We start from the raw sequence: 55922 nt of genomic DNA, 5'->3' as shown, positions 1-55922 counted from the left end.
CTGGTCGTTTGAGACCATGATTACTCCTGCAGCAGCTGCCTGTGGTGAAGAGAACGATGTCCCATTGCGACAGACACCTGCGTCAGTCTTGTTTGCATAGGCACCGTAGACAGTCGGGGCAGACCCGGAATTAGCGTAGTAATCACAGTAGGAACAGGTAGTGTAGTCGAAGCTCGGTGCGTAATCAGACGTACCATCGCGACTGTAATCGTTGGTGCTACAGGAACCATCGTTGATTCCACCCGCACCGATAGTTAGCCACGAACCTCCCGGGATGTCTACTTTACTATTGTACCCATCGTTGCCAGCAGTAGCGAACGGTAGGTATCCTGCATCAGTGTACGCATCGTGTTCAGCACAGATTTTTTGGGTGCAGTAGTCGGTACTTCCTGTACCATCACTGAGATAGAGTACAAGTGAGGTGTTTATCACGTCAATATCGTTCTGCAGGGCGTATTCGACTGCATTTTTGATATTGGTCTCACGGTCGGAACTGCTCGACTCGTTTGCTCGAAGCGGAACAAAAAGGTCGCTATGACCTTTGTTCGTTCCGAGCATGTACGCAATCGTATCAGCCACATCTGTCCCGTGAGGGTACTCGTCCGCGTTCCAAGTGCCGCTCCCGGTGAAGTCCTTGGCTAAGTTGGTGTCGATTCCGATGTCGGCTGCGTAGCTACTTGCGTACGAAGTCTTACTCCCGTCGTATCCGGTATCGATGACACCGATACGAATGTCAGAGTCGATGGTGTAGTTGTTTTCGACTGTATCGAACGAGAAGTAACTCGAAGATCGAAGTGTGTCTACGCCGATCTCGTCCCCATTACAATCGCTGGCGACTTTCGTTTTACCCTCGACGTTAACCGAGAGTACGAAGTCAAGTGATGCGATGCGGGCAAGGTCTCGCCGGGCTACGTTCCGCAGGCCAACGTCCGTCGAAATGAACTCGGGGACGTACTCTACATCACCGTACTCTTCGAGCGTAGCGATTTCATCCGTTGTCGGCGTCCATCCGTTGATTGTCCTACCGTATCTGTTCGAAGTGACTGTCTTTGCCTCACCTATCGTCGTAACGATGAGGTCGAAACTCCCCTTTCCGGGATTTTGTCCCAGATGTTCAGCAAGAAGTTTGTGATAGAAGACTTTGGGATTGGCATTTCGGTTGTACTCGTCCACACGCCGTTGAATCATCGGCAGTTCGGTCGCGTGTGTTACGTTTACGTCGCTAGTTGGACGACCCGAGGAGGTGGTCTCACTCCCCGTCTTCTCTCCTTTTGCGTCCGCGACTGTTGCAATAGTTTCTGGAGCGATGGCAGCCAAACCTACACCTTTTGCCCACTGAAGGAAACGGCGTCTGTCCGTGAACTGATCTTCTTCTTCTGGCTCGTCGTTGTTTTCATCCACCATTCTAGAAGTCGATATGAATGTGGGATAATTATATTTTTCTAACCTTTAGTTTTATAATTATTCTATTTGATGTTTGTAATAGAAGTCCGTCTGATGCAGACGCGCGTTACGAAGTACCTACGACTATGTCCGGACGAATGCGGATAGACAAGCTTTTAGGTTTGCCTAAACCATCCCAACCTAACGAATGAGTTCGACCGAGGACATCTGCGTCGTCGTCCCGACCATACGCGAGTACGAGTGCATGCGGGCCTACTTCGACAACGCCCGGGAACACGGCTTCGACTTGGACCGCCTCCACGTCCTGCTGGTCACCGAGGACTTCTGCGACACCGAGGAGATGGCCGCGATGTTAGAAGACGAGGGCGTCTCGGGCGAGGTCTTCGACGGAAGCCGCCGCGAGGAGTGGTACGAGAATCACGGCATCGCGGAGTACGGCCACGTCGTGCCCGCCGCGAGCCACGCCGAGACGAGTTTCGGCCTGCTGTACATCTGGGCCAACGACTTCGATTACGGCTTCTTCATCGACGACGACACCCTGCCCCACGAGGACTTCGACTTCTTCGGTCGCCACATGCGGAACCTCGACTACGACGGCGAAATCGAGGAGGTCTCCTCGGACGAGAACTGGGTCAACGTCCTCTACCAGAACTTCGAGGACCACGGCCTCTACCCGCGGGGCTACCCTTACGCCGCGATGGACGAGACGGTCGAGACCACCACGACCGAAGTCTCCGACGTGGTGGCCTCCCAGGGCCTCTGGACCAACGTGCCGGACCTCGACGCGGTCCGCATCCTGATGGACGGCGACTTGCGGGGGCAGGCCCAGACCCGCACCTCCAAGGACGACTACACCAACGACTTCGTCGCCGCCGAGGGCAACTACCTGACCGTCTGCTCGATGAATCTCGCCTTCGAGCGCGAGGTCATCCCGGCGTTCTACCAGCTTCCGATGGACGAGAACAAGTGGGACGTGGGTCGGTTCGACGACATCTGGTCGGGCGTCTTCCTCAAGCGCGCCTGCGACGTGCTGGGCAAGACAATCTACAACGGGTTCCCGCTGTGCGAACACAACAAGGCTCCTCGCTCTACCTTCGGTGACTTGAACAACGAGGTGCCGGGCCTCGAACTCAACGAACACCTCTGGGAAATCGTGGACCGGACCGCCGCCAGCGCCGACTCCTACGCGGGCGTCTTCGAGGCGCTGGCGACCGAACTCGCCGAGGGCGACTTCGAACAGTACGAAAACGGAGCGTTCTTCAACTACGTGGGAGAATATATGCTAGACTGGCTCGCCGCGCTGGACGAACTCGAATCGCTCCAGACGACCCCCGCGGTCGCCGACGACTGATTCCCTTTCCGGGGACATTCGACTCCGCTCCGGGGGCACCCGACCCATTTCGGGGGCGACAGACTCCGCTCCGTCGGGCGACTTCGGAATCCGGCGAATATCGTCGGTCCGACAGGGGAACGAAAGGAAGAAACCAGTAGGTATAAGAGTTTTAGGCTGGCCTAATTTAGATAGAGATGGCCAACAGAGACGCTTCTACTCGACGTCGGTTCTTGGCGTTGAGCGCGGCCGCTGCGACCGGCCTCGCAGGATGCGCGGGCGGTGGACAGGAGACCCAGACGACCACGACCGGTACCACGACCGGCGGTTCCGGCGGCGACTTCGACCTCGACACGTTCCAAGGGTCGGGGTCGCTCGCGGAGAACCGGCCCGAACTCTCCGGCACGCGCATCGAGGACCTGCCGGACCTCTCGGGCACGCTGAACATCTACCTCGGCGGCGGTGAGGGTGGTCTCTACCGCAACCTCCTGAACCGGCTACGGAAAATCTACCCGGACTTCGATCCGAAGGTCCGGTCCGCGCCGACGGCCCAGTTGGCGAACACCCTCGTCGAGGAGGCGAAGGGCGGGTCCACCCCGGCGGACCTGTTCTGGGCCGTGGACGCTGGCTCGCTGGGATACGTGGCCGACCAGGGCCTCACGGCGAAACTCCCGTCGCGCGTCACCGACCCGGTGCCCGAGAACTTCCATCCCGACGACCAGTGGGTCGGCGTCGCTGGCCGAGCGCGCGCCATTCCGTACAACACGAACAAGCTCTCGGCCGAGGACATCCCGAACAAGGTTGCCCAGTTCACCGAGAGCGACGCCCTCGCTGGCTCGATGGGGTGGGCACCGACCTACGGCGCGTTCCAAGCGTTCGTGACCGCGATGCGCATCCTTCGGGGCGAGCAGGAGACCAAAAACTGGCTCCGCGGGATGGTAAACCAGAAGGTCACCGAGTACCCCGACGAGTTCCTCACGTCGAACGCGGTCGCAGACGGGGAGATAAGCGCCGGGTTCGCCAACCACTACTACGTGCTTCGGGTCATCTCCTCGCGTCCCGACGCGCCCATCAGCCTCACGTTCACGAACAACGACGCGGCGTCGCTCGTCAACGTCAGCGGCGCGCAGGTGCTGAAAAGCTCGAACAAGCAGGAGCTGGCGACCAACTTCGTCGCCCACCTCCTCACGGTCGAGGCTCAGGAGTTCTTTGCGACCAGAGCGTTCTCCTACCCGATGATTCCCGGCGTCCCGCCGGTCGGCGGCCTGCCGCCCATCGACGAACTCAATCCGCCGGAAATCGACCTCCGGAAGCTCTCGAACCTCGAACCGACGCTTCGACTGATGCGAGAAGTCGGCGTCCTCTGACATGAACGTCTTCGACCGCATCGAGGAGTTCGCCAGACGGCGCGGTATCGGGGTCGCCGAGAAGGGCGAGTCGCTCCCGGTCGGCGTGACCCTGCTGACCGCTGGAATCGCCATCGCGGTCGTCTCGCCCATCCTGTGGATTCTGCTCCGGGCGGCCGACGTGGGCGTAGACTCGTCTATCGCGCTCCTCGCTCGGCCGTCGATGGTCGAGATTCTCACCAACAGCGTGGCGCTCGTGACGACGGTCACCGTCGCCTGCGTCCTGCTGGGCGTCCCGCTCGCGGTGCTGACGGTCGAGACGGACCTGCCGTTCCGGCGGTTCTGGACAGTTATTCTCGCGCTCCCGCTGGTCGTGCCGAGTTACATCGGCGCGTTCGCGTTCGTCTCGGCGTTCGGGCCGCGCGGCGTCCTCGCCGACGCGCTGGCTCCGCTCGGCGTCGAGTCGATTCCCCAGATTTACGGCTTCACCGGGACCGCGCTCGTCCTCACGCTGTACGTCTACCCCTACGTCTTCCTGACGACGCGGGCGTCGCTGCTGTCGTTCGACGGGACGCTGGTCGAGGCCGCCCGCACGCTCAACCACTCCCGGCGGGAGGCCTTCCGGGCGATTACGCTCCCGCAAATCACGCCGGGCATCGCGGCGGGCGCGCTGTTGGTCGCGCTGTACACCCTCTCGGACTTCGGGACGCCCGCCATCATGCACTTCGGCGTGTTCACGCAGGCTATCTACGTCGAGTTCAGCACGTTCGGCCGCGACACCGCCGCGCTCCTGTCGCTCGAACTCCTCGCCGTGACCGCGGTCATCGTGGCGCTGGAGTCCCGAATCGGCGGCCGCGGACGCGAGAGCTACGCCGGAGGAGGCAACCGCACGACTCGAACCTCGTTGGGGGCGTGGAAGATTCCCGCCCTCCTGTTCTGCACCGCGATTGCGGCCCTCTCGCTGGCGGTCCCGCTCGGCGTGCTGTTCATGTGGCTCACGCGGAGCGGCCCCGGATTCGCTGGCGGCGGGTTCGCGTTCGAGTGGACCTACGGCTGGAACTCGGCGTACGTCTCGGCGCTGGCCGCGGCGGTCGCCACGCTCGCGGCGATTCCCGTGGGGTACTTGGCGGCGCGCTACCGCTCGACGCTGACCTCGCTGTTCGACCGAGCCACCTACGTCGGCTACGCGACGCCCGGCATCGTGCTGGGCATCTCGCTGGTCTACTTCGGGTCGTCGTACGCGCCGACGCTGTACCAGACCGTCCCCCTGCTCGTGTTCGCCTACGTCGTCCGGTTCCTCCCGCAGGCGGTCGGAACGACTCGCTCGTCGGTGTTGCAGGTCGACGCGAAACTCGTGGAGGCCGCCCGGACGCTCGGCCGAACGCCCGCTTCGGCCTTCCGGAACGTGACCCTGCCGCTCATCGCGCCGGGAGTGGTCGCCGGTGCGGCGCTGGTGTTCCTGACGACGATGAAGGAACTGCCCGCGACCCTGCTCCTTCGTCCGACAGGCTTTGAAACCCTCGTCACCTACATCTGGCGAGTGCAGGACGCAGGGTACTACGGACAGGCCGCGGTCCCGGCGCTCGTCCTCGTGGCCGTCTCCGCGCTCTCGATGCTGGTGCTGCTCAAGCAGGACGGGAGCCTCGTCAGCCAAGAAGGAGAAAACGATGCCTAGGGACCTCGAACACGACGACTCCGAAACGATGGACGAAATCGACTCACAATCTATGGCCGCGGCAGAACCGCGACGCAGGAGCGACGGGACCGACCCGGCGGAGACCGACCGCGAGACGGTGTTGGAACTCGACGGCGTGGTCAAGGAGTACGCCGCCGAGACCGCGGTGGACTCGCTCTCGCTGTCGGTCCGGGAGGGCGAACTGCTGACGCTCCTCGGTCCCTCGGGGTGCGGGAAGACCACCACGCTCCGGATGATGGCCGGACTCGAATGCCCCGACGGGGGCGAGGTCCGACTCGGCGGCGAAGTCGTCGCCGACGAGTCCGGGCACGTCAAGCCCGAGAACCGAGACGTGGGACTGGTCTTTCAGGACTTCGCGCTGTTCCCGCACCTCACGGTCGCCGAGAACGTCGCGTTCGGCCTCACAGAGGCCGACGACGAGGAGACGGCCCGTCGCGTGGACGAACTGCTCGACCTCGTGGACCTCTCGGGCCACCGCGAGGCCACGCCGGACGAGCTTTCCGGCGGCCAGCAACAGCGCGTCGCCCTCGCTCGGTCGCTCGCGCCGGAACCCGAAATCCTCCTGCTGGACGAACCCTTCTCGAACCTCGACGTGCGCCTGCGAGTCGAGATGCGCGAGGAGGTCCGCCAGATTCTGAAGGAGGCGGGCGTGACCGCGGTTTCGGTCACTCACGACCAAGAGGAGGCCCTCTCGATTTCCGACCGCGTGGCCGTGATGAACGACGGCACGATGGAGCAGGTCGGCACGCCCGAGAGCGTCTTCGAGCATCCCGAATCCCGGTTCGTGGCCTCCTTCCTCGGGCAGGCCGGGTTCCTCTCGGCGTGGCACGAGGAGGGAACGGTCGTGACGCCCATCGGGAACTTCGCGCCGCAGCGCCTCAACGGCCTGACGACCGAGTACGCGGGCACCGACCTCGACGTGCTGGTCCGGCCCGACGACCTGCGAGCGACCGTCGTGGACGAGTCGGAGGCCGACGGCCACATCATCCATCGCCAGTACACCGGCCCCTCGTTCGTCTACCGGGTCGAACTCGACAACGGCGACGTGGTCCACTGCCAGCACAACCACGTCAAGGAGTTGGACATCGGCAAGCCGGTCCGGGTCGAGTTGGACGCCGACCACACGCTGGCGTGGTACCCGCCGGAGGACGAGAGCGACGGGAAGAGCGAGTCGGCCACCGAGCGCGTCTCCGAGTCGGCGCGACCCCGATGAACCGATGAATCGGCGGCGGTTCCGGCTCTTTTCGGCGGTCCTCTCGCTGGTCGCTGGCGCAGTCGTCTTCCTCGTTGCGACAGAACTGTTCCCGTACCACACGACCAACCACGACGAGGCGGTCTACCTCCAGCAGGCCGCGATGCTGTTGGAGGGCCAGTTTGCGATAGCCCCGCCGGTCCCCGAGGCGTTTCGGCCGTGGTTCTTCGTCCGCGACGGCGCGGAGATGTACCCCAAGTACGCGCCGGTTCCGGCCGCGATGTTCGCGGTCGGGAAGCTCCTCGGGGGGTTCCGACTCTCGCTCGTTGCGATTGCGGTCGGCAACGTCGCGCTGACGATTGCGGTCGCTACCGAGGCGTTCGACCGGCGGACCGGACTGCTCGCCGGGGGATTCCTGCTGGCCTCGCCCCTCTTTCTCGTCGACTCGTCGGTGTTCCTGCCCTACGCGCCGACGACGTTCTGGAACCTGCTCTTTGCCTTCGCCTACATCCGGTCGGCGCGGCACGAGGACTCGAAACTTGCCCTCCTCGCGGGCCTCGCCATCGGCGCGGCGTTCTTCGCGCGGCCCTACACCGCGGTCCTGTTTGCGACACCGTTCATGCTTCACGCGGTGTACTCGCTGTGGACTCGACCCTCGGCGACCCGCCTGACTCGCCTCTCGCTGACCGCGCTCGGCGGGTTGGTGGGTGTCGCGGCCGCGCTGGGCTACAACTCGATGATGACCGGTTCGGCGTTCACCTTCCCCTACGCCGCGTTCGCGCCCCAAGACGGCCTCGGGTTCGGCCACCGCGAGATTCTGGGCTACGAGCGGGACTACACCCCGGCGCTGGCGCTCCGGGCTAACGCCGAGGTCGTGGCGCTCCTGTTCACCGAGTGGGTGGTCGGCGGACCGGTCGGGACCTTGCTGGCGGCGCTCGGGGTCGGCGCGTTCCTCCGGCGCGCGGGACTTCGCCCCGGCGACTGGTCGGCCGACTTCACCGACGCGCAGGCGAAGGCGATTCTCGCTGGCCTGTTCGTCTCGGTCGTGGCGGGCAACGTCTTCTTCTGGGGCAACCTCAACGTCCTCGGGGCGCTCTCCGTCCCCGACGACGGCCTCGTGGACACGCTCGGCCCCTACTACCACTTCGACCTGCTCGTGCCGACCGCGGCGTTCGCGGCGAGGGGGGCGCTCCTCGGATTCGACCGAGTATGCGAGTTCGCCGACGAGCGATTCGGTTCTATCCCCTCCCAGCACGTCGCCGCGGGGATTGCGCTCGTCGGCCTGCTGGTGGTGGCCGGAGCGACCGCGGGCGTCCTCGCCGACCCCGTCTCGGAGAACGCCGAAATCACCGCCGAGTACGAGGCGGCCTACCAGCCCTTCGAGGAGCGCGACCTCTCGGACGCCGTCGTCTTCCTGCCGACGCCCTACGGCGACTGGCTCAACCACCCCTTCCAAGTCCTCCGGAACGACCCCGGATTCGACGGCGAGGTGGTGTACGCGCTCGACGGAGAGGACTCTCTCCGGGTCTCCTCGGCGTACCCCGACCGGACGTACTACAGATACGTCTACCGGGGCGAGTGGGCACCCTACACCGGCGACCCGGTCGAACCCGCGCTCCGGCGCGTCCGGGTGGTCCGGGGCGAGTCGGTCGCCCTCGACGCCGCGCTCGCGGTCCCGAGCCACGCGACGGGGGTGTCGGCCCGCCTCTCGACCGGCGAGGAGTCGGCCTACTACGGCGTGAACGGGACGCCCGCGAACGTCTCGGTCGGCCTCCGAGTGGCGAACCGGACGGCGCGACTCACCGGTCCCAACGTCACCGAAGTCGGCGGGAACGCCAGCGTCTCGGTCGGCCCCGAGGAGCAAGTCGTCGTGCAGGTGTTCGTCAGCGGGGCTGGCGGCGGGTTCTCCTACCGCCTCGAACTCCCGGTCCGGCGGGCCGACGGCTCGATTGCGGCGGTCTCGCCCGCCCGCGAGGTCTGTCTGGTCGCCCGCAACTGCAACGGCGCGGCGGCCTACGTCCCCGGCGCGGTTCCCCCGGGCGTCGGGATGGAGACGAGCCTCCGAGCGACGAACCGGTCAGTCGAGGGGGCCGAGGCCGGGAATACGACTGCTCGCGCCGTTCCGCGAGGTCACGCCATCTCGGTCGGTTACTGACACAACCTCCCGGCGCGCGCTGGCGCGGTCGTCGTGAACGAAGTGAACGACTGCTCGGCGGACGCAGTTTGTCCGCCGGTGTCTCTCGTGACCGCGCCAATTCGTGCGAGGGATGAGTAGCGCAGCGAAGCGAGCAACGCAATCGGTTGGGGAGGGTGTGGCCCGCGGTTGCGGTGCTGTGCGGTGACTCCGAGGCTTCGGGAGTAGCTAGCTCCAATTCAGATCACCGCCGGGACGGTAGCCAGCACCTCAAGGACGATTCTGGGACGGTGGCCAGCATCCTCAAGGACGATTGGCTTCGGGAGTAGCTAGCTCCGATTCAACGTCCTCCTCTCAGTCCCGCTCTTTCCTCTCGGCTCCTCCAACTCGTCCGACTCCTCACACACCGACATCGAACAACTCACAACGCAGAAATATCTCTGCGAACAAATCCCACACATGGACACTCCTGACGCGCTCGCCGACCGCGAGGGGCTACCCCGAAGCCGCCAGACCATCCCGCTCGACGCCGAGGCGTTCGAGACCGTCCGCGAGAACGTCGAGTCGGGCTTCGACCGGTGGGTCGGCGCGCTCGTCCGCGACGGCGACGGTCGAATCGTCCTCGTGCGCAATCGCTGGAGCGACGGCTGGGTGCTTCCCGGCGGCGACGTGGAACCCGGCGAGTCGCTCCGCGAGGCGGCCGTCCGCGAGGTCCGCGAGGAGACCGGCCTCGACGCCAGCGTCGAGCGACCGCTGGCGGTCGTCGAGCAGACGTTTACCACCGACGGGACCGACGACTCAGACGCCCTCGCTGGTGGTGCCGCGGCTAACGACCCCAGCGTCTCGGGTTACTTCGTCGTCTTCGAGGCCCGCGCGAACGACCCCGAACTCGGCGACGACCTCGGGAGGGACGCGGACGAAATCGCCGACGCCGCGTGGTTCGACGCGGTGCCCGAGGAGTGCGAACAGCGCGCGCTGGTGGCCCGTCACTTCTGAGTCCCCGCTTCTGGCTTCGTCACTTCCGAGTCGCCGCTTCTGCTCCGCGGCCCAGAGACACCTATACCCACCCCTAAGAAATATAGAGATAGTTTTAATAATTGTAGAGGTTTCTCTCGATTGGCTCGGCCCTCGCGGGCTACCCAGACTGGCGGTCCTCGGCCCCGGCCGGGTCTCGAACCGCCGGAAGACGATCCTGCTCGGCTCACTTCGTTCGCCTGCGCAGGCTCCGACTTCCGAGGATCACACTCGCTTGGCTCGCGGTTTCACCGCTCGCCAGTCGCGGCGCAGAGCGCCGCGCATCGCTCGCGTGACCGCGCGAAGCGTCCGGGCGGGGTTCGTCCGCCTTCGGACGTAAACCTTCGCGTGGCACCCACCGACGCGACTACCTCAGATCGGGGTTCCGTCGGGCGCGCCGCCGTCGCTCCTCTATACACACCTTCACGATGGATTTGGCAATCGCCGCGCCGCCAGCGAAGGGGTCTAACTTCGTCTCGCCCGCTCGCTCGTCGTACTCGATGGGAATCTCCTGCACGTCGTAGCCCCGCATCAGCGGGCGAATCAGCAACTCCGCCGAGAGACCGGTGTTCTCGGTCCACTCGATGTTCTCGATGACCTCCCGGCGGTAGGCCCGCATCCCGGTGGTGGTGTCGTGGACGCGCTCGCTCAGCAGGAGCATGTCGAGGAGGTCCTCGCCCATCAGGACGCTCGCCAGCGCGGCGAAGGCGTGGTTGCCCCACCGATTCAGGTTCGGCATCTCCTCGGCACCCCAGTAGAGTCTGTCGCCGCTCACCACGTCGCGGCCCGCGTTAATTTCGGCCAGAAAGTCGGGGAGTCGCTCCATCGGGTAGGTGTCGTCGCAGTCGGTCGTCACGACCACCGGCCGGTCGGGCGTCAGGAGGGCCTCGCGCACCGCGACGCCGTAGCCCTGTGGCTCCTGCTCGATGACTCTCGCACCCCGACTGCGGGCGATTTCCGGCGTCCGGTCCGTCGAGCCGTCGACGCAGACGACCTCGGCCCGGCCGTCGGTCACGCGCTCGATGTCGTCGAGTACGGTTCCGATGGCGGCCTCCTCGTTGTAGGTTCCCATGACGACGCTCACGTCGTCGAAGGTGAACTCGCCCCCCGACTCGGCATCGTCGCTGTCCCGGCCTGTCGCGTCCGTATTCATGCTACTCGTGGGTTGTCGCGGCGCGTATTTGAACTTTTAGGTTCGCCAAAAACAGCGTTGTCTGACACGCTGTTTCGGTCGTCGTCTTCACTCGCCGTCTTCAATCGCCACTCTCGAACTCGGGCACCAGTTCGCCGTACCCCTCGTCGTAGGCGCGGGCCTCCAACTCCCGTATCTTCGCGTTCTTCGCCTCGGTGTACGCGCCCACGTCGTCGGGATGGTCGGCGGCGGCCTCGCGCTTGGCCCGCTCGTACTCGCTCCTCGCGTCGGGGTTCTCGCGGAGGAACTCCCTGAAGACCAACTGGTCGCGCCACGTCTCGGCCGCCCGGGGTTGGAGGTGGACCACGACCGGTTTCGCGTCGGTGCGCGAGACCACCACCCAGTCGGGGTCGTCGCGTTGCCAGTCGTAGCCTCGCCCGACGAGTCTGTCGGCGGCCTCGCGCGCGCCGTCGTACTCCTCGTAGACCGCCAGCACGTCCACCACGGGTTTGGCCGGAAGGCCTTCGACCGCGGTACTGCCGACGTGGAAGACTCCCAACAGTCCCTCGCCGGAGGCGGTCCGGATTCGGTCGCGCTCGCCTTCGAACCGCCCGCGCCACGCGGGGTCCTGTGTTTCGAGGTGAATCTCGGCCACGACTCCGCTAGCCGCGTCGGACGGGAGTGTCTTGTCCCGTCGCCGCGGGAATTGGATATAGCGAAATAGAATTTACGAGTTCGGAATCAGTCGAATTTCGTCCGCTTCCCGAACGCCGAAGACGACGATATCGACGCTATACCAGCGAGTAGACGTTCTGTTCGTAGACCTCCCGAACCCGGTCGCCCCAGTTGTGGGTGTAGGTGTCGATGATGTCCTCGGCCACGTCGCCCCGGAGGTACTTCACGATACCCCGGTCGCCGGTCCGGTCCCGCAGGTGCGTCGTGAAGAAGTGCCGGAAGTAGTGGGGCGTCACGTTCTCCTCGGCACCGCCTCCCCTCCGATACCACCCGACTTCTCGGGCGTGGGTCTCCACGATATTGCGGACCATCTGGGGCGTGAGCCTTCGACCCCACTGCCTGCTGGTGCTGACGAACAGGGGTTCGGCGTCGGAAATCGCGTCGGGACGGACCGCCAGCCACCGGGTCAGGACCGCCGCGAGTTCGTCGTCCACCGGAATCACGGTGGCCCGCTCGCGCTTGTTCGCAGCCGACCGCTCCTCGCCGTTGACGACCGCGCCGCGGGCTACGTCGCTGGCGACGAACAGCGAGTCTCCCCGACCGTCGAGTTGGGGCCGAGTCCCGAGGAGATACTCCTCGCCGACTTCCTCACCGACCTCGCCGGAGAGTCGCAGGTCGCGCAGGTCGAGGTTGCAGAGTTCGCCCACGCGCACTTGAGCAGGGTGACGACGATGGCCTTCTCCAGGGGATGGGACACGTCCGCGACGAACCCCCGCATCTGCGGGACCGAAATCTCCCGGCGGGTGGGGTCCTTGTCGATGGACTCGTTCATCTCCTCGACCACGAGCGCCATCGGGTTCGAGTCGAACGCGCCGACCTGCGTCATGTAGTCGTAGAACCGGTGGAGGTAGGAGGCGTAGGTAGCGACCGTGCTTTCCGCGAGGTCGCCCCGGAGGCTGTGGACCCACGCCATGCACTCGCGCTGGGTGGCCTCGCCGGGCGCGAGCGACTCGCCGCCGGGGTTGCGCTCCGGGTCGCCGACGAACTCCTCGAACTCTCGCAGGACGCGCTCGTAGTAGTCGCGGGTCCGTTCGCTCTTGCCGTGGAACCGGAGGTCTTCGAGGAAGTAGCCGATGGGGTCGTCGGGGTCGGCCTCGCCCGCGGTTCGACTACTCGCCATCGCCCACCACCGTGTACCCACCCCGGCGGCCGCTGTACTGGACTCGGTTCTCGTTCTGCAACTCTTGGAGGGTGTCTTCGAGTCGGTCCTCGAAGTCGCCCGCCAACTCCTCGACCAGTTGGTCCCACGACAGATGGTCCTCCGAATCGAGGAGTTCGAGGAGGCGGGTTTCGAGGCCGTCACCCCCGGGGTTCGAGTCCTCGGAAGGGCCGTCCGCCGGGTTCCCTACCCTAAAAATAGGAATGTATTCCTATTAGAATTGTCTAAAACTGTTTAATATAGGTAAAACGTTGTCTAGCGTCGAGAGGCCAATTTATGGCTAGAAGTCTTTTCAAAGTGGAAATAGATTATCAAACAAATCCTATATTTACTGTTGTCTCGGTCGCGCATAGATACAAAATGATTAATATTTGATCTGCACCTCGTGTCCGGCCTAAAATTAGAGACGTGAATATAGTACTATTTACCGCCAAACGCAGGCCCAGAATTACGGATAACCATCTCGGAACAGTATTTGTAAAGGACTATTTTTCAGAATAAGGTTGTTTATTCTCGCGCATGGGTTATCTTGATAATGGTGGGGTGAGTCGCCTCGAATATGGCTACCGAGGAAGATATCGACACGTCTCGAAAAACCGTAAAGACGTTCGTGCCGGCTTACCAGAAAGAAGAGTGGAAGCGGCACGCCGACGAACTCGACATGAGTCAGAGCGAGTTCGTCCGGACGATGGTGCAGGCCGGTCGGTCCGACTTCGAGATTGAGTCGGCCCAACTGTCGCAATCGGAACCCGATGACGATGATACCGAGACTGCCGAAGGCACAGATTTGGAAGAAAACATCCTATCGGTACTCTCGGGGTCGGAATACCTCTCGTGGGACGAACTTGTAGACGAACTTACGAACAATATCGAAGACCGGCTGGAGGAGACACTTCAGCAACTCCAGCGTGACAATAGCGTAGAGTACAGTGGCCGTCGCGGAGGGTACACAATCGTTACTGGAAACGATGCCGATTGAGGGACACTCAGAAGACGAAACAACTGTCGAGGACCCGATAGCGTACTTCCTGCAGGATATGACGTATCACGGGAAGACCGAGCGGACGCGAGACGCCTACGAGCGGGTCCTCCGAGAGTTTGAGGAATTCATCCAGATGTCTTCAGAGAACCCGATGGGTGTCAGCAAGCCCATCTCCGAGACGACTCGTCGTGACTGCATGGCGTGGGTCCACAGCCTCCGAGGTCAGACGGCCGAAAGTACGGTTGCGACCTACGCCTCCTACCTTCACCGATTCTACGCCTACATGACGCAGGTCGGCGTCTTCGACTCGAATCCGATGGCGCTCGTAGTCGAGGAAATGGACGAGCGTATCGATACAAATCCGACACGGCGGGACATCTCCGTCGATGCGATGCGCTCGTTCGTAGCCGACGTGCGACACCCACTCGACCGTGCTATCGTTGTCACACTCCTGAAAACGGGCATGCGGGCCGGCGAACTCTGTAATCTCGACCTACAGGATATCTCCGTACCGGGACTGGACCATCCGACGCGACCGCAACTCGACGGAAAGCCTGATTCGATATACGTCTCGTCGGAGCCCGCCGTCGGAGAGTTAGTTAACGGCGAACGTCGTCCGGCCTCCAATAAGCGAAAGCGCGAGACCATCATCCCCGTGGATGACGAGTTACGGCAGACGTTGAGGCGGTGGCTCGCGGTGCGACCGGATCCGATATCGGACGCCGAACCGTTGTTCGCGACGACGCGAGGAGACTGGGGACAGCGCATCACCCCAGATATGGTCTATCATGCAGTTACGAATCACGCTAGCGACCACGGCTGGCATCGTAGCGGTGGGGACGCCGAGGAGAACGTGACGCCCCACTACTTCCGACACTTCTTCACCACCCACCTGCGGGATAGAACCGGTGATAGAGGCATTGTGAAGTACCTCCGGGGCGACGTGGCCGAGGACATCATCGACACCTACACCCACAACTGGGGGAATCGGGTGCGGGAGGTCTACGAGCAAAACATCTACGAACTCTTTTGAGGAACTACCCAACTATAAACTATATTTCGATATAATCTATCTGTCGTGGGAGTCCTAAGTTGAAGATGTGTCGCTGGTAATGCGTGGCGATCTCTTCCAACGACCAGTTAATGTCTGTTCGTCGGCCGAGGAGGTATTCTCGGACTACTGGTTGTCCAGCAAATCGTTCCTCAAAGAAGTATCGGAGTGAGTACGGAGTAAGATTCTCCATTTCTGAGCCCTCTTCATAGAGTCCTACTGTTTCCCCGTGATTTTTGAGGATGCTTTGAGCGACGTGTTGGGAGATACGTGGGCCCCATTGCTCCCGCGTAGATACAAAAAGGGGACTGCCATCACGTGGGTCTGGTCTTACTGAGAGCCATCTTTTCAAAACGTAAGCCAATTCTCCATCGATTGGTATGTAGGTAGTTCCTTTTCGCTCTCGGCGGTTGTTGTAGGGAAGATCTCCCCCGTATCTAATCCGGAGTAGTGGAATGTGGTTTGGAATCACTTCTGTAAACCTTCCACCGTATCCGTCCGGCAATTGTACGTCCTCTACTGCTAGATTACAGAGTTCTCCGACTCCGATTCCTGTCTTGGCAAGCGTCGTAATTACTGCCCTGTCGAGTGGGTGGGTTGCCGCCTGAAGAACTTCTTGTAAGTCATTTACAGTTAACAGATATCTCGCCGCGCTTGTCGTCTGTCTGCTACTACTCTCACGAACTCGCTCGTTGTGTGCATCCCGGTGGCACTTTCGGCATAGAGTCGCCAAGTTCGTAAGCCGATTTGTACCGGACGCTTCGATTGGGACGATGTGATGGACAGCAAGATTCGCAGCCGACCCACAATTTCGACATGTATGGCCGTCTCGATCGAGAACCTAATTGCGAACCTCAAACCAGTCGTGACCTCTTAGTCGCTCCGACCTATCTTCGTCACCAGCTCGTTCGTGTCCTATCGAGGTAAAATACCCATAATTCCTGTAAATAGCTGTTCGTTTGTCCTTTCACTCGACAAAGAAATAGAAGCGATCAGTAAATCGCCATCTCGGTCTCGGTCCGCTCGAACAACTCCTTCGCGCGCTCGGCCGCCTCGTCGGTCTCCTCGTAGTTTTCCATCAGCACCGTCTCGCTCGGGAACAGCTCTTCGCCAACCACGAGGCCGTGTTCGCGGGCGGTCGAACCGGTCACGGTCAGGTAAACGCCCACGCCAGCGTCGGCGATGGCGGCCTCTTCCTCCTCGTCCTCGTCGGGGTAGCAGAAGTCGAGACTGTCGGCGTTGCGCGTGCCCAGCACCGCCTCGACCAGTCGCTCGTACCGGGGCGAGATGCAGATGTCGCCCGCGTAGTTCCGCAGAAATTTGCGGGAGGGCTGGTCGCCCTGCCCGAGTGCCTCGGGCGTCGCCATCAGCGTGTGGTACACCGTGTCGCCCATCCCGGCGACGACGCGAACGTCGGTGTCGTGGGGGTCGATGCGGGCGTTCACGTCCGCGATGCGGGTCAGGGGGTCGGGCCGGAGTTCCACGACCTCCTCCAGCACGAGGTCGGCGCTGTCGAACCCGAGCGCGAAGTCGTGCTTGCGGAGCGAGCGGAACGGCTCCTCGCGCCCCACGAGGCGGAGGTTCACGTCACCCGCCGGGACGGTCACGCTGTCGAAGACGATGCGCCGGGGCTTTCCGGCCCGGTCGTCGCGCAGGAGCGTGAAGTCCGGGCGCGTCTCGTCGGCGAGATGGCTGTACTCCGCGAGTCGGTCGTAGACGTGTTCGTCGGGCGTCTGGTTTCCCTTCGTGACGGCCTTCTCGTACCGGAGCGTCGAGATGATTTCGTCGGCGACTCCCTCGGCGTCGGCCTGCTCGGCGACGCGCTGGAGGACGGCTTCCAGCGGCCGCCCCTTGCGCGGGACCGCGACCGGAATCGTGTCGGTCATTGTTCGCCCAAAAGAGAACCGCGAGTAAACGCGTTGCGCTTCCGGCTATGCTCCGCCTGGATTTGGTAGCGCCAGCGGTCAGTTACCGAACACGTTGTTGATCTGCTCGCGCCACTCCTGGATGCCTTCGAGTTCGTCGTGAATCGCGGCCACGTCCTCCTCGACGCTCTCGACGCGCGCGGTGAGGTTCTCTTCGAGGGCGTCGAGGTCTGCCGACAGCGATTCGACGCTCTCGGAGACGTCCTCGATTCGCTCGGTCGCGTCGCTCACGTCGCCGAGTTCCTCGCGGACCTCGGAGAGTTCGTCGGCGACCGTCTCCAACTCGTTGCCGACCGAGGTCACGTCGTCGGTGTTCGCGCCGACGAGTTCTTCGAGTTCGTTCAGTTGGGTTTCGAGGGCCTCGAACTCCTCGCCGAAATCGCCCGCGTCTTCGAGTTCTGCTTCGAGGGCTTCGACCTCGTCGCTGATGCCCTCCAGCGCCTCGACCTCCTCGCGCAGGGTCTCGATTTCGGCCACCTCGTCGCGGAGTTCGTCCACGGCTTCGAGTTCGGATTCGAGGTCCGAGACGTCCTCGCGGACGCTCTCGAACTCTCGCAGGTCCTCGCGCAGGTCGGCCTCGGTCGCCTCGATTTCCTCACGCAGTCCGCTTTCGAGGTCCTGCAAGTCGGCTTCGAGCGCGTCGAGGTTCGACTCGATTTCGTCCACGCTCGACTCGACGCCGCGCAGGTCCGATTCGACGCTGTTCACGTCGGATTCGAGGTCGCTCACGTCCGCCTTGGCGCTTTCCACGTCAGAGGCCACGCTACCGACTTCGGACTCGACGCTCTCGATGTCGGATTCGAGGCTGTCCACCTCGCCTTCGACCGAGGAGACGTCGTCGCCGAGTTCGTCCACGCGCTCCTCTCTGTCGTCGTTCTCCGCGCGAAGCGCCTGCACCTCGTCCTCGAAGGCCCGCACGTCGGCCCGGACCGACGCGATGTCCTCCTCGAAGTCGTCGAAGATGTCCTCGGCCACGCCGTTCTCGTCGATGAACGCTTCGAGCGCCTCGGTGTACGCCGAGAGGTCCTCGACGCGCGACTGGAGGTGGCGGATGCGGACGTTGGTACTCTCGGGCATCTCCACGTCGAGTTCGCGCTGGATGGCCCGCAGGTCGTCGTCCTCGACCTCTCCGGCCCGGATTTCGTCGGCGAGCGCGGCCGCGACGCTTCCGGGGCGCGGCGGCGACGCCTCGGGTTCGGCGGTCACGGTCTCGTCCGCCTCCTCGGAGGGCGGAGTCTGGTCTTCGGACTCGCCCGTTTCGTCCCCGGATTCGTCGCCCGTCTCCTCAACGCCCTCGTCGGCGTCGGGCGTTTCGCCGAGGTTGGGCGCTTCGTCCGCGTCGCTCACGCTGTCCTCGTCGCTGGCGTCAGCGTCGGTTTCGTCGCCGACCGATTCGTCCTCGGGTTCGAGGAAGCTGTCCGAATCGTCGTCGGCCAACGGGTCCTCCTCGCTCTCGGCGAGGGTATCGTCGTCTTCAGCGAGGGGGTCAGCATCGTCGGCGCTGGCCGCGAGCGGGTCGTCCTCGGCGTCTCCGGCGTCGCCCGCCGCGAGGGGGTCCTCGTCGTCCAGTCCGAGGTCCTCCTCGCCCGCGACCACGTCGCGGACGAGTTGGCTGTCCTCCTCGGAGACGATGTCCGTGATGGTGTTGCCGTCCGGGCCGCCGACCTCGCCGTCGAAGTCGGGACTGCTCGGTGCGGGGTCGTCCGCGCCGATGGCCTCGGCGTTGGGGTCAGTCGTGCCGGAATCGACCGAGACCGGCGATACCTCCTCGATGGTCGGCGCGCCGAGGAAAGTCGAGGGGTCGTCGTCCTCGGCGAGTCGGACGCCGTAGACCGTGACGAGTTCCTCGCCGGGTTCGAGTTCGCGCTCGAACTGGACTCGGTGGTCCTTGTACGCGGTCCAGTTGTCGTTCTCGTAGTCGGGGTGGAAACCGACGTTGTCCATCGGGAACTCCTCGGGGATGTCGTCGGCGAGCCGGAGGGTCGCGCGCTCGTCTCGCTCGCAGCGAATCACGAACTTGATTGCGGGGACGGCGAACTCCTCGCCCTCGAAGGACTTCTCGACGACGACGCCGCTGTCGTTCGTCGTCACCACCTCGGTCATACTGTCACTCATACGGTTCACATCCCAGAACGGCCATATAAATCACACGCCCGCACGTAACGAAACGACGACAAGCCAACGACGAGTATTTGCCGAGCGACCCGCGGCGACCAGGATGCATCTATTTGGACGCTCCGAGCGTATCCGGGAGTATGCTACTCGCAGGAACCTACGACGGCGTCTACCGCGCTCACGGCCCGCGATTCGAGTCGGCGGAGCAGGTACTCGACGCCGGGCGAGTCATGCGCATCCGGCGCTTCGAGGAGTGGCCGGGGGTGTTCGCCACCACCAAGTCGGGTCTCTACCGCTCGACCGACGGCGGGGACTCGTGGACCGATCTCGGCGTCCCGCGCGAGGAGGTCTACTCGGTACTCGGCGACCCCGCGGGCGAATGCCTCTACGCCGGGACGCATCCGGCGCACCTGTACGTCTCCGAAGACGGAGGGGAGACGTGGCAGGAGCTATCGGGCTTTCAGGACCTCCCGTCGCGCGACTCGTGGCACACGCCGCGACACCGCGACGAGGCCCACGTCCGGAGCCTCGGCGCGCATCAGGACGCGTCGGACCGCGTGGTCGCTGGCGTCGAGGTCGGCGGCGTCCACGTCAGCGAGGACCGCGGCGAGACGTGGACCGAGCGCCGGGCGGGCGTCCACGACGACGTGCATCACGTCCTCGTGCGCGAGTCGGACCACTACGTCGCCTCCTGCGGCGGTGGCCTGTACCGGACCCGCGACGCGGGCGAGACGTGGGTCCGACTGGACGACGGCGTGGACCACACGTACTTCCGCGAGGCCTTCGCGCGCGACGGTACCCTCTACGCCGCGGCCGCGCGCTCCTCGCCGGGCACGTGGCGGGGCGAGCGCGGCGCAGACGCAGCACTCTTCGAGTCTGAGGACGACGGCGACGTTCTCGAACCGGTGGCCTATCCGGGCCAACCCGAGGAGGTCGTCCTCTCGTGGACCGCCGACGACGGTCACGTCGTCGCGGGCACGAACGACGGACGGGTCGTCTTCCGCTCGTCGGGCGAATGGGTCGAGGGCGGCCGGATGCCCGCGGGTGTGGCCGCGCTCTGCTCGGTGTGACGGGGCGCGCCGCGCGGACGCGCCGCTCCGCGACCCGCCCCGAGCGAAAGGTGCTAACATGACTCGCTACGAACCGTACGTATGGCGGGTCCTGCCCAGAAGGTGGGGATTGTCGTCGAAGTCGCCGTCTTCGCCATTTTCGTTCTGCTCGTCGTCCAACTGCTGGAACTCTCCGGCGTGCAGGGCGTCGGACTCGTGGTCGGCCTACCGCTGGTGCTGGCGCTCCTCGCGGCGTTCACGAGGCTTTCGTTCGTCCTGCACGACCTCCTCGCGGACGGCGTGGGGAAGACCCGCAACGCGCTCCGGCATCGGCGGGAGTGAGGCGGGTCGGCGGCGTCGCTACTGGTTCACCCGATTTTCTGGCTCAGCCGTTTCCGGTTAGTCGGACTGGCGGTCCCCGACCGGCGCTCGGGTGACCGCGCGACGCGTCCGAGGCGGGTTTGCCCCGGCTTCGCATTTGAACCTTCGCGTCGGCTAGACAAGTAATAATATTTACTTAGATATTATATAGTTATGTCTAAGAAATACTCTGATGTCTTTTCGTCGGCGCGTGTGGGTGCGACGCCTGTGGCGTCGCATCGCGCGCGAGGGACGGCGGCCGCAGATGCGGCCGCCGAGGTTGGGGAGGCGTGAGGCCCGCGGTCGCGGTTGCGGTGCGGTCTTCCGTTGCTCAAGCGGTTGTTGCTCAAGGAGTAGCTATCTCGCGGATCGTGGACACGCGAATCCCGTTCTCGGAAAAAGACGAGGAGAATCACCCGCGCCGAATCGACACGATCCGGACTCGAAGCGACCGCCTTCGCCCGCTCAGAGGTCCACGCGGTCGCCAATCTCCGCGATTTCCAGTCGCTCGGGATACTCGAAGCTCCGGGCGTGCTTGTGAAGCGCGGTCGGGTCGGCTGTCAGGCCCTTCCACATGTCCCAGTGGCTCGGCAGGAAGCGGTCGAATCGCAGGTCACTCGCGGCCTCGACGGCCTGATTCTCGTCGTTGTACCAGCGAGTGCGCTTGGGTTCTCTGGTCTCCTTGTCCGGAATCTGGCCGACGCTCCCGAACGCCAGCACGCCGAGGTCGATGTCGTACGCCTCGCCGACTTCGGCGAACTCGTCGCTGGGCTTGGTGTCGCCGCCGTGGAAGAACGTCCGGCCGTCGTACTCCACGACGTAGCTGACCGGGTGAGTCGCGTCGGGGTCGTGGGCCGGTTCGACGTGAATCGTGAACGCGCCGACTTCGAAGGTGTCGCCCTCCGCGACTTCTTCGAGTTGCTCGTCGTCTACGTCCCACTCCTCGGTCCAGTTCTCGTCGTCGCGGGCCACCGCGAGGCTGTCGTCGGGCGCGTAGAACGTCGCGCCGGTAGTCTCCAGAATCGGGGCCTGACTCGGGCCGTGGACGTGGTCGGTGTGTTCGTGGGTCGCCAGCACGGCGTCGGCCTCGGCCACGTCCTCGGGGTCGAAGGGCACCGGCACCATCCGGACGGTTCTGGGCGGGTCGCCGGTCCCGAGGTAGGGGTCGATGTAGACCGTGGTCTCGTCGGCCTTCAGCACGAAGCCGTTACAGCCGAGGTACCAGACCGCGATGCCCTCGGGGTCGGCGTCCTCGACCGCTCGCGGGAGCCAGTCTCCCCAGTCGCTGTGGATTGCCATGTCGCCCACTGGGCCGCAAAAAGAGGTAAGTGTTGTTCTTCGCGGCGACTGCGCCCGGAACGGGAAGCCCGAGGCGATTCACATGCTCCGGAGGCGAACGTGGTCGTCGTCGATTTCCGAGATTCGGTCGGGTTCGACCGAGTAGGCGTCGTCGTCGTGGCCCTCCCAACCGAGCCGAGTCTTGACGCGCTGGGCGAGTCCGGGGTTCGGGTCCACGTACAGCCTGTTGGCGTCTTCGTCTACCTCGGTGACGACGCCGACCTTCTCGTCGTTGGCGTCCATCACGTCCTTGCCAACGTCGTCGTCGTCCAGCGTGACGGCCTCGTCTTCGACCATCGTCTCGTCGTCGTCCGTCATCCCCTCGCTCGTGTCCGCGGTGGTCTCGCTCTCGGTCGGCGTGTCGCCCATCGCGGTCTCGCTCGTGGCCGTCTCGTCCGTGCTTGCGGTCGCGGTCTCGGTGTCCGTGGTGTCTGTATCCGCGCTCGCGGTCGTCTCCGTCTCCGCGCCGGTCGTGACGCCCGCGGCCGCGGTCTCGTCGCGGTCGATTCGGACCCCCTCGGTCTCGATGCGCTCGCCCTCGACGCCCTCCTCGGTCGCGTCGGAGCCGATGAGCATCGTCTCGACCAGCGTGGACGTGACGGTCTCGCTACTGACGAGGTCCTCGTCGGTGAACTCGAAGGTCAGGCGCTTGCGGTCCACGATTTCGTCCTCCACGATGCGGCGCTCGAAGAGGTGGGTCTCGATGGTGCCCTCGTCGGTGAACTCGCTCTCGACGTGGCCTCCCTCGATGACCTCGTCGGTGACTATCTCGCCGCCGAGGATGTCGCTCTCGAGGATGTTTCGCTGGACGCCTTCGAGGTTGACGCGACTCTCCAGCGTGTCGGACTCGACAGTCTCGGTTTCCTCTACGTCGTGGTCCACGACGCGGCTCTCGACGGTCTTGCGCTCGATAATCTCGCGGGTGACCTCGCGGGTCTCGTCCACGTCCACCGTGATGACCTCGCGCTCGGTCACGTCGAACTCCTGTACGTCCTCCTCCCACCCGGCGCTCTCGCGGTCCTCCACGATGGCGATGCCCTCTTTCTCCTCGCCGATGTGGATGTCCACGATTTCGCGCCGGACGAGTTCGGTGTCGATGACCTCGTCGCGGACGATTTCGCTGTCCACGACTTCGCTCTCGATGGTTTCGGTCTCTTGGACGGTCTTCTCGATGACCTTGGTCTCGGTAATCTCGGTCTCGACCGTCTCGCCCTCCATCAGGGCCTCTTCGACCTCTCTGTCGTCCAGCGTGGCGCGCTCGATGGCCTCGGTCCGGTCCACGAGTTCGAACTGGCCTCGGCCCTCCTTCGGTCGGTCGGCGTGGCGGACCAGCGCCATCTCCCGATCGCTGAATTCCTCGTGGAAGGTGTCCCAGTCGGACTCTTCGATGTTCTCGTCGTCCTCCTCGCCGGGGTAGTAGATGTACGGCTCTCGGTCGCCCGCCTCGGTAGTCCGATAGCCAGGCTTGGCTCCGCTGTCCTCTATCCACGTCCGAATCGTCTCGCGGTCCGTCGTGACGTTCTTGTTCGCGTCGTCGATACGTGTGTCGTCGCTCGTGGTTCTATTTTCGTCGTCCATAACTCCCCACCGTGTATCAACTCGCTCTCAGCGGACTTAGGCGTCGTTGCCAGATATCGGAGACGAATCGAAAATGAACTGGAAATACCTCGAAAAATCGCGGCAATCGTAGGGGCGCGCGCCGTCAGTTAGTCCTCACAGCAACCGCTCGCTTGGTCGCCGAAGTCCACGGCGAGTGGCTCCGAGATGGCCTTGTTGACGGTCTCCATCTTCTCTTCGAGCGCTTCTTGGGCCTCCAGATACTCCTCCATCACCGGCAGGGAGTGAAGTTCCTGCTGGGCCTGCTGGACCTTCTGGACGTCCTGCTGGGTGGCCTCGCCGGTCTGACGCGCCAGCATGAACTCCTGGCGCATCTGCTCGAACTCTTGGACCTTCTCCTGGGCCTCGTCGTCCTCCTCGACGGCCTCCTTGGTCTCCTCGAAGTGCTGGTACTCGGGCGTCTGGGCGATTGCCTCGCCGAGTTCCTCCGCGAGTTCTTCGACGCGAGTGAGTTCGGACGCCTCGCCGTCGGCCTCGGTTTCGATGCTCATGTGCAGGTCTGTTGGGACTGTGGCGTTTTAGACCTGCCGGATACTCGCTAGAGGTTCTCACCTCCCATTCAGGAACACCGTCCTTAAACGTCCTCACGAACAAAACAGTTCCAATGAGCCAAGACAGCGAGTACAGCGAGGGAGACCTCCGAAATACCGGCATGTCCCTCAAGCACGACCGGGAGTGGGACTACGAACTCGACCGCATCGTGGAAGCGGTCGAGGAGCGCGACGCCACCAAGGTCGGCCTCCAGTTCCCCGAGGGACTGAAGCGCCGCGGCCCGAAGGTCGCCGACGACATCCGCGAGTTGGTGCCCGACGACGTGACCGTGATGATTTCGGGCCAGCCCTGCTACGGGGCCTGCGACCTCGACACCTTCCTGATGAAGCGGACCGACGTGTTCGTCCACTTCGGTCACTCGCCGATGAAGAACACGGACAAGGTCATCTACGTCCCCCTCTTCTCGAACGTGGACGTGTTCCCCATCATGGAGGAGTCCCTCGAAGAGCTTCCGGACCCCGAGGAGAGCGACGAGCGCCCCAGCGTCGGCCTCGTCACGACCGCCCAGCACATGAATCGCTTCGAGGAGATGAAATCGTGGCTGGACGAGCGCGGCTTCGACGTGAAGACCCGGAAGGGCGACGACCGACTCACTCACGAGGGGCAGGTTCTGGGTTGCAACTACGCCAGCGCAGACATCGACGCCGACCACGTCCTCTACGTCGGCGGCGGGAAGTTCCACCCCCTCGGCCTCGCCATGGAACATCCCGACAAGAAAGTCGTCATCGGCGACCCCGTGAACAACGTCGTGACCGTTGCTGATACAGAAAAGTTCCTGAAACAGCGCTACGCCTCGGTCCACAAGGCGATGGACGCCGAGAAGTGGGGCGTCATCTTCTGCACGAAGATCGGGCAGGGTCGCTGGGAGCAGGCCCAAGAGATTCTCGACGGCAACGACGACGCCTACCTCATCACGATGGACGAGGTCACGCCCGACCGCCTCCGGAACTTCGACATGGACGCCTTCGTGAATACGGGGTGCCCGCGCATCACGACCGACGACGGCCCGCAGTTCCACAAGCCGATGCTGACCCCCGGCGAGTACGAGATTGCCGTGGGGAACAAGCCGCTGGACGAACTCAGCTTCGACACCTTCCACGGCACGTGGTGAGGTAGCCGAGTTCGCTGCTCTCGATTCTCCTTCGACTCGCTTTCAGAACTCCGCGACGACCTCCGCCATACAGCCGTCGCCGGGTTCGTGGTACGAGAAGTGATCCGGGACGTAATCGACGTTGTGGTCCGCGTAGTTGCTCGGCGTGTCGCCCTCAGCGCCCTCCTCGCCGACGGCCGAGTCGAACTCGCCGGTCGAGTAGGCCCAGTTCAGCACGTCGTCGTCGGACTTCCAGTAGTTGTCGAACTGGCCGACCGCGGCGGCGATGTCGTCGCCGTACTCGCCGTCCCACGCGACCGAGTCGTTGTCCGCGGCCCCGCCGAGCAACGTGGCGGAGTCGAGCAGGTCGCGGACGCCCCACGTGTTGAGCGCCTTGATGCACTCGGTGACGACCCGCGCGCCGAGCGAGTGACCGTTGATGCGGACGCTGGTGTCGGGGTTCTGTGCGGCGTAGTCGGTCAGGAAGTTGGCGAGTTTCGGGCCGTTGCGCTCGGCGATGTCGGTGGTGGGCCACCAGTTGTCGGTGCTGGTGTCCGAGTCCCAACTGAAGCCGACGACCGGGGCGTCGTAGCCGTTGTTCCGGAGCGAGCGCTTCACGGTGGCGAAGTGGTCGGGCGCGTCCTCCGGCGCGTTCCGCCAGCCGTGGACCGAGACCATGATTTCGTCGGGCGAGGAGGACGTGTTCCAGCCGGGGATGTCGCCGACCGTATCGTAGTCGGTGGCGGTGTGGCCGTCGGTCAACTGGTCGCCGTACCACCAGTGGATGTCGAAGTGGCCGCGAGTGGTCGCCCGCGGGAAGTCCCACGACCCGGAGATGTCGCCGTCGTCGCCCGAGAAGGCCGACGCCGACCCCGCGAATCCCGCGAGGCCCGCGGCGACCGCCGTCCCGCGCAGGACCGCTCGGCGGGTCGTCGTCTTCGTCGCGCTCGCTTCTGCCGTACCATCATTACCGTTTGTTGCCATACAGTTTCGAATGGATTTATCTCTATTAAGTTTATTCGTGATGTTTCAAACTAGCGTGTAGTTTTTACCCGTTATTCATCTGTCAGCAATCCCGGCTCGCCCCGGTTGTATTACTACTAAGCATTCACAAACCTTTTTGTATGAGGGCTATGTATGTGCTGGTAACGATGAGCGCCACTCGCTCCGCCGACGTCCGAACCGCAATCGAACGCTGTCGCGTCGAAGACCTCACGCCGGTCAGTCTCGACGCCGAGTCGATTCCTTCGACCGCACCCGACGCCCTGCGGGAACTCAAGCAAGAACTCGACGCAGACGGTCTCGTCCCCGCCCGCGTGACCGTCGACGCTCGCTTCGGCGAGGACTGCTCGTTCGCCACGCAAGACGAGGCCGACCGCGTCCGAGAGTACGTGCAGGCCGCTTCCTTCCTCGGCGCGAGCATCGTCACCGTCGAGTTCGACAGCGTGGGCGACGAGTCGAAGGTCCGCCCCGCGCTGGCCGCCGTCGCGGAGCGCGCCCACCGCGAGGGCGTCACCCTCGACGTGGCCGGTCCCATCACCCTCGACGAGTGAGAACGCGGCCTTTACATATCTCTTCCTTTCTAAAAGCAGCATTTTGATTTTCTAAAGCAAGGTAGAATTATCTCAATTGCAAGCGTCTCGGCGCACGCGCCGAGACGCGACGCCCGGCCGACCAACCGCCACGGACGAGCGAAACTGTCCAATCCACCAGAACGCTCAGCTGACCAATCCACCAGCGAAGGCTCGATGGACCAGCCGATAGGGTGGGGTGAAGGGGCCGCCCGGTCGCGGTCACGCGAGGGAACCGAGCGTGACCTCGGGAGACGCGGTTTGTCTCCCGGCGGGCCGACAGGCCCGTGGTCGCTCCGTGACCTCTATCCGAGGTCGGGCGGTGTCTCACCGAACGGAGTGAGGTGATGGCTCGGAAGACGCGGTTTGTCTTCCGGTGCTGCGAGACCGAGGATATGTCACGGAGTCGTTCGAAAATCGGAGATTTTCGTGATCACGAGAGCTTCGCTCTCGGACGACGACCGCGACCGGGCGGGGGCTTCAAGAAAACATCACTGCCTGTTCTTCGCGGTCGTTCTCGTCTTCGACAGAATATTCTCGTCCCCGAATCCAAACTCTCACTTCCCTCAACAACCTCCCGCAAGACATGGACAAGGCCGCGCTGGAGCGCCGACTCTCGCACGTCTCCGGATTCCGAGACCCGCGCGTCGAGTTGGAGCAGTACCCCACGCCCGCCGACCTCGCGGCCCACCTCGTCCACCTCGCCGACGTGCAGGGCGACCTCGCAGGCCGGACCGTCGTGGACCTCGGCACCGGCACCGGGATGCTCGCGCTCGGCGCGGCCTTCCGCGGCCCCGCGCGGGTCCTCGGCCTCGACCGCGACCCCGGCGCACTCTCGCAGGCCCGCGAGAACGAACGCCGCGTCGAACCGCCGGAAGCTATCGACTGGCTCCTCGCCGACGCGACTCGCGCGCCGCTGTGTCCTTCGGACTCCTCCGCGGGCCTCGACCGCGAGGAGACCACGGTCCTGATGAACCCGCCCTTCGGCGCGCAGACGGGCAACGAACACGCCGACCGGGCGTTCCTCGCCACCGCGAGCGAAGTCGCGGGCGTCTCCTACTCGATTCACAACGCCGGGAGTCAGGACTTCGTGGAGGCCTTCGCCGACGACGAGGAGGGCGAGGTCACCCACGCCTTCCGGGCCGACCTCGACCTGCCTCGGCGCTTCGACCACCAGACCAGCGAGCGCGAGACCATCGACGCCGAGGTCTTCCGGATTCGGTGGGGGTAGGAGAAGATTTTCCTCTCGGCCTTCGTGTCGGGAGGTATGGACGACCACCTCGAAACGCGCCTCCGTCTCGTCGGCGGCGGCGTGCAGACGACGCTCGTCGGAATCGCCTCGCTCCAGTTCGGCGCTATCGGTTTCGGTGCCTCCCTCGTGTTCGTCGGGACTGCAATCACGCTCGGTGGATTGGTTTGAGGGAGAAGCAACATCTGATGGTGACTGAATTGGAGTGAAGGCTCCGAAAGCCCTCGCGCGGTTCGCGGTCGCTCTCCGGGGGCGAACCGCGCTCGCCCTTTCAGTTCACCGGAGGACAAACCGCGTCCTCCGAGCCTGCGCTCGCTTTGCTCGCGCAGACACCAAGAAGGCGGATGGTCCCCTGCCGAAACCCCTCAGTTGTACTCCTCGCGGACTGCGACCCGAACGCGGGTTCCCTCGAAGGCGGCGTAGAGCTTCCGGCCCTCGCGCTCGAACCGGAGGTCATCGAGGGTCACGTCCTCGCCGCTGGCGGGTATCGGCCCGGATGCGACCGTCGAGTTGTTCCGCATGACGTGGAGGGCGAACTGGTCGCTTCCGGGGACGACCGCGACCGAGCGGTTGGCGAGCGTGGCCTCGGCGACCGCCGGGTCGGAGGCGAACGTCTTCGTCCAGTTCCCGTCGTCGGGGCCGCGGAGCCAGACCTGATAGGCGGTTCCGCCGCCGACCGCCGACCAGCCGCGGCGCTGGACCGTGACGACCTCCGACCAGCCGACGCCGCCGACGCGGACGTTCACTCGCCCGGTGAACGCGAGTCGCCCCTTCGAGGCCGTCGTCGCCCAGATTTCGCGGTCGTCGTTGACCACGATGACGCCGCTGGTGGTCACGTCGGTCGTCTCGCCGAACAGCGACACGTCGATGGCCGAGACCTTCTGGTTCTGGACCTCCTCGGCGTAGGTGACGTTGTAGCCTTGGACCTCGACTGCGGGGCCGCCGCCGGGGACGCTGGCATCACCGACCGTGGTGAGGTTGACCGGAACGGCGACCCCGACCATGACCGCTAAGGGGAGGAGCAACGCCAGCAGGCCGACCTGCTGTTGGGAGACGTCGCCGACGATGGGCCTGCGGTCGGCGGTCGCCGCGACGGTCGTCAGCGCCGCGAGCGCGACGACGAAGACGACGCCCGCGCCGCGGTAGAGGACGTAGGTGCTCTCGCCGCGGTACCACCAGAGCGCCCAGAGGCTCATCGACATGCCGAGGACGACCGCGCCGGTCCAGAGCCGGAGCGCGCCGACGCGCTCGCGCCGCCGGTAGAGGACCGCGACCCCCAACAAGGTTCCCAGCAGGAGGCCAAGCACGTGGCCCTGCACGGCGATGCCGAACCACCACGGTTCGCCGAAACTCGGCGAGGCCGACCCGAAGATGACGGGCTTGCGCAGGGCGTGGTAGGCGGTCCGAATCGCGCCTTGGGCCGAGACCGCGACCACCGTCATCAGGGGGTAGCGAACCAGCGCGAACCCGACGAACGCGAAGACGACGCCCGAGAAGCCGATGATGGGGCCCCACGAAAACAGGCTGGTTGCGAGGCCGACGACCGCCCCGCCCGCGGGGAAGATGACGAACGCGCGAATCCACGGATTCGACGTTTTGGAGAAGAAGGGATTTTCGCCGCGCTTGGTGTGGTAGTGGCTGAAGAAGTACTCCGCGAGAGGTGCGACCGCGAGCGTCGTCGTGAGGTTGCCAAGCAGGTGGCCCGGCCCGGAGTGAGAGAAGGGGCCGAGGAGCCACCCGACGGGGTAGAGGTACGACCACGAGGAGAACGGGAGCGTGACGGGATTGCGCCAGTGACTCCAGCCCTGCTGGACGAACAGGTAGACCGCGAGGACGCCCAGCGCCGAGACGAGCGTGCCCCACGGGACGCCCAGCAGGAACCGGGCGCGGAGTCGCTGGCCCCACCGACCGCTCGGGCCGTCGAGGCGGCGGGCCAGCGCGAGCGACAGCAGGACCACCGCCGGGATGGCGACCTGTTCCGGCGCGGGCACCCACGGAGGCAACTGAACCATATCCGATGTTTTCGGCCACCGCGGTATAAATGAGTGGCTGGATTTCGTTGCGCGGCGAGCAGTCGGAGATAGTAGGGAGTGCGTGACTGGCGGGCACTGACGGAATCGACAGCGAGAGCTACGTTCCCCAATCCACGAGACGCGCTCGCCGCCTCTCCCCACGGGATGCGCCCACCGCGCGCAGTTCTGCGCGCGGTGGGCGGGGAGGTACGGGGCGCGGTTGCGGTCTGCGGTGCTGCGGGAGACGGCTTTGTTCAAGCCTGGGAAACGTCTCGTCGGGTCGAAGAACCTGTCTCCGTAAATCCGCTTTCCGTAATGTTGAAACGCCCAAAGGCAGAACTGAGGGGTATGGAACTACGGGTTATCGAGAAGGAAGCCGACGAAATCTCCATCGAAATCGCCGGGGAGGACCACACTTTCATGAACGTGCTGAAGGGCACCCTCCTCGAACACGAGGGCGTCGCGGCCGCGACTTACGACGTGAACCCCGAGCAGTCCGGCGGTCAGACCGAGCCGATTCTGACCATCAAGACCGAGGGCGGTGCCGACCCGCTCGACGCGCTGGAGGAGGCCGCCGCCGACATCAAGGACAAGACCGCCGCCTTCCGAGAGGCCTACGACAGCGCGGCCTGAATTTGAGACTGCTTCGACTGTTCTGCGGTCGTTCGACGCTTCGAGACCGGAGTCGAGTCTCCGACGCGAGCGCACCAGATAATCCGCTGAATATCATAAACAAACAATTTTATTTTCTTAACAACGATAGAGTTGTCTCTGTTCCGTCCCGCCACGCGCTCGCCGTCTCCCCTCTCGACGCCGTTCTGTCTAATCTTTCCGACCGTTTACTCCGTTCATCCGGCCGGAGGAGTCCGCTCGCCCTACAGACCGCCCTCGCCTCCGTCCGACGAGTAAGCGGTGCGTAACCGGCGTAATCGGGCACGGAACTCCCGAACGGTCGCTCCCGTTTATTGGCGCACTCGGGAAACTCCCCTGCGTATGAGAACACGCGCAATCGTCGTAGCAACCCTCGTCCTGCTCGCCGGGGCCTCCTCGGCGCTGGCGGCCTCACCGAACGCACACGCCGACCGGACCGCGCAACCGAACGCGGTCGGGTCCGCCGTCGCGGCGCAGGACGACGCCGAGAACCAGACCTACGAGTACGAGAACGTCACCATCGAGCGCCTCCAGATGACGAACGTCTCGGTCCGGCAGGCCGTGCTGAACGAGACCGGACTGGCCCAGAACGGCACGAACGAGACGAACTCGCTGGGCACGGCCACGGCGACGAACCTCACCGTGGTCAACGCCACGCTCCAGAACGTCACTCTCGAAGACGTGACGGTTCGCAACGAGACGGTCGCCCAGCAGTTGTTCGGCAACGAGACGCCGCCCGAGGGCGACAACGCGACCGTCGAGAACGCCACGCTTTCGGAAATCGGCGTCGAGTCGCTCCGCGTCAATTCGAGCGTCCTCGGCGACGTCGAGGTCAACGACGTGCAGGCGTCCATCTCCCCCGGCGGCGCGACCGGCAACGCCTCCCAAATCGAGGGGCAGCCGACCATCGCGGTCGGGAACCTGAGCGTCGGAAACGCCTCCTTCGATAGCATCGAGGCCGGAAGCGTCAGCGTCGAGAACGCCTCCATCGGTCTCGGCGTGCTGGGCGGCGGACTCGGCGGCGACGAGACCACCACGATAGGCAACGAAACCACCGGCAACGAGACTAGCGCGCTCCGAGCGCCTGACCGGTAAAAGTAGAATTAGAAGCAGAAGACCGACCCGCAGTCCCGTTTTTTCTCAGAGCCGAACCGGCACGTCGCGCTCGTCCAGATACTCCTTGACCTCCCGAATCGAGTACTCGCCGAAGTGGAAGATGGAGGCCGCGAGCCCGGCGTCAGCGCCCGCCTCGGTGAAGACCTCGTACATGTCCTCCGGGCCGCCGCATCCCGAGGAGGCGATGACCGGGGTCGAGACGTTGTCGCAGACGGCCTTCGTCAGGGGGATGTCGTAGCCCTCCTTGGTGCCGTCGGCGTCGATGGAGTTGACGAACAACTCGCCAGCGCCGCGCTCCTCGGCCTCTCTGGCCCACTCGACCACGTCGAGGTCGGTGCCCTCTCGCCCGCCCTTGACGGTACACTCGAACCAGCAGGACTCGCCGTCGACCTCGACGTAGTGTTCGCCCTGCTCGTCGTAGCGCCGCTTGGCGTCCACCGAGATGACGATGCACTGGCTTCCGAAGGCCGCCGCGCCCTCCTCGATGAGGTCGGGGTTGGCGATGGCCCCGGAGTTGATGGACACCTTGTCGGCCCCGGCGCGCAGGGTCTCTTTGATGTCGTCTTTCGTGCGAATCCCGCCGCCGACCGTCAGCGGGATGAAGACTTCGTCGGCGATCTCCTCGACGACCCCGAGCATGGTCTCGCGGCCCTCCGCGCTCGCGGTGATGTCGAGGAAGACGAACTCGTCGGCCCCGGCCTCGTTGTACTCGCGGGCCATCTCGACGGGGTCCCCGGTGTATTCGAGGTCCTCGAAGTTGACGCCCGTGTAGACTGCCGGGTTCCCGTCCTCGTCCACGTCCACGTCGATGCACGGGATGATGCGCTTGGTGAGGGTCATCTCTTGGCCGGAGATTGGCGCGAACGCGGTTTCACGGTTTCGACTGCGGCAGGTACTCGAATCCCACCGCAAAGCCTTTGATTCGAGCGCGACCGTGGTGAAACGTGTCACGGATCGCCATCGCGCTCGCCTGCTGTCTCCTGCTCGCGGGGTGTACCGCCCCGACCGCGCCCTCTCAGACGCAAACTCAGGCGTCGTCCCCGACGACGCCCGATTCGGTGGCCGACTCGCCCGACGAGTCGGCCACCGACCCGGGCAGCGAATCGCGGAACGAATCAGCCACTACTCGCGCCGCCCTCGAAGATATCCCGGTCAGCGGCGGATCGCTCTCGGTCGAACACGAGCGCGTCTTCGCCCGGACGACCGGCCTGCTCGGTGTCAACGTCTCGCCGCCGACCGTCGTCGTCGTCAAGCCCGCGGCGGAAATCCGAGGAGGGACCGGCGAGAGCGAGTCTGACGACGAGGAGCCGTCCTCGCGGAGTTTCGCGGGCGTCATGGGAATCTACGACGACGGCAGGAGCGAGGATGGAGAGAACGACGGCGGAAACGGCGAGGAAGGCGACGAGAGCGACGAGGACCAAAGCGGCGTCGCAGTCGCGGCATACGCCCCCTCGGCGCACTCGGTTATCGTCAACGAGCGCATGACGGCCTCGGGACGGGAGTCCTCGCTCGAACGGACGATGGCACACGAGTTCGTCCACACGGTCCAGTACCGCCAGCAGGCGTTCGACCGGACTCGGCGCGCCCTCGGCGTGGACGGGTCGGTCACGCGAGATACCTACCTCACCTACGTCAGCGTGGTCGAGGGCGCGGCGGCGTTCGTCGGCGAGGCCTACGACCGCCGGTATCTGGCGGGCGACTGGGCGACCATCACCGAGCGCGAGCGGTATCGGTCCTCGCCCGCGCGAGTCAAATATAAAATCGCGCGCTACTACTTCGGCGAGCGCTACCTCCGCCATCGGTTCTCCTCGCCCGCGAACGTCTCGGCGGTGTACGACGACCCGCCACAGACCACCGAGCAACTGCTTCACAACGACACCGACGCCTCCGAGAAGCCCAAGGCGCTGGACCTCTCGGTGGACCCCGGCGCGAACCGGATGCGCGGCCAGACCGACACCTACGGCGAACTGTTCGCCCGCATCGCGCTCGGAACCGAACTGACCGAGTCGCGGGCCGCCGACGCCGCGGCGGGATGGGGCGCGGACCGCCTCGTGCCCGTGGTCGGCCCGGACGGGACGCACAACTACGTCTGGGCGACCCGGTGGGACTCCCCCGCCGAGGCCGACGAGTTCGGGGCCGCGATGGCCGACTATCTGTCCTCGCGGGCGAACCAGTCAGCGGAGGACGGCACCTGGCGCGACTCGTCGGACCGCGGGTCCGACGAGGAGCTAACTTTCCGGACGGTCCGGACGAGCGAGGAGACGGTGGTTCTCCTCGCGGGAGACGAGTCGTTCGTCGGCGCGGCGAGCGTATCTGGGACGAACGCGAGCGTGTCGGTCGTCGCGGGCGACGACCGACGATAGCGGCGTAGCAAAGAAGAGCAGTGCTATCCGTGGTACGATAGTACTAAAGAAACGTTTTGATTGCTCACTCAGGCCGCCAGCAGCGGGAGCGCGAACGCGACGACGAGGCCGACCGCGAGGACGGCGAAGCCGATGCCGACCTGCGACATCGAGAAGTCCTGCATCGGCGACGTGACGCGCGCCAGTCCCTCTACGTCGTGCCCGTGGTCCGTGTGGTCGTCGTGGTCGTCCATACGCGGATTTTCCGGGTCCTCCTACTTAAGCGCAACCAAAGATAAACTGCGGGGACTCGATAGTAGAGTCGATGGATGGGGATTCGATGGACGAAGATTCGACTCACGGAGGAGACTCAGAGCCGCCGACCGAGTTCGGCGTGAACCGCGAGTGGTGGAAGGAGGCCGTCGTCTACCAGATTTATCCGCGGAGCTTCTTCGACTCGGACGGCGATGGCGTCGGCGACCTCCGGGGCGTCGAGGAGAAGTTGGACTACCTCGACGCCCTCGGCGTGGACGTGGTGTGGCTGAACCCGGTCTACGACTCGCCGAACGCCGACAACGGCTACGACATCCGCGACTACCGGGCCATCATGTCGGAGTTCGGGACGATGGACGACTTCGACCGCCTGCTCGACGGACTCCACGAGCGCGATATTCGGCTCATCATGGACCTCGTGGTCAACCACACCTCCGACGAACACGAGTGGTTCCGCCAGTCCCGCGAGTCCCAAGACAGCGACTTTCGGGACTTCTACATCTGGCGCGACGGCCGAGGCGACGGGCCGGGCGGCAAGGGCGCGCCGCCGAACAACTGGGAGTCGGCCTTCGGCGGGTCGGCGTGGACCTACGACGAGCAGACCGAACAGTACTACCTCCACCTGTTCGACGAGAAGCAACCCGACCTGAACTGGGAGAACCCCGAGGTCCGCGAGCGCATCTACGAGATGATGCGCTGGTGGCTCGACAAGGGCATCGACGGCTTCCGGATGGATGTCATCGACCTCATCTCGAAGGAAGACGGTCTGCCCGACGGCGACCCCGACGTGGGGTGGACCGGCGCGGAACACTTCATGACCGGGCCGAGAGCCCACGAGTTCATCAGCGAGATGTACGACGAGGTGCTGGCGGGCCGGGACGTGATGACGGTCGGCGAGATGCCCGGCGCGAGCATCGAGCAGGCCCAGCAGTACCTCGGCCCGGACGGCGACGGCCTGAACATGGTGTTTCACTTCGACCACGTCACGCTCGACTACGGCGAGAGCGGCGACCGCTGGACCATCGGCGAGTTCTCGCTCCCGACGTTCAAGCAGGTGCTGACGAAGTGGCAGAACGGGCTGCAGGGCGAAGGCTGGAACAGCATCTACCTCGGGAACCACGACTGGCCCCGGATGCTCTCGCGCTTCGGCGACGACGACCTCTACCGCATCGAGTCGGCCAAGATGCTGGCGACGATGCTGTTCACCCTCCGCGGGACGCCCTACGTCTATCAGGGCGACGAAATCGGGATGACCAACTTCCCCTTCGAGCGCGAGTCGCAGGTCCAAGACGTGGGTGCCCGGAACTTCGTGACGCGCGAACGCGAGAAGGGTCGCCCGATGGACGAAATCCTCGAAATCGTGAGCTACCGGAGCCGGGACAACGCCCGGACGCCGATGCAGTGGTCCGACGCCCCGAACGCGGGCTTCACCGAGGGCGAGCCGTGGATTCCGGTGAATCCGAACCACGAGGCGGTCAACGTCGAGGACGCGCGGTCCCGCGAGGATTCCATCTGGCACTACTACCGGCGACTCATCGACTACCGACACGACAGCGAGGTCGCCATCTACGGCGACTACGAACTCCTCCTGCCCGACGACCCGGACATCTACGCCTACCTCCGGACGCTCGGCGACGAGCGCCTCCTCGCGGTCCTGAACTTCGAGGACGGGACGCCGACGTTCTCGCTCCCCCAGAGCGTGAGCTACGACGATGCGGAGTGCGTCCTGCACAACTACGCGGTGGACGGGGGAGGACCTCGGTCGTTCGAGATGCGCCCCTACGAGGCGCGAGTGTACGAACTGGAGTGAGGGCGGGGTTCGGACTCGTAAACTGGGGTTTCGGCGCGCGCTGGCGGACCCCCGAGGTCCGCCATCGGCGTGCGAGGTCTGCGGGAGCGAAGCGACCGCAGGCTCGGCGGACGTGGTTTGTCCGCCGGTGGACGAACGACTGCGCGAAGCGCAGGAGTGAGGAGGCTGGGGAGGTGTGAGGCACGCGCTCGGGGGCGCTTTCCACCGGGACAAACGCTCAACTGAGAAACCGACAGGGGTGGATGAAGGGAGCTTCGAGAGGACAACACGGCCACGATTCCGGTTACGCTGGTTCCTACAACTCAGAGTCAAGTAGCACAAAGTCAAAGACAGAGGAGCTTCTCTCTAATTCCGTCTCGAAGTTACTCCGCCTCGAAGTGCGTCTGCTCGTCCACGGCCGGAATCATCTTCGTCGCCTCCATGTCGAGGAACGTCGTCGCGTCCTGCTGGACCTCCTGTCCGGCCTCGGACTCGAAGGCCTCGTTCATCGCGCCGGGGCCGTCGAACCAGAGCTGGGCCACGTAGTCGTAGCCCGCCTTCTCGGGGTCCATCGGGACCGAGGAGGTGTACTTCTGCAGGCCCGGCAGTTCGTTCACGAGCGGGGCGTGCTCGTCGTACATGTACTCGACGCACTCGTCGTGGGTCGTCTCGTCGTCGCGGACCGCGAGGATAACCATCTTGCAGGTCATGAGTGGGTGTGGATTCGGTGGGTGTAGTCGTGAAAGTTGGGATTGGACTCTCGGGCTACGGGGGTTCGGTACGTCGAGTGATATAGCGATATGTGGTTGAGAATTTAGCTACTGCCGACGAGAGCGCAGAAAAGCTAGCTTCAGGCTTGAGCATAGCCGCCTCCCGCCCTGCACCGCGACAACACCTCGTCCTCCCCGACCTCCTCGTTCGCTTCGCTCACTCGTCCACCGGCGGACAAACCGCGTCCGCCGAGCCTTCGGCTTCGCCGAAGACCTCGCGCGAGGCGCGGCGCTGTCGCGCCGCGCCCGCACGCGCCGGTGTCAGCTAGCAAAGAAATGCATGTTCTAAACAAACAAAAAAAGGCTAAAAGACAACTTCTGTTAGTCGAGTTCCCGAGCAAGCACGTCCCGAAGCGCCGCAACCTCGTCGGCGTCGTAGGCCAGCGAGTCCTCGCCGACATCGAGGTCCAGCGCGCCCGAGTCGTCCGACGCGCCAATCTCCGCGACCGGAGCAACGCCGTCGAACGCCTCGCGGACGGCCTCGGGGTCGTCGGTCTCCACGACCGCGCGGCCCGGCGTCTCGGCGAAGAGGAGTTCGAGCGAGTCGAGTTCGACCGACGCGCCCGCCTCCTCGGTGACCATCTCGGCGAGCGCGACCGCCAGCCCGCCGTGGCTCACGTCGTGGGTCGCCGTGGTCGAGTCGAAATCCGCCACCTCGGCGAGCGCCTCCACGACTTCGCGGGGGTTCTCCGGAAGCGCGGGGAAGCGGTCGCTCCCGCCCATCTGGGCGAGGTACTCTGAGCCGCCGAGTCGGTCGCCGCCCGAGTCGCCGACGACGAGGAGCGTGCCGCCGCCCGAAAGCGCGGCGGGAGTCGCGTCGTAGCCGTCCTTCGTCCCGGTCATCGCCAGCGTCGGTGTCGGCGGAATCGGGCCGGAGGGCGAGTCGTTGTACAGCGAGACGTTGCCACCGACGACCGGCGCGTCCAGCTCGGCGCACATGTCGGCCAGTCCGTCCACCACGGCCTTGAAGCCGCCGTAGACGTCGGGCTTCTCGGGGTTCCCGCCGTTGAGGCAGTCCACCGCGGCCAGCGGCGTCGCGCCCTTGACCGCGAGGTTCGTGGCGTTCTCCAGCGCGACTGCCCGCGCTCCGTCGTAGGGCGCGGCGTCGGTCCAGCGCGGGTCCGCGCCAGCCGAGATGGCGAGGCCCTTCTCCGCGTCGCGGAGCGCCAGCACCGCCGAATCGTCGCCCGGCCCGGTCGCGGTCCGGACCTGCACCTCGTGGTCGTACTGGCGGTAGACCCACCGCTTGCTCGCGGTGTTGGGATTGCCGACGACCGCCTCGAAGGCCTCGCGGAGGTCGGTCTCGGGCAGGTCGCGGTCGGGTTGGGGTTGCTCCTCGGCGTCGAGGTCGTTCATCGGCGCGCCGTCGCCGAGGAACTCGGCCTCGACGTCTACCACCGTCTCGCCCTCGAAGGTGCAGACGTAGTTGCCCTCGGTCACTTCGCCGATGACCGAGCATCCCAAATCGTACTTCTCGGCGACCTGCTCGACCGCGTCGACGTTCTCGGGGCGGACCTCGTAGCACATCCGCTCCTGAGATTCGGCCAGCAGAATCTCCAGCGCGTTCATGTTGGGTTCGCGCTGGTGAACTCGCTCCAGTTCGATTTCGGCTCCGAGGCCGCCCTTGGCTATCATCTCGCTGGACGCGCCGCCGAGTCCGGCCGCGCCGAGGTCCCGTGCGGCCTCGACCAAATCGCGCTCGACGAGCGCCTCGTTGGCCTCGATGAGGAGCTTCTCGGTGTAGGGGTCGCCGACCTGTACCGCGGGTCGGTCCTCGGTCTCGGCGTCCTCCGAGAGGTCCTCGCTGGCGAAACTCGCGCCGCCGAGGCCGTCCCGGCCGGTCGCGTTGCCGACCAGCACCAGCTTGTTGCCGGGTTCGGTCGCGTCGGCCGTGACCAGTCGCTCCTCGTCCAACAGGCCCACGCAACTCACGTTGACCAGCGGGTTGCCCTCGTAGTCGGGATGGAAGGCCGTGCTTCCGGCGACGGTCGGCACGCCGATGGAGTTGCCGTAGTCCGAGATGCCTTCCACGACGCCCTCTAGCAGGTAACGGGAGTGTTCGCGGTCGAAATCCCCGAAGTACAGCGAATCGGCCAGCGCGATGGGGTAGGCACCCATCGAGAGGGTGTCGCGGACGATGCCGCCGACCCCGGTGGCCGCGCCGTCGTAGGGGTCCACGAACGAGGGGTGGTTGTGGCTCTCGATACCCATCGTGATGTACGTCCCGTCTGCGACTTCCACGACTGCGGCGTCGTCGCCCGGCCCGACGACGACCTGCTCGCCCTCGCTCTCGAAGGCCGACAGCAGGGGACGTGAGGACCGATACGCGCAGTGTTCGCTCCAGAGGTTCTCGAACAGCGCCGCCTCCGCCGCGGTCGGTTCGCGGTCGAGTTCGGCGACGACCAGTTCGCGGTCTGGCTCGGAGAGACTCATTCACCTGTCTGTACAGACACGCCGAATTAATGCCTTTCTATGTGCAGGTGCGTGCATACCTCGTCCAGTCGTCTTCCTTAATCTCGAAATCGTTCGAGTGCGGCCCGGCCGGTGTTCGAACGGGTGAACATAGCGCGACCGAGGTACCGCCCCACCGATTCTCCTCGATTTTCCCCCTGATTTCCCCGATTTTTGGTCTGCACGCTCTTCAGAAACATCAAAGAAACTTCATTTTCTCGTCTGGTCGCAGACCCGTAAACTAAATACCGGTATACGAAATCCTTGACTTTCCGGTCGTCCCCGGTCCTGCCGAGACCAGTCGAGAGAAGCTTCGGAGCGACGGAACGGGTGTGCAACCCCGCGAAAAACATCGGCGAGCGCGAACGACCGCGTACCGAGTCGCTTTTTTTCCCTGCCTGCAAAGACTCATCTGTGCTATCGGTCGAGCTTCACGCCCACTCGTCGCTGTCCTACGACGGCCGCGACCCGGTCGAACTCATGCTGGAGCAGGCCGCCGCGGTCGGTCTCGACGCGCTGGCGGTCACCGACCACGACGAAATCGAGGCCAGTCTCGCGGCCGCCGAACAGGCCGAGGAGTACGGGCTGGTCGGGATTCCGGGCATGGAGGTCAGCTCCGCGGCGGGCCACGTCCTCGGGTTGGGCATCCGCGAGCGAGTCCCGGCGGGCCTGTCGTTCGGCGAGACGCTCGACCGAATCCGACAACAGGGCGGGGTCGCGGTCGTCCCCCATCCCTTCCAGAAGTCCCGAAGCGGCGTGATGGCGAACATCACCCAGTCGGAACTCGCCGAGGCCGACGCCATCGAGGTGTACAACTCCCGACTGCTGACCGGGCGCGGGAACCGCAAGGCCAAGCGATTCGCCGAGCGCCGCGGCCTGCCCCAGACCGCGGGAAGCGACGCCCACATCAGCGAGATGGTCGGGCAGGCGGTCACGCGAATCGACGCCGACGACCGGAGTTGTGAGTCGATTCTGGACGCCATCCTCGACGGTCGAACCACGGTCGAGGGCAAGCGCACCCCGTGGCACATCAGCTTTCGGCAGGCGGCGGGCGGTGCCAAGCGCCGGGTGAAGAACCGACTCGGCGAGTTCCTCTGATGACCTCGGAGTCCTCGCCCGATTCTGAACTTCCTTTTGCGGGCGATTCCGAATCCGCGGACTCGGAATCGCCGGGCGCGATGCGAGGAGCCTCGGCCGAGGCGGTCGCTCGGGCGATTGCCGACGGCGACGCGCTCTCCGGAACGGCGGGGTTCGCCGGGCGACTGCCCGACGGTCTCCTCGTGAGGGACGCGCTCGGCCGCCAGCCGATTTTCGTGGAATCGAACGTCGCGGCGTCCGATTCCGCGGAATCGGACGCTGACGAGCGCCAGCAGTGGTCGTTCTCCCCGACAGACCTCGAAAATCCCGAGTCGATTCCGGCGGGGCACGTTCTCGCGCCCGGCGAGTCCCCCGAGCGCCTCCTCTCGCTCCCCGAACCGCCGACCGCCGCCGACGACCGCGAAGCAGTCGTCGGGGTTCGGGACGCCATCGGCGAGGCGCTGGAATCGGTCGAGACGGACGAGGCGCTGGAATCGGTCGAGGCGCCCGAGGCGCTCGATTCGGTCGAATCGAGCGCCTCGGGCGACTTGGCGGTCGCGTTCTCGGGCGGCGTCGATTCGGCGGTGGTCGCCAGCGCGTTCGACGCGCCGCTGTACGTCGTCGGTTTTCCGGGGAGCCACGACGTGTCCGCGGCCCGGCGGGCGGCCCGGTTGATGGGCCGCGAAGGAGATTTGCGGGTCGTGGAACTCTCGCCCGAGGACGTCGAGCGCGCCGTGCCGAAAGTCGCCGAAGCGACCGGTCGGACGAACGCGATGGACGTGCAAATCGCGCTTCCGCTCTTTCTGGCGGCGGAGCGCGCGGCGTCGGACGGCTACGACCGACTCGCGGTCGGACAGGGCGCGGACGAACTGTTCGGCGGGTACGCCAAGGTGGCTCGCGCGCCGGAGGACCCCCGCGTCGAGGCCGAGACGGTCCGCGGCGCGGTCCGCGAAGTGATGGGGACCCTGCCCGACCAACTGGAGCGGGACGTGCTGGCGCTCCGAGGAGCGGGCGTCGAACCGGTCGCGCCCCTGCTGGACGACCGGGTGGTCCGCTCGGCCCTGCGACTGCCGGGCCACCTGCTGGTGGACTCGCGCGGCGAGCGCAAGAAGGCGCTCCGACTCGCCGCCCGCGAGTTCGTCCCCGACCCGGTGGCCTTCCGCGAGAAGAAGGCGGTCCAGTACGGGAGTCTGGTCGCCCGCGAACTCGACCGCCTCGCCAGACAGGCCGGGTTCAAGCGCCGGATGGACGACCACGTCTCGAAGTACGTCGAGTCGCGGCTCTCGGACTGAGTGCCTCGGAAATGTATAGTGGTATCTGAGATAGTTTTTCCATTATTTAGAAAATGAAAAAATTGCTCTGGTGCCAACGACGGCCAACTAGCGATTCAGTACTGCTTGACCAACTCGGCGAGTTCCGCGCCCACCTCCTCGTCGGCCGCGAACGAGAGGCGCTGGCGCTCGTTGTCGATGACGAGGGTAATCGTCGCCTGCTCGGGGGTGCCGCCGAACGCGCTCCCCGCCACCAGCAACATCACCGAGAGGAGAATCAGTCCGACGCCGTTGGCGAAGTCGTTGGCGGCGACGACCAGTCCCACGAGCAGACAGAGGCCGCCGCAGGCGAGGAAGGCCACAGAGAGGTCGAGGGCCTCGCCCGCCGGGTCGGTCCTGACGGCGCGGACGTGGTTGTAGCCGATGGAGGTCACGCCGTCGCTCGTCTCGAAGAGGACCCGCCGGTCGGTCGCGGCGAAGGCCGTCGGCGAGTCGGGGGTCGGTTGCCACTGGTTCGCCCAGTGAACGTCGGAGCCGGTCCACGAGCGACGAATCTCCTCGGAGGACTCCAGTCGGTCCCGAAACGGCGCGTCGCGCTCGTCCGGGGTCTCCTCGACCCCGACCCGACCGGTACTCATGTAAACAAGGTGTTCAAAACCGGGGTTAATTAACTTTCTCAAATAATAAAATGACGAGCCTATTTGAAACGGGAATAGTATGAGACAGCTAACTGTTCCGGGCCGGAGTACTGCTGTCAGCGACCACGGGTACGGTTCCGAGGACCGAAGGTGGCTGTTCCGTGGCCGCAGCAGCCGTCCGACAGCGAATCCGTCGTCTCACGCGCCTTAACCAAACGTAGCACCGACTTAGCCCGCCCTAACCTCCGTATATTGATTCGGCGGAAAGTCGTGGGTCTCGACATGCAGAACGCCGACCGAGAACGAGGAGTCCTCGCGGAAATCCGACGCCGGACGAGTCTGGCGTGCGTCGCGGGTCTGTCCTCGGCGCGGTACTTCTCTCGAAACGTCACGGAGATGGGGTGGCGAGACAGACTCGCGCTGCCGGTCGTCGCCGTGGTACTGTTCGCGCTCGCACTCCTCGCTCCGGACCTGCTCTCGGAGGACACTCTCGGAGAACTGTCGCCCCACGCCCCGATTTCTGGCTGACGAGCGGTCACGACCGAGTACTCACTCGTCGTCGCCGTACCCCGACCCGTCGGCGATGACCGCCGTCGGGTCGGTCCGAAGCGGCCGGGCGGGTTCGTAGTCGGCTGTCGCCACGAGCGTCAGCAGGTTGTAGAGTCCGTGACCGCTGTACTCCTCGCCGTTCCGAACGACGGTGCCGAGCGCGGCGTCGTCGAAGGGCGTCTCGTCCGCCCGCCGGACCTCGGTCGCCAGCGCGTCGGCGAGTCCGTCGCTCGCGCCGCTCTTCAGGACGGAAGCCACGGCGTCCCGAAGGCTCGGGTACCGACTGAGGAGGTTGAGACCGACCATCTTCGCCTTGTGCGTGAGGGAACTGACCGGCGCGTCGTAGTTGGCGTCCTCGATGTCGCACAGCGCTGGGTCCAACTCCTCGAGGAAGGCCGCCTGCAACTCGCTGCGGCGCTTCTGGTCGGCGGGCACGTCCATCGCGTAGTCGAAGAACGGGAGCGCGTAGAACGGCGAGACGCTCCAGCAGTAGTAGCGATTTCGGTCCTCGCCGTGGTTGAGCCAGTTGATGCCCCGCTCGCGGACGAGGAAGTGGACGTACTCGGCGTCGAAATCTGATTCCGGGTACGACTCCAACCGGGACTCGACCGACCGGACGAGTCGCTCGCGCGAGACGCCCGTCAGCTTCGCAATCTCCTCGGGGTCGAAGATGCTGTGGGCGTTCACGACGTACTCGGCGAGGTCGCGCCGCGAGTCGAACTCCCGCGGCGGGGTCAAGTCCGGGAGCGCCTTGTCGCCGCCGTCGCCCGTGACGTAGGTGAACTTGCCGTGGCGGGCCTCCATCTGTTCGAGGAAGTCCAGCAGAAAGGACATAGCGAGGAAGTTCAGCCCCTGCTTCATCTCCAGCAGGTCGGTCCGGTGGCTCTCGGTGCGCTCGACCGCGTAGCGTTCCCACTCGGCGTCGAGCGCGTCGGCGATGCGCTCGGCGAGTCGCACGTCGTCGGTGTTCGCGTCGTTCGGCTTCTCGAAGGTTGCCGTGATGTAGTCGGCCCCGGCGGCCTCGTATCCGCCAGCGACGGCCCGCGAATCGAGGCCGCCGCTCAGCGAGACGACGTTCGGAAGGCCGTCCAAGTCGCGGTTCGCGCAGGCCTCCTCGAACCGGGACGCCAACTCGCGGGCGTTCTCCCGGACGCTCCGGTCGGCGCGGGGGGTTCGCTCGAAGTCGTGTTCGTGCAGGCTCTCGACGCGAACGTCGCCGTCGATGCGAACGTAGGACCCCGGCGGGACGCGCTCGACCGAGTCGAACAGCGTCCGGTTCCCGAGTTGGTAGCCGAACAGCAGCGTCTGAGCGAACGCCATCGTGTCGGGGTCGAGCGACTCGCCGAAGTGGCGGGCCAGACTCCGGACGAACTTCAGCTCGCGGGAGAAGACGACGTTGCCCCCGACAGTCGCGTAGTAGACCGGCAGTCGAGCGAAGGCGTCGTTCACGACCGAGAGCGCCCCGGTGTCTCTCTCGTAGGCCAGCAGGAGAAAGTCCCCGTCCCGGTCGGCGACCCACGACTGGACCGCTTCGAGGCGCTCGCCGAGGAGATTCGCGCCGACCGACCGGAGGTGGCGCTCTCGGTCGTCCACGTCGTAGAGGTGCCCTTCGAGGAGGAAAATCGCGTCAGCGGTCTCGACCGTCGTCACGGGGTACTCGGCGTAGCCCGACGACCCGAGAAACGAGGTCTCGTCTGCCGCGTGGACTGTTCGCTCGTAGTCCTCACGAAAGCAGACGGTGCGGAGCGAGGCCTCTTCGGCCCCTTTCGCGGTCGTCTGGCCCTGAACGAATGAAACTCCGGGCATTGTAACTTACTCCAGCACCCGTGCGGGTATTGTTATATTGTGATTGTGACTGAATTTCGCGGTCGGCGGGAGCGACAAGTAGGCGCTGAAACCCGACAGGGATGTTATAATTACGCCGGGGTTATCAGTGAGTTATTCGGAGGGTAGGGAAGTAGCGTCAACCAGATGGTCGGACTCGCGTTCGCTGTTCGCCGTTTCCGGACGCTTCCCGTCCGACGGTTCCGCCGGTCCCGAGGCCGCCACTTTTCGCGCGAAACGTCTTCAGGCCCTGCCTGAACGCCGGAAGAATGCGACAATTGGAGGTCGACTGTGCGCGAAGAGCGTTCGGCGTTAGGAATCCTCCTCGACGCGGACCCCCGCGGGGCCGTCGAGGCGGAAGCCGGTGATTTCGCCCGAGTACCGGTAGCCGTCCTTGCCGCCGATGACCCGCCCGGAGATTTTGCCTTCGGAAATCGCGTCGTGGGGGTTGATAGAACCGAGCGCGGCGCTCTTGCGGGCGGTCCCGCTGAACTCCACGACGTACTCGCTGGACCGCCGGGGCGCGTTGCTCCCGTCGATGACCAGCTTGTTCGGCAGGACGAGGTCGTCCACGCTGACCGACTCGCCGCCGTATCTGAGCGTCCACTTGCTCTCGTCCAGAGTCATCGAGACGATGTCGCCGTCCACGAAGAAGGCGTCGCCGTAGCCGTTGCCCGAGAGGCCCGAGACCGTCACCGTGCCGTCGCCGTTGTCGGTCACGCTGTCGTTCTCCTCGGCGGCCACGTCGCCCGAGGAGGTGCGCTTCTGGACGCTCCCCTCGACCGTGAACTCGTAGGTCGCGTTCGAGGTGTTCGGCCCGGCGACGAGTTCGAGGACCGTTCCGGCCGGGGTCGAGTCGTCGGGTTCGCTCGTGGTCGAGTCGGAGCCGTCGTCGGTGCTACTCGTGGCACTCGCGGCCTCTTTGGCGGTCGTGGGAACGCCGCTCGGCATTCGGTCGCGGGGAGCGCCCGCGGAACTGCCGGAGATTTCGGCGCTACTGACGTAGGTGTGGGTGTCGGAGTACCGCGTGTTCTCGACTTCGACCACGGCGGGCGACTCCCACGCGCCGTCGCTGGCGTAGATGCCGTTGTGGATGTCGCAGTCGACGAGCTTCGTGGTGTTGTAGAATCCCCAGTAGCCTCGGCCAGCGCCCTTGCTCACGCAGTTCTTGCAGTACGACCCGTCGGTCCCGAGGCGGAAGTCGCCGGTCGGGTTGTCGGCCGCGAACGAGTTCGTGACGTGAATCGTCCCGCCGCCGCCGGGGTTGGGGTGGTCGTCGTGGTTACCGGGGCCGCTGGCGTAGACGCCGTTGCCCGCCCAGCCCTGAACGTTCACGCGGTCGATGTCGATGTGGCCGGTGTGATAGGCGTGGACGAAGATGCCGGTCGTCTTCCCGGCGGGAGCGTCGTACCCGCCGTCGCCGAGATAGACGTTCTCGATGGTGCCGGTGCCGCCGTTCGGACAGAGCGCCACGATGGGGTCGTCCACGTTGGCGTCGAAGTAGCCCCGGACGCCGACGTTGCGAATCGCCCAGCCGTCGCCGTTGGCCGAGATGCGGTAGCCCGCGCCGTCGGCGGTGATGTCGATGAGCGTGTTTTCGAGCGTGTCGCCGTCTCCGAGGCTGAAGCTCCGGACTTCGCCCGCGGGGACCGTAATCGTCTGGAACTCCTCGGCGGCGGTGACGCCCGTGCCGAACGCCGCGAGTGACGCGGCGGCCGTTCCGGTTAACCGGAGATAGTTCCGTCTGCTGACGTTCGATGCCTCTCGTGATGGTTCGCGTGTCGTTTCGTCGCGTGCCATGCCACTTTCAATGCCTTACCCATCTTTTAAGTATTTTCCGATTTTATGAATGTGGCGTCGAATCGCACTTTTGTCCGAATCAGAGATGTGGGGGCTGAGACCGGTCGATTCGACAGGGGCGGTGAGGGACGCTACTCGCTCAGCAGGAACGATTTGGTCGAACCGACATCTAAGAGACCTGTCCGTATCGCCAGCACCGACCAGATGGCGACCCCGAACAGGACGACGCCGACCAGCGAGAACACGTCCGAGACGTACCGGGTGGCCAGCAGAACGGGCACTCCCATCCCGGCCGTGATGACGCCGACGAGGGCGACCGGTCGGAGCAGTCGCGTCGAGTCCAGCGGGAGTTCCGAGTACATCACGGCCACGTTGATGAACGTGTAGATTCCAAAAGTGACCACGGTTGCGACCGCGGCCCCGACGACGCCGAGTCGCGGGATGAGGACCAGATTCAACAGGAAGTTGGCGACTGCCGTCGAACCTTTTGCGATGGCCCGCATCCGCGCTCGACCGAGGAAGTCCAGCGCCTTCGTCGTCGTCTCGTTGATGGCTCGCAGGACCACGTAGATTCCGAGGACTTGCAGGACCGGCGCGGCACCGAGATACGCCTCGCCGAAGACGATGCGAATCGTCGGTTCGGCCACGATGATGACCCCGACCGCACCGGGAAGATAGAGGAGCAGGGTGTATTCGAGCGTCTTCCGGTACATCCGCGAGGCCCGGTCGAGTTGCTCGTTGACCTTCTGCTCGCCGTAGGTCGGCGAGATGCTGAATCCGAGCGACCCCGCGAGGACGGTGAGTGACGAGGAAATCTGCTTGGCGAGGGTGTAGAACCCGACCGCGGCGGGGTTGAGGAGAACCCCGATGAGGATGGTGTCGATTTTGGTGTTGAGGACGCCCGCCCCGCGGGTTATCATCATGGGCGCGCTGTATTCGAGAATCCGGCGCGAGAGGCCCTCCTCGGGCTCGTCGGCCTTCTCGTAGTTGCTGTAGAAGTACTTGTAGAGGACGACGAAGCCGACGGCCATCCCCAGCGCGGCACCGACGAGATAGCCCAGCAGGGCACCGAGCGCGCCGAACCCGAGGACGAAGACGAACAGCACCGCGAAGATGATTCGGTTGACGTTGTTCACGACTTGGACGAGCGCGCTCCACGAGACGCAGTTGAACCCCTGAAAGAGGAGGGCGTTGAAGACGCTCAGCGAGTGGAATCCGAGGTAGGCCGCGCCGACGAGCAACAGCGGTGCGACCGCGGGTTCGCCGATGAGTCCGGCGACGTAGTTCCGGCCGAGCGCGAGGGCGCAACCGACGATACCGATGAACAGCAGTCGGTACTTGAGCGCCGTCTCGAAGACGTAGGGGACCTGCGACGAGTCCGACTCCTTGAACTCGGTCACGTAGCGCGCCGCGGACTTGGCGAGGCCGAGGTCGCTGAACAGGCGCGCGACGCCGATGATGGAGAGCGCGAGAAAGAGGATGCCGTACTCGTCGGGGCTGAGGAGGAACCGAGTCAGCAGGACCATCAGGACCGCGTTCGAGAGGACGTGGACCGCCCGCGCCAGAAACGTCATCTTCAGGCCGCGAGCGAGGCTGTCTTTTACGGCCACGCTTCTCCTCCCGTCGAGTGGCCTCCCTTCACGTCGCGCTCTCGACCCTCGTCGCGTTCTCGACCCCCGTCGCGCTCTCGACCCCCGTCGCGCTCTCGACCCGTGTCGCGCTCTCGACCCGTGTCGAGGCCAGATACGTCTCGGAGGTGCTTGGCCGACCAACTCATGTTGTTGGTATCGTGGTCCGAGACGACTTTTGTTCTATCCGGCATGTCCCGCGCTTAGGGGGCCTGTACTGCTGTAGTAGGCCGCGCTTACCTTCGGTCTCGACTGGACGGGACTGTCCCGTCCGGCGGTGGCGACCACCTCGCCGTCCCGAAATTCACGGACTATCGGGAAACGACCCGTTTCTCTCTCGAATCCCTCCTAATCGGGCGTAAAAACAGGTTAATCTGGACTGAGCGACCCCTCCGATTAAACGCCTCCGGGCAGTTGGATACGTCGGGTTCAGAGGATGGCTGACGAAACACGAGACGCCGAAGAGACCGAGGGAATCGACCGCAGAACAGTACTGAAGAGGACGACGGCCGCCGGAATCGCTGGCGCGGGGGCAGTCGGGACCGCGAGCGCCGAGGAGTACAAACACCTGCGATTCAAGGCGGCGGGCGAGGAGACCTTCCGGTACCGCGTCAGCGTCAGCGGAAAGCTCAAGCGCGAGGAGAACCGCGACGGCTACGACACGCTCGTAGACGAGAACACCGCAGAGGGCGCGGCCAGCAAGGGCCGATACGACGACTGGCTCTTCACGGGCGACATCACGTCGCTGGAACTCGAAGGGCCGGGGATGGTGCTGGTAGACGGCGAAGTGGTCGAGGACACCACCGAGGCCGACGAGCTGACCAACACCATCACGCTGGAGGCCGACGAGCGCGTCGCCTACAAGTTCCGGGTCTCCGGGCGCGTCGAGAAGGGACCGACGGCCGGGACCCTCGGCGTCGATACCGTCGAGGACAACGTCGTCCGGGGGAAGGTCGGCGGCTCCATCGAGGGCAACGAGGACCCGGCCGACGACTACCGCTACTCGGGGTCCATCGCCATCGACGACGCAGACGGCCCGCTGACGGTGACCCTCGACATCGACGGCTCCTCGTAGTCACGTTGACCGCGTCCCCGCTTCTCGGGACCGCTCCTCGACTACTCGGACTGCTTTTCGACTTTCTCGATGGCTTCCCGACCGATTTGGACGACTTCCGACGCCAAATCGTCCCGAGTGCGCAGGTCCTCGGGTGCGAACCAGACCCACTCGTCGGCGTCGGCCTCGTCGTCGCCCTCGGGGTCGATGTGCCGATTTTCGGCCTCGGCGAAGTAGACGAAGTCGATGTGCTGGTGGCCGACTCCGCCGTCCGGGTACACGTCGATGTCGAACAGCATGACGTGTTCCGCTGGCGGGAGTTCCCGGCCCGCATCGACCGAGACCTCGGTCTCGGGTTCGAGGAGGTCCACGTCGAGGCCGGTCTCCTCGCGGACCTCGCGGCGGGCGGCCTCGCGGGGGAGTTCGTCGCGGTCCACGTGACCGCCGGGCGAGAGCCACATTTCGAGTCGGTCGTGGTAGTGCAGGGCGACCGCGCCGTCGTTGACGACGTAGGTCGTCGCGGTGAAGTGGCGGGTAGTTTCCATGTCGGGAGCGAGGGAGGGTCGGGATTTGCGAGTTACGGTCTGGATTCGGGCGGAAAACGCGATTCCGGGGCGAACGGAAAATTCTGCTCCGAAGCGAGCGGACGGCGACTCGCGGGTGCGGACGCGAGTCGCCAACCGCGATGGTCGGTCGTCGTCGTTCGGGGCTACCGCCGGTCGCTAGTCGTTCCCCGACCAGATAGACAACTATATAATATCCTAGGAAACAAATACAATTCTCAGAACAACAATTCTGTTTCTCTACCTCCCGACTCGGACCGCTAACTCCTCGCGCTCCGCGCTCGACAAAAACAGAGAGTTAGGGCGCGATGGTATCTTCCTTCGCTTCCAGCAGTTCGTGGTAGCGGTTGCGAATCGTGACCTCGCTGATGTCGGAGACGTCGCTGACCTCGCTCTGGGTCACCTTCTCGTTGCTGAGGAGGGCGGCGGCGTAGACCGCGGCGGCCGCGAGGCCGACCGGGGACTTGCCGCTGTGGATGCCCTTCTCGGTCGCGGTGTCGAGCAGGTCGCGGGCGCGGCGCTCGACCTCGTCGCTGACGCCGAGGTCAGAGACGAACCGCGGGACGTAGCTCTTGGGGTCGGCGGGCTGGATTTCGAGGTTCAGCTCCCGTACCACGTAGCGGTACGTCCGGGCGATCTCGTCCTTGTCCACGCGAGAGACGCCGCTGATTTCGTCGAGGCTTCGGGGCGTGCCCGCCTGCCGCGCCGCGGCGTAGAGGGCCGAGGTTGCGACGCCCTCGATGGACCGGCCGGGCAGGAGGTCCTCGTCCAGCGCGCGCCGGTAGATGACCGACGCGGTCTCCCGGACGTTGTCAGGCAGGCCGAGCGCGGAGGCCATCCGGTCGATTTCGCCGAGCGCCTGCTTGAGATTCCGCTCCTTGGAGTCGCGCGTGCGGAACCGCTCGTTCCACTTGCGCAGGCGTTGCATCTTCTCTCGTTGGCGCGACCCCAGCGAGTTGCCGTAGGCGTCCTTGTCCTGCCAGCCGATGTTGGTCGAGAGACCCTTGTCGTGCATCGTGTTGGTCGTCGGGGCACCGACCCGGCTCTTCTGGTCCTTCTCCTTGGCGTCGAACGCGCGCCACTCCGGACCGGGGTCGATCTGGTCTTCGTCGACGACGAGCCCGCACTCCGCACAGACAGTCTCCCCGCGCTCCTCGTCGCTGACGAGGTTCCCGCTGCACTCAGGACAGCGGTTCTCCTCGTGTTCGCGCTCCGTTTCGTCGGTCGTTTGCTCGTCGTGAGTTCGAGTTCGTGTTTCAGTCATGGTGGAAGTGTAGTGAGACAGCCATCGGTAGAGAGAGACAGTACGCCGCGGACGGGACCGTGGATAACCGGGTTCAGAAGACGTACGCTAGTAACGGCCGTCTCTACTTAAAGACTGTGGCAACGACCGATTCACCCGGTTTCAACGTTCGGGCCGTCGTCACCGTCTTCGACGGCTCATTCGGCCGTTTCTGGGCAGTCTGACGACCCCCGGATTCGGCAACCTTTAATACCAGTTCCGAGGGGTCGGTATCGAAACCCTTACCGCTGGCCCGCGGGTCTCTACGTGTATGAGCGACACGTCTCCCGGTCCCGAGGAGGTCCGTCACGTCGCCGACCTCGCGCGCGTCGGACTCGACGACGACGAGGTCGAGCGGTTCACCGACCAGTTCGCGGACATCCTCGACTACTTCGAGACGCTCGAAGAGGTGCCCGAGGTCGAGCGCGAGTCCGACCTCGTGAACGTGATGCGCGAAGACGAGGCCCGCGAGTGCCTCTCGCAGGAGGAAGCGCTCTCGAACGCACCGGAGACCGAGGACGGCTACTTCAAGGGACCGAACGTCTCGTAACCATGAGTTCGAAATCGAATATCTTCATCACCGAGGAGACCATCGAGGGCGACGAGGACGGCCTCCTCGCCGACAAGACCGTCGCGGTCAAGGACAACATCAGCACCGAGGGGGTCACCACGACCTGCGCCTCCGAGATGCTCGAAGACTACGTGCCGCCCTACGACGCCACCGTCGTGGAGGCCCTCAAGGAGGCGGGCGCGACCATCGTCGGCAAGGCCAACATGGACGAGTTCGGCATGGGTTCGACCACCGAGACCTCGGCGTTCGGCCCGGCCCCGAACCCGGTCGCCGAGGGCCACGTCCCCGGCGGCTCCTCCGGCGGGAGCGCGGCCGCAGTCGCCGCAGGCGAGGCCGACCTCGCGCTCGGAAGCGACACCGGCGGCTCCATCCGCAACCCGGCCGCCTTCTGCGGCGTCGTCGGCATCAAGCCCACCTACGGACTGGTCTCGCGCTACGGACTGGTCGCCTACGCCAACAGCCTCGAACAAATCGGCCCGCTCGCGCCCACCGTCGAGGAGGCCGCCGCGCTCCTCGACGTCATCAGCGGCCCGGACGAACACGACGCCACGACCCGCGAGGAGGGCGCAGACTCCGACTACGCCAGCGCCGCCACGGGCGACGTGGAAGGCACCACCATCGGCGTCCCCACGGAACTCGTGGAAGGCGCTGACGAGGGCGTCAAAGCGCGCTTCGAGGAGACGCTGGACGACCTCCGCGACCGAGGCGCGACAGTCGAGGAGGTCTCGCTCCCCTCGGTCGAACACGCAGTCGAAGCCTACTACGTGATTGCGATGTCGGAGGCCTCCTCGAACCTCGCGCGCTTCGACGGCGTGCGCTACGGCAAGTCCGGCGGGTTCGACGGCAACTGGAACGAGACCTTCAGCGAGTCCCGCGAGGCCTTCGGCGAGGAGGTCAAGCGTCGGATTCTGCTGGGCACCTACGCCCTCTCTGCTGGCTACCACGACAAGTACTACAAGCAGGCCCAAGACGCCCGAGCGTGGGTCAAGCAGGACTTCGACGAGGCCTTCCAGTCGGTGGACGTGCTGGCGAGTCCGACCATGCCGGTTCCGCCTTTCGAGCAGGGCGAGAGTCTGGACGACCCCCTCCAGATGTACCTCGCCGACGCCAACACCGTCCCGGTGAATCTGGCCGACCTGCCCGCGATTTCGGTTCCGTCGGGCGAAGTCGATGGCGGCCTCCCGGTCGGGATTCAGTTCATTGGCCCGGCGTTCGGGGAAGAGGAGATTATCCGGGTCGGGAGTGCGGTGGAGGAGTGAATCACAGCCTTATCCGACCACAATATATTTAATATCTATCACAAAAAAGCATTGTGGATAAAGCTGTCAGTTGGACTTCTGGATTTGGAATCACTGCGGGAGTTACTGGACTATCTGTTTGGGCACCGCTTCGGTTAACTTGCCTACCAACAAGTTCTTGTTCTTCGATGACATTACTTGTCATCGAGATTTCCAAACAGGTTACTCTACTTGGCCTTGCTGTAATTTTTCTAGTGTTGCCAATTATCCTCTGCTTTGCATTGCGTGGAAATTGAAAGGTACAGACTTATTTCTCTCCACCCGCCAAATCGTGCGCCTCCAGCGAATCCACGCCCAAATCCACCGGCTCGGCGTCGTCGAACGCGCCGTATCGCTGTCGCACGACCTCGACCTGCAAGTCGTCCTCCTCGGTCGTCTCCCACCGGAGTTTGTCGCCGGGCCGGATGTCCAATCGGTCCCGAAGGTCCGGCGGGAGCGTCACCGAGTACTCATCACCGACGGTCGTCTCGCTTCGTTCGGTCGCCATACCTGACGGTTGTGCGTTATGACTGATAAACTTCGGGCGGCGCGGCGGGCGTTGGGGAAAGAACGATTCAGTTAAAAGAGCAGACTATCAGCTAACAATATCTTCCATCAGATTTTTAACCCAAAATCCCGAAATAGTGAACGATATGGGTACTTCGAGTTCCGAGGCTACTTCGGAGAAAGTCGTCCGCAACCCCGAAAAAGACGACATCGAGGTCGATTTAGAGTTTTATGACGAAACGATGGAAGGTATTGAGGGCGTCTCGATGCCGGACCCGGACGAAAACGAGTAGTCGCTACTCGTACAACGATAGGCCGTCTGCAATCTCCTTGAGCCGTTTCTTTGAGTATCGCTGTTGATATCTTTTTTCGATTTCGCCGGTTATCAACTCGTAAGCCGTGTTGCTTGTCTTGATAGCACTCCGAAGATACACTAAGTCACCTTCCGACCAGTCCGGAAAGTAATCGCTAAAAGAAGCGTGTGGGTGGCCCCAATCACCTCTGTCTTCGAGTCGTCGGACGGGAATCACGAGATCGTTCACATTTCTTTCGTAGTTGATACCAATCGGCCGGTGTGTTGCATGCAGTTGCGGACTGCGAGGAGTTCAGGGACTGTGTTGACCGGAGCGAACTCGGATTTCGGAAGAAAGGGTTCGCAGGCCTTGGCGAACTCCCAGAGAGCGTGTATCGTGTTGACGTAGGCGTAGACTTCCCACTGTGCCTCGAAGATACGGAGATGTTTCGTCTGGTCGGCGTTCAGAAAGTAGACTGTCCCGTCCGTACTTCCGATACGCTTGATTTTACCGATGCACTCGCTACGCCGGGATTTCAGGCTCAGTTTCAACGCTTCTAATTCGACGAGTTCCCGCGCGGCTTCCTGTACCGTCCCCATACGCGGGAGAAATGTAATAGCTATTTAATTATGTTCCGGAATCGAGGTGCAGGGTCAAGTCGCAAACCGTCGTCTCGCCGTACTGAAACTGGCAAGTGCGGCACACGTCGTTTCTAACCGCACCGACCACGGACAACGACCCCAACCATTTGTCGCTCCCCGTTTATGTCTCCTGTATGAGCGACCCCGCAGAATCCGCCCCTGAACCTTCACCTCCGCCGGAAGAAGCGGTAAAAGAAGGTGTCCACCCCGAGGAGGGCGAGACCACCGACGAGGCCACCCTCCACGAGGGCGGCGTCGAACTGGAGCGCACCATCGGCCTCGGCGGGGGCATCGCCATCGGCGTCGGGACGATGATAGGCGCGGGCATCTTCGTCTTCCCGGGTCTCGCCGCGGGGGAGGCCGGTCCGGCGGCGGCGCTCTCCTTTGCCATCGGGGCGGTCATCGCCCTGCTGGTGGCCCTGCCGACCGCGGAGTTGGCGACCGCGATGCCGCGGAGCGGCGGGGGATATTATTTCGTCTCGCGCGCGATGGGGGCCGCGGCCGGGGCCGTCGTCGGCCTGAGCGTCTGGCTCGGACTCGTCTTCGCCTCCGCGTTCTACCTCGTGGGGTTCGGCCAGTACGCGGTGGCGACGCTGGCCGAGGTGGGAATCTCGTTCGGGGGCGTGGGACCGGTCACGCCGCTGGCGCTGGCGTTCGGCGCGCTCCTGACCGCGGTCAGCATCACCGGAACCGAGAACGCCGCGAAGTTTCAGAACGCGGTGGTCGGCCTGCTCCTCGTCGTCCTCGTGGGCTTTCTGACCTACGGCGTGTTCGACGCGCTCGGGATATTCGGCCGCGAAACTGCGCCCGAGACGTTCATGCCCTTCGGGGCGTTTCCGGTGGTGACGACCGCCGCGCTGGTGTTCACCTCGTATCTGGGCTTCGCGCAGGTGGCGACCGTCGCGGGCGAGATTAAGTCCCCGTCCCGAAACCTGCCTTTGGCGATGGTCGGCTCCGTGCTGGCTGTCGGGGTACTCTACGTCGTGACCATCTTCGTGGCGACCAGCGCGTTCGGGAGCGAGCGACTCGCCGAGTTCGGCGAGACCGCCATCGTCGCGGTGGCGCGGGACTTGCTCGGGCCGGTGGGTGCGGTCGCCATCCTGCTGGCTGGCCTGCTGGCGACCGTGTCGAGCGCGAACGCCTCGATTCTGAGTTCTTCGCGCGCCCTCTACGCCCTGAGTCGGGACGCGCTGGTCCCCCGGCGCGCGAGCGAGGTCAACCTCCGGTGGGGGACGCCCCACGTCGCGCTCCTGCTGGCGGGCGGGCCGGTCCTCCTGCTGGTGGCGATTGGCCGAGTCGAGGTGCTCGCGGAGGTGGCCTCGTTCCTCCATCTGGTGATGTACGGCCTCATCTGCGTCGCTTTGGTGCGTCTCCGGCGCACGAATCCCGAGTGGTACGACCCCTCGTTCACGGTGCCGGGGTATCCCGTGGTGCCGATTCTGGGCGCAATCGCCAGTTTCGGGTTGCTCGCGTTCATGCAACCGCTCTCGCAGGTCGTCGGC

51 protein-coding genes and 2 pseudogenes (2 of these 53 running past the window's edge) are annotated in these 55922 nt (G+C 64.6%); 26 read left to right on the top strand and 27 right to left on the bottom strand.

Annotated elements, in window-relative coordinates:
• A protein-coding gene (locus tag EPL01_RS15445) for a S8/S53 family peptidase (RefSeq protein ID WP_135826175.1) crosses the window boundary here: on the bottom strand, positions 1–1404 show its 5' portion. 141 nt of this gene lie to the left of the window's left edge; the window shows 1404 of its 1545 coding nt (coding positions 1–1404); the start codon lies at positions 1402–1404; its stop codon lies beyond the left edge, outside the window.
• Positions 1405–1591: 187 nt separating this feature from the next.
• Here EPL01_RS15445 and EPL01_RS15440 point away from each other — a divergent pair, with 187 nt between their 5' ends.
• From EPL01_RS15440 to EPL01_RS15415, 6 genes are all read left to right on the top strand, one after another.
• Entirely contained in the window at positions 1592–2755 is a 1164-nt protein-coding gene (locus EPL01_RS15440) for an alpha-1 4-glucan-protein synthase (RefSeq protein ID WP_135826174.1), read from the top strand.
• 218 nt (positions 2756–2973) lie between these two features.
• On the top strand, positions 2974–4101 hold the full coding sequence (locus tag EPL01_RS15435) for an extracellular solute-binding protein (protein WP_368279587.1): 1128 nt from the start codon (positions 2974–2976) through the stop codon (positions 4099–4101).
• A 1-nt stretch (position 4102) separates the two neighbouring features.
• Positions 4103–5755 (top strand): ABC transporter permease, encoded by a 1653-nt coding sequence (locus EPL01_RS15430; RefSeq protein WP_135826172.1) that lies wholly within the window; start codon positions 4103–4105, stop codon positions 5753–5755.
• Complete coding sequence (locus EPL01_RS15425) at positions 5748–6989, top strand: ABC transporter ATP-binding protein (protein ID WP_394346252.1); 1242 nt, start codon at positions 5748–5750, stop codon at positions 6987–6989. Before EPL01_RS15430 ends, EPL01_RS15425 begins: the two co-directional genes overlap by 8 nt.
• A gap of 4 nt (positions 6990–6993) precedes the next feature.
• Entirely contained in the window at positions 6994–9123 is a 2130-nt protein-coding gene (locus EPL01_RS15420) for an ArnT family glycosyltransferase (RefSeq protein WP_135826171.1), read from the top strand.
• A gap of 438 nt (positions 9124–9561) precedes the next feature.
• A complete protein-coding gene (locus tag EPL01_RS15415; RefSeq protein ID WP_135826170.1) occupies positions 9562–10098 on the top strand; it encodes an NUDIX hydrolase in 537 nt (178 codons plus the stop codon).
• A 385-nt stretch (positions 10099–10483) separates the two neighbouring features.
• On the opposite strand, the gene EPL01_RS15410 is transcribed toward EPL01_RS15415, so the two are convergent.
• The 4 genes and pseudogenes from EPL01_RS15410 to EPL01_RS22235 all read right to left on the bottom strand — a co-directional run bounded on the left by EPL01_RS15410 (position 10484) and on the right by EPL01_RS22235 (position 13341).
• Positions 10484–11269, bottom strand: a complete 786-nt coding sequence (locus EPL01_RS15410) for a dolichyl-phosphate hexose transferase (protein ID WP_135826169.1) — start codon at positions 11267–11269, stop codon at positions 10484–10486.
• 100 nt (positions 11270–11369) lie between these two features.
• On the bottom strand, positions 11370–11903 hold the full coding sequence (locus tag EPL01_RS15405) for a GrpB family protein (protein ID WP_168215929.1): 534 nt from the start codon (positions 11901–11903) through the stop codon (positions 11370–11372).
• A gap of 136 nt (positions 11904–12039) precedes the next feature.
• Positions 12040–13103 (bottom strand): annotated as a pseudogene (locus EPL01_RS15400) (tyrosine-type recombinase/integrase).
• Positions 13093–13341 carry a DUF5805 domain-containing protein gene (locus tag EPL01_RS22235; protein WP_246045720.1) on the bottom strand — a complete coding sequence of 83 codons (249 nt, stop codon included), beginning with the start codon at positions 13339–13341 and terminating at the stop codon, positions 13093–13095. Before EPL01_RS22235 ends, EPL01_RS15400 begins: the two are co-directional and overlap by 11 nt.
• 360 nt (positions 13342–13701) lie before the next feature.
• Between EPL01_RS22235 and EPL01_RS15395 the strand changes: the two genes are divergently transcribed.
• Entirely contained in the window at positions 13702–14121 is a 420-nt protein-coding gene (locus EPL01_RS15395) for a DUF5805 domain-containing protein (protein ID WP_135826167.1), read from the top strand.
• Positions 14111–15157, top strand: a complete 1047-nt coding sequence (locus EPL01_RS15390; RefSeq protein ID WP_135826166.1) for a tyrosine-type recombinase/integrase — start codon at positions 14111–14113, stop codon at positions 15155–15157. Before EPL01_RS15395 ends, EPL01_RS15390 begins: the two co-directional genes overlap by 11 nt.
• Before the next feature lie 19 nt (positions 15158–15176).
• Here the strand turns inward: EPL01_RS15390 and EPL01_RS22630 are convergent, their stop codons facing one another.
• The 4 genes and pseudogenes from EPL01_RS22630 to EPL01_RS15375 all read right to left on the bottom strand — a co-directional run bounded on the left by EPL01_RS22630 (position 15177) and on the right by EPL01_RS15375 (position 19215).
• A complete protein-coding gene (locus EPL01_RS22630; protein WP_368279619.1) occupies positions 15177–15815 on the bottom strand; it encodes a tyrosine-type recombinase/integrase in 639 nt (212 codons plus the stop codon).
• A gap of 60 nt (positions 15816–15875) precedes the next feature.
• Positions 15876–15980: pseudogene (locus EPL01_RS22625) on the bottom strand (HNH endonuclease); the annotation flags it as partial.
• A gap of 187 nt (positions 15981–16167) precedes the next feature.
• Positions 16168–17061, bottom strand: a complete 894-nt coding sequence (locus tag EPL01_RS15380) for a phosphoribosyltransferase HisG-related protein (RefSeq protein WP_135826165.1) — start codon at positions 17059–17061, stop codon at positions 16168–16170.
• 78 nt (positions 17062–17139) lie between these two features.
• The gene (locus EPL01_RS15375) at positions 17140–19215 is read right to left on the bottom strand and encodes an AAA family ATPase (protein ID WP_210424164.1); all 2076 of its coding nucleotides are present in this window, start codon (positions 19213–19215) and stop codon (positions 17140–17142) included.
• 140 nt (positions 19216–19355) lie between these two features.
• On the opposite strand from EPL01_RS15375, the gene EPL01_RS15370 reads away from it, so the two are divergent.
• Positions 19356–20285 carry a WD40/YVTN/BNR-like repeat-containing protein gene (locus tag EPL01_RS15370; RefSeq protein WP_135826164.1) on the top strand — a complete coding sequence of 310 codons (930 nt, stop codon included), beginning with the start codon at positions 19356–19358 and terminating at the stop codon, positions 20283–20285.
• Positions 20286–20366: 81 nt separating this feature from the next.
• Positions 20367–20606, top strand: a complete 240-nt coding sequence (locus EPL01_RS15365) for a hypothetical protein (RefSeq protein WP_135826163.1) — start codon at positions 20367–20369, stop codon at positions 20604–20606.
• Positions 20607–21089: 483 nt separating this feature from the next.
• On the opposite strand, the gene EPL01_RS15360 is transcribed toward EPL01_RS15365, so the two are convergent.
• From EPL01_RS15360 to EPL01_RS15350, 3 genes are all read right to left on the bottom strand, one after another.
• The gene (locus tag EPL01_RS15360) at positions 21090–21923 is read right to left on the bottom strand and encodes an MBL fold metallo-hydrolase (RefSeq protein WP_135826162.1); all 834 of its coding nucleotides are present in this window, start codon (positions 21921–21923) and stop codon (positions 21090–21092) included.
• Positions 21924–22001: 78 nt separating this feature from the next.
• Entirely contained in the window at positions 22002–23540 is a 1539-nt protein-coding gene (locus EPL01_RS22230) for a hypothetical protein (RefSeq protein WP_135826161.1), read from the bottom strand.
• A 128-nt stretch (positions 23541–23668) separates the two neighbouring features.
• The gene (locus EPL01_RS15350; RefSeq protein WP_135826160.1) at positions 23669–24070 is read right to left on the bottom strand and encodes a YlbF/YmcA family competence regulator; all 402 of its coding nucleotides are present in this window, start codon (positions 24068–24070) and stop codon (positions 23669–23671) included.
• Between the two features lie 113 nt (positions 24071–24183).
• Here EPL01_RS15350 and dph2 point away from each other — a divergent pair, with 113 nt between their 5' ends.
• Complete coding sequence (gene dph2 / locus EPL01_RS15345; RefSeq protein WP_135826159.1) at positions 24184–25242, top strand: diphthamide biosynthesis enzyme Dph2; 1059 nt, start codon at positions 24184–24186, stop codon at positions 25240–25242.
• Positions 25243–25284: 42 nt separating this feature from the next.
• Here the strand turns inward: dph2 and EPL01_RS15340 are convergent, their stop codons facing one another.
• Positions 25285–26205: a DUF726 domain-containing protein gene (locus tag EPL01_RS15340; RefSeq protein ID WP_135826158.1), complete on the bottom strand. Its 921-nt coding sequence runs from the start codon at positions 26203–26205 to the stop codon at positions 25285–25287.
• 167 nt (positions 26206–26372) lie between these two features.
• On the opposite strand from EPL01_RS15340, the gene EPL01_RS15335 reads away from it, so the two are divergent.
• The 3 genes from EPL01_RS15335 to EPL01_RS21770 all read left to right on the top strand — a co-directional run bounded on the left by EPL01_RS15335 (position 26373) and on the right by EPL01_RS21770 (position 28212).
• Entirely contained in the window at positions 26373–26774 is a 402-nt protein-coding gene (locus EPL01_RS15335) for a DUF7961 family protein (RefSeq protein ID WP_135826157.1), read from the top strand.
• 604 nt (positions 26775–27378) lie between these two features.
• Positions 27379–28023 (top strand): METTL5 family protein, encoded by a 645-nt coding sequence (locus EPL01_RS15330; protein ID WP_135826156.1) that lies wholly within the window; start codon positions 27379–27381, stop codon positions 28021–28023.
• A gap of 36 nt (positions 28024–28059) precedes the next feature.
• Positions 28060–28212: a hypothetical protein gene (locus tag EPL01_RS21770; protein WP_168215928.1), complete on the top strand. Its 153-nt coding sequence runs from the start codon at positions 28060–28062 to the stop codon at positions 28210–28212.
• A gap of 194 nt (positions 28213–28406) precedes the next feature.
• On the opposite strand, the gene EPL01_RS15325 is transcribed toward EPL01_RS21770, so the two are convergent.
• A complete protein-coding gene (locus EPL01_RS15325; RefSeq protein WP_135826155.1) occupies positions 28407–30053 on the bottom strand; it encodes a rhomboid family intramembrane serine protease in 1647 nt (548 codons plus the stop codon).
• Between the two features lie 348 nt (positions 30054–30401).
• Here EPL01_RS15325 and EPL01_RS15320 point away from each other — a divergent pair, with 348 nt between their 5' ends.
• Both EPL01_RS15320 and EPL01_RS15315 read left to right on the top strand, forming a co-directional pair.
• The gene (locus EPL01_RS15320; RefSeq protein WP_135826154.1) at positions 30402–30686 is read left to right on the top strand and encodes a DNA-directed RNA polymerase subunit L; all 285 of its coding nucleotides are present in this window, start codon (positions 30402–30404) and stop codon (positions 30684–30686) included.
• Positions 30687–31046: 360 nt separating this feature from the next.
• Positions 31047–31799, top strand: a complete 753-nt coding sequence (locus tag EPL01_RS15315; protein ID WP_135826153.1) for a hypothetical protein — start codon at positions 31047–31049, stop codon at positions 31797–31799.
• A 45-nt stretch (positions 31800–31844) separates the two neighbouring features.
• Here the strand turns inward: EPL01_RS15315 and hisF are convergent, their stop codons facing one another.
• The gene (gene hisF / locus EPL01_RS15310; RefSeq protein ID WP_135826152.1) at positions 31845–32660 is read right to left on the bottom strand and encodes an imidazole glycerol phosphate synthase subunit HisF; all 816 of its coding nucleotides are present in this window, start codon (positions 32658–32660) and stop codon (positions 31845–31847) included.
• 104 nt (positions 32661–32764) lie between these two features.
• Here hisF and EPL01_RS15305 point away from each other — a divergent pair, with 104 nt between their 5' ends.
• Positions 32765–34183, top strand: a complete 1419-nt coding sequence (locus tag EPL01_RS15305; protein WP_135826151.1) for a hypothetical protein — start codon at positions 32765–32767, stop codon at positions 34181–34183.
• A gap of 68 nt (positions 34184–34251) precedes the next feature.
• Here the strand turns inward: EPL01_RS15305 and EPL01_RS21765 are convergent, their stop codons facing one another.
• Positions 34252–34416 (bottom strand): DUF7550 family protein, encoded by a 165-nt coding sequence (locus EPL01_RS21765; RefSeq protein ID WP_168215927.1) that lies wholly within the window; start codon positions 34414–34416, stop codon positions 34252–34254.
• 86 nt (positions 34417–34502) lie between these two features.
• Here EPL01_RS21765 and EPL01_RS15300 point away from each other — a divergent pair, with 86 nt between their 5' ends.
• The gene (locus tag EPL01_RS15300) at positions 34503–36245 is read left to right on the top strand and encodes a glycoside hydrolase family 13 protein (protein WP_135826319.1); all 1743 of its coding nucleotides are present in this window, start codon (positions 34503–34505) and stop codon (positions 36243–36245) included.
• A gap of 362 nt (positions 36246–36607) precedes the next feature.
• Here the strand turns inward: EPL01_RS15300 and EPL01_RS15295 are convergent, their stop codons facing one another.
• Positions 36608–36934 carry an EthD family reductase gene (locus tag EPL01_RS15295; RefSeq protein WP_210424163.1) on the bottom strand — a complete coding sequence of 109 codons (327 nt, stop codon included), beginning with the start codon at positions 36932–36934 and terminating at the stop codon, positions 36608–36610.
• Between the two features lie 381 nt (positions 36935–37315).
• The gene (purL, locus tag EPL01_RS15290; RefSeq protein WP_135826150.1) at positions 37316–39427 is read right to left on the bottom strand and encodes a phosphoribosylformylglycinamidine synthase subunit PurL; all 2112 of its coding nucleotides are present in this window, start codon (positions 39425–39427) and stop codon (positions 37316–37318) included.
• A 432-nt stretch (positions 39428–39859) separates the two neighbouring features.
• Here purL and EPL01_RS15285 point away from each other — a divergent pair, with 432 nt between their 5' ends.
• Both EPL01_RS15285 and EPL01_RS15280 read left to right on the top strand, forming a co-directional pair.
• A complete protein-coding gene (locus EPL01_RS15285; protein WP_135826149.1) occupies positions 39860–40543 on the top strand; it encodes a PHP domain-containing protein in 684 nt (227 codons plus the stop codon).
• A gap of 80 nt (positions 40544–40623) precedes the next feature.
• A complete protein-coding gene (locus tag EPL01_RS15280; protein WP_135826317.1) occupies positions 40624–41814 on the top strand; it encodes an asparagine synthase C-terminal domain-containing protein in 1191 nt (396 codons plus the stop codon).
• Positions 41815–41909: 95 nt separating this feature from the next.
• Here EPL01_RS15280 and EPL01_RS15275 read toward each other — a convergent pair whose 3' ends face one another.
• On the bottom strand, positions 41910–42431 hold the full coding sequence (locus tag EPL01_RS15275; RefSeq protein WP_135826148.1) for a hypothetical protein: 522 nt from the start codon (positions 42429–42431) through the stop codon (positions 41910–41912).
• A 282-nt stretch (positions 42432–42713) separates the two neighbouring features.
• Here EPL01_RS15275 and EPL01_RS15270 point away from each other — a divergent pair, with 282 nt between their 5' ends.
• Positions 42714–42959 (top strand): hypothetical protein, encoded by a 246-nt coding sequence (locus EPL01_RS15270; RefSeq protein WP_135826147.1) that lies wholly within the window; start codon positions 42714–42716, stop codon positions 42957–42959.
• A gap of 21 nt (positions 42960–42980) precedes the next feature.
• Here EPL01_RS15270 and EPL01_RS15265 read toward each other — a convergent pair whose 3' ends face one another.
• The 4 genes from EPL01_RS15265 to EPL01_RS15250 form a co-directional block, all read right to left on the bottom strand.
• Positions 42981–44786 carry an asparagine synthase-related protein gene (locus EPL01_RS15265; RefSeq protein ID WP_135826146.1) on the bottom strand — a complete coding sequence of 602 codons (1806 nt, stop codon included), beginning with the start codon at positions 44784–44786 and terminating at the stop codon, positions 42981–42983.
• 330 nt (positions 44787–45116) lie between these two features.
• Complete coding sequence (locus EPL01_RS15260; RefSeq protein ID WP_135826145.1) at positions 45117–46604, bottom strand: FecR family protein; 1488 nt, start codon at positions 46602–46604, stop codon at positions 45117–45119.
• 131 nt (positions 46605–46735) lie between these two features.
• Positions 46736–48214 (bottom strand): oligosaccharide flippase family protein, encoded by a 1479-nt coding sequence (locus tag EPL01_RS15255; protein WP_246045713.1) that lies wholly within the window; start codon positions 48212–48214, stop codon positions 46736–46738.
• Entirely contained in the window at positions 48205–48426 is a 222-nt protein-coding gene (locus EPL01_RS15250; RefSeq protein WP_135826144.1) for a hypothetical protein, read from the bottom strand. The genes EPL01_RS15255 and EPL01_RS15250 overlap by 10 nt, the downstream gene beginning before the upstream one ends.
• Before the next feature lie 242 nt (positions 48427–48668).
• Between EPL01_RS15250 and EPL01_RS15245 the strand changes: the two genes are divergently transcribed.
• On the top strand, positions 48669–49307 hold the full coding sequence (locus EPL01_RS15245) for a hypothetical protein (protein WP_135826143.1): 639 nt from the start codon (positions 48669–48671) through the stop codon (positions 49305–49307).
• Between the two features lie 41 nt (positions 49308–49348).
• Here EPL01_RS15245 and EPL01_RS15240 read toward each other — a convergent pair whose 3' ends face one another.
• Together EPL01_RS15240 and EPL01_RS15235 are read right to left on the bottom strand one after the other, a co-directional pair.
• Complete coding sequence (locus EPL01_RS15240) at positions 49349–49831, bottom strand: NUDIX hydrolase (RefSeq protein WP_135826142.1); 483 nt, start codon at positions 49829–49831, stop codon at positions 49349–49351.
• Positions 49832–50147: 316 nt separating this feature from the next.
• A complete protein-coding gene (locus EPL01_RS15235; protein ID WP_135826141.1) occupies positions 50148–51113 on the bottom strand; it encodes a transcription initiation factor IIB in 966 nt (321 codons plus the stop codon).
• Between the two features lie 289 nt (positions 51114–51402).
• Between EPL01_RS15235 and gatC the strand changes: the two genes are divergently transcribed.
• Entirely contained in the window at positions 51403–51681 is a 279-nt protein-coding gene (gatC, locus tag EPL01_RS15230) for an Asp-tRNA(Asn)/Glu-tRNA(Gln) amidotransferase subunit GatC (RefSeq protein ID WP_135826140.1), read from the top strand.
• A gap of 2 nt (positions 51682–51683) precedes the next feature.
• The gene (gene gatA, locus EPL01_RS15225) at positions 51684–52961 is read left to right on the top strand and encodes an Asp-tRNA(Asn)/Glu-tRNA(Gln) amidotransferase subunit GatA (RefSeq protein ID WP_135826139.1); all 1278 of its coding nucleotides are present in this window, start codon (positions 51684–51686) and stop codon (positions 52959–52961) included.
• Between the two features lie 286 nt (positions 52962–53247).
• Here the strand turns inward: gatA and EPL01_RS15220 are convergent, their stop codons facing one another.
• Complete coding sequence (locus EPL01_RS15220; protein ID WP_135826138.1) at positions 53248–53487, bottom strand: AbrB/MazE/SpoVT family DNA-binding domain-containing protein; 240 nt, start codon at positions 53485–53487, stop codon at positions 53248–53250.
• A gap of 145 nt (positions 53488–53632) precedes the next feature.
• Here EPL01_RS15220 and EPL01_RS21760 point away from each other — a divergent pair, with 145 nt between their 5' ends.
• The gene (locus EPL01_RS21760; protein WP_162224168.1) at positions 53633–53779 is read left to right on the top strand and encodes a hypothetical protein; all 147 of its coding nucleotides are present in this window, start codon (positions 53633–53635) and stop codon (positions 53777–53779) included.
• Between the two features lie 245 nt (positions 53780–54024).
• Here EPL01_RS21760 and EPL01_RS15215 read toward each other — a convergent pair whose 3' ends face one another.
• Positions 54025–54378 (bottom strand): hypothetical protein, encoded by a 354-nt coding sequence (locus tag EPL01_RS15215; protein WP_135826137.1) that lies wholly within the window; start codon positions 54376–54378, stop codon positions 54025–54027.
• Between the two features lie 176 nt (positions 54379–54554).
• Here EPL01_RS15215 and EPL01_RS15210 point away from each other — a divergent pair, with 176 nt between their 5' ends.
• Positions 54555–55922, top strand: partial view of an APC family permease gene (locus EPL01_RS15210; protein ID WP_135826136.1) — the 5' portion only. Its footprint extends 75 nt past the window's final position; only the first 1368 of its 1443 coding nucleotides appear in the window; the start codon lies at positions 54555–54557; its stop codon lies off the right edge, out of view.

Source organism: Halorussus ruber (assembly GCF_004765785.1).
Taxonomy (GTDB): domain Archaea; phylum Halobacteriota; class Halobacteria; order Halobacteriales; family Haladaptataceae; genus Halorussus; species Halorussus ruber.
Note: the sequence above shows the minus strand (reverse complement) of the source record. Positions and strands in the feature narration are given on the sequence as shown.

Bases quoted from the DNA above. Each gene is read 5' to 3' on its own strand.
- EPL01_RS15420 (WP_135826171.1), top strand. From the start codon at position 6,994: ATGAATCGGCGGCGGTTCCGGCTCTTTTCGGCGGTCCTCTCGCTGGTC.
- EPL01_RS15370 (WP_135826164.1), top strand. From the start codon at position 19,356: ATGCTACTCGCAGGAACCTACGACGGCGTCTACCGCGCTCACGGCCCG.
- EPL01_RS15440 (WP_135826174.1), top strand. From the start codon at position 1,592: ATGAGTTCGACCGAGGACATCTGCGTCGTCGTCCCGACCATACGCGAG.
- EPL01_RS15425 (WP_394346252.1), top strand. From the start codon at position 5,748: ATGCCTAGGGACCTCGAACACGACGACTCCGAAACGATGGACGAAATC.
- EPL01_RS15340 (WP_135826158.1), bottom strand. From the start codon at position 26,205: ATGGCAACAAACGGTAATGATGGTACGGCAGAAGCGAGCGCGACGAAG.
- EPL01_RS15390 (WP_135826166.1), top strand. From the start codon at position 14,111: ATGCCGATTGAGGGACACTCAGAAGACGAAACAACTGTCGAGGACCCG.
- EPL01_RS15375 (WP_210424164.1), bottom strand. From the start codon at position 19,215: ATGAGTGACAGTATGACCGAGGTGGTGACGACGAACGACAGCGGCGTC.
- EPL01_RS15280 (WP_135826317.1), top strand. From the start codon at position 40,624: ATGCGAGGAGCCTCGGCCGAGGCGGTCGCTCGGGCGATTGCCGACGGC.
- EPL01_RS15315 (WP_135826153.1), top strand. From the start codon at position 31,047: ATGAGAACACGCGCAATCGTCGTAGCAACCCTCGTCCTGCTCGCCGGG.
- EPL01_RS15275 (WP_135826148.1), bottom strand. From the start codon at position 42,431: ATGAGTACCGGTCGGGTCGGGGTCGAGGAGACCCCGGACGAGCGCGAC.
- EPL01_RS15395 (WP_135826167.1), top strand. From the start codon at position 13,702: ATGGCTACCGAGGAAGATATCGACACGTCTCGAAAAACCGTAAAGACG.
- EPL01_RS15270 (WP_135826147.1), top strand. From the start codon at position 42,714: ATGCAGAACGCCGACCGAGAACGAGGAGTCCTCGCGGAAATCCGACGC.
- EPL01_RS15220 (WP_135826138.1), bottom strand. From the start codon at position 53,487: ATGGCGACCGAACGAAGCGAGACGACCGTCGGTGATGAGTACTCGGTG.
- EPL01_RS15380 (WP_135826165.1), bottom strand. From the start codon at position 17,061: ATGACCGACACGATTCCGGTCGCGGTCCCGCGCAAGGGGCGGCCGCTG.
- EPL01_RS15415 (WP_135826170.1), top strand. From the start codon at position 9,562: ATGGACACTCCTGACGCGCTCGCCGACCGCGAGGGGCTACCCCGAAGC.
- EPL01_RS15365 (WP_135826163.1), top strand. From the start codon at position 20,367: ATGGCGGGTCCTGCCCAGAAGGTGGGGATTGTCGTCGAAGTCGCCGTC.
- EPL01_RS15295 (WP_210424163.1), bottom strand. From the start codon at position 36,934: ATGACCTGCAAGATGGTTATCCTCGCGGTCCGCGACGACGAGACGACC.
- gatC (WP_135826140.1), top strand. From the start codon at position 51,403: ATGAGCGACACGTCTCCCGGTCCCGAGGAGGTCCGTCACGTCGCCGAC.
- EPL01_RS15250 (WP_135826144.1), bottom strand. From the start codon at position 48,426: ATGCCGGATAGAACAAAAGTCGTCTCGGACCACGATACCAACAACATG.
- hisF (WP_135826152.1), bottom strand. From the start codon at position 32,660: ATGACCCTCACCAAGCGCATCATCCCGTGCATCGACGTGGACGTGGAC.
- EPL01_RS15320 (WP_135826154.1), top strand. From the start codon at position 30,402: ATGGAACTACGGGTTATCGAGAAGGAAGCCGACGAAATCTCCATCGAA.
- EPL01_RS15265 (WP_135826146.1), bottom strand. From the start codon at position 44,786: ATGCCCGGAGTTTCATTCGTTCAGGGCCAGACGACCGCGAAAGGGGCC.
- gatA (WP_135826139.1), top strand. From the start codon at position 51,684: ATGAGTTCGAAATCGAATATCTTCATCACCGAGGAGACCATCGAGGGC.
- EPL01_RS15410 (WP_135826169.1), bottom strand. From the start codon at position 11,269: ATGAATACGGACGCGACAGGCCGGGACAGCGACGATGCCGAGTCGGGG.
- EPL01_RS21765 (WP_168215927.1), bottom strand. From the start codon at position 34,416: ATGGACGACCACGACGACCACACGGACCACGGGCACGACGTAGAGGGA.
- EPL01_RS15360 (WP_135826162.1), bottom strand. From the start codon at position 21,923: ATGGCAATCCACAGCGACTGGGGAGACTGGCTCCCGCGAGCGGTCGAG.
- dph2 (WP_135826159.1), top strand. From the start codon at position 24,184: ATGAGCCAAGACAGCGAGTACAGCGAGGGAGACCTCCGAAATACCGGC.
- EPL01_RS21770 (WP_168215928.1), top strand. From the start codon at position 28,060: ATGGACGACCACCTCGAAACGCGCCTCCGTCTCGTCGGCGGCGGCGTG.
- EPL01_RS15335 (WP_135826157.1), top strand. From the start codon at position 26,373: ATGAGCGCCACTCGCTCCGCCGACGTCCGAACCGCAATCGAACGCTGT.
- EPL01_RS15300 (WP_135826319.1), top strand. From the start codon at position 34,503: ATGGACGAAGATTCGACTCACGGAGGAGACTCAGAGCCGCCGACCGAG.
- EPL01_RS15330 (WP_135826156.1), top strand. From the start codon at position 27,379: ATGGACAAGGCCGCGCTGGAGCGCCGACTCTCGCACGTCTCCGGATTC.
- EPL01_RS15260 (WP_135826145.1), bottom strand. From the start codon at position 46,604: ATGGCACGCGACGAAACGACACGCGAACCATCACGAGAGGCATCGAAC.
- EPL01_RS22230 (WP_135826161.1), bottom strand. From the start codon at position 23,540: ATGGACGACGAAAATAGAACCACGAGCGACGACACACGTATCGACGAC.
- EPL01_RS15240 (WP_135826142.1), bottom strand. From the start codon at position 49,831: ATGGAAACTACCCGCCACTTCACCGCGACGACCTACGTCGTCAACGAC.
- purL (WP_135826150.1), bottom strand. From the start codon at position 39,427: ATGAGTCTCTCCGAGCCAGACCGCGAACTGGTCGTCGCCGAACTCGAC.
- EPL01_RS21760 (WP_162224168.1), top strand. From the start codon at position 53,633: ATGGGTACTTCGAGTTCCGAGGCTACTTCGGAGAAAGTCGTCCGCAAC.
- EPL01_RS15430 (WP_135826172.1), top strand. From the start codon at position 4,103: ATGAACGTCTTCGACCGCATCGAGGAGTTCGCCAGACGGCGCGGTATC.
- EPL01_RS15245 (WP_135826143.1), top strand. From the start codon at position 48,669: ATGGCTGACGAAACACGAGACGCCGAAGAGACCGAGGGAATCGACCGC.
- EPL01_RS15215 (WP_135826137.1), bottom strand. From the start codon at position 54,378: ATGGGGACGGTACAGGAAGCCGCGCGGGAACTCGTCGAATTAGAAGCG.
- EPL01_RS15350 (WP_135826160.1), bottom strand. From the start codon at position 24,070: ATGAGCATCGAAACCGAGGCCGACGGCGAGGCGTCCGAACTCACTCGC.
- EPL01_RS15325 (WP_135826155.1), bottom strand. From the start codon at position 30,053: ATGGTTCAGTTGCCTCCGTGGGTGCCCGCGCCGGAACAGGTCGCCATC.
- EPL01_RS15235 (WP_135826141.1), bottom strand. From the start codon at position 51,113: ATGACTGAAACACGAACTCGAACTCACGACGAGCAAACGACCGACGAA.